This window comes from Hymenobacter terrigena, from assembly GCF_054776515.1.
This window is the reverse complement of record NZ_BAAHBU010000001.1, coordinates 230685-288355: the sequence shown is the minus strand read 5'-3', so window position 1 is coordinate 288355 and position 57671 is coordinate 230685. Positions and strand designations below refer to the sequence as shown.

General features: G+C 61.7%; 39 protein-coding genes (2 of these 39 cut by a window edge). 18 read left to right on the top strand and 21 right to left on the bottom strand.

Features of this window, described 5'->3' with window-relative positions; translation table 11 throughout:
• The 5 genes from ACYU7Q_RS01015 to ACYU7Q_RS00995 all read right to left on the bottom strand — a co-directional run.
• Window positions 1-115 carry the beginning of an SDR family NAD(P)-dependent oxidoreductase gene (locus ACYU7Q_RS01015; RefSeq protein ID WP_460607570.1) on the bottom strand. It extends 680 nt beyond the left edge of the window, so 115 of the gene's 795 nt are visible here — the first part of the coding sequence; its start codon is at window positions 113-115; its stop codon lies beyond the left edge, outside the window.
• 248 nt (window positions 116-363) lie between these two features.
• Window positions 364-1257 (bottom strand): glycerophosphodiester phosphodiesterase, encoded by an 894-nt coding sequence (locus tag ACYU7Q_RS01010; protein WP_460607569.1) that lies wholly within the window; start codon window positions 1255-1257, stop codon window positions 364-366.
• Window positions 1258-1337: 80 nt separating this feature from the next.
• Window positions 1338-1979, bottom strand: coding sequence for a phosphatase PAP2 family protein (locus ACYU7Q_RS01005; RefSeq protein ID WP_460607568.1), 642 nt, complete (start codon window positions 1977-1979; stop codon window positions 1338-1340).
• 82 nt (window positions 1980-2061) lie between these two features.
• Window positions 2062-3438 carry an aspartate kinase gene (locus tag ACYU7Q_RS01000; RefSeq protein ID WP_460607567.1) on the bottom strand — a complete coding sequence of 459 codons (1377 nt, stop codon included), beginning with the start codon at window positions 3436-3438 and terminating at the stop codon, window positions 2062-2064.
• Window positions 3439-3610: 172 nt separating this feature from the next.
• Window positions 3611-6181 (bottom strand): PIG-L family deacetylase, encoded by a 2571-nt coding sequence (locus tag ACYU7Q_RS00995; protein ID WP_460607566.1) that lies wholly within the window; start codon window positions 6179-6181, stop codon window positions 3611-3613.
• A 244-nt stretch (window positions 6182-6425) separates the two neighbouring features.
• Here ACYU7Q_RS00995 and ACYU7Q_RS00990 point away from each other — a divergent pair, with 244 nt between their 5' ends.
• Window positions 6426-8081 (top strand): S8 family peptidase, encoded by a 1656-nt coding sequence (locus tag ACYU7Q_RS00990; RefSeq protein ID WP_460607565.1) that lies wholly within the window; start codon window positions 6426-6428, stop codon window positions 8079-8081.
• A 187-nt stretch (window positions 8082-8268) separates the two neighbouring features.
• Here ACYU7Q_RS00990 and ACYU7Q_RS00985 read toward each other — a convergent pair whose 3' ends face one another.
• On the bottom strand, window positions 8269-9078 hold the full coding sequence (locus ACYU7Q_RS00985; protein WP_460607564.1) for an SDR family oxidoreductase: 810 nt from the start codon (window positions 9076-9078) through the stop codon (window positions 8269-8271).
• 276 nt (window positions 9079-9354) lie between these two features.
• Between ACYU7Q_RS00985 and ACYU7Q_RS00980 the strand changes: the two genes are divergently transcribed.
• The 5 genes from ACYU7Q_RS00980 (at window position 9355) to ACYU7Q_RS00960 (ending at window position 20762) form a co-directional block, all read left to right on the top strand.
• Window positions 9355-11628 carry a GEVED domain-containing protein gene (locus ACYU7Q_RS00980; protein ID WP_460607563.1) on the top strand — a complete coding sequence of 758 codons (2274 nt, stop codon included), beginning with the start codon at window positions 9355-9357 and terminating at the stop codon, window positions 11626-11628.
• A 108-nt stretch (window positions 11629-11736) separates the two neighbouring features.
• Window positions 11737-18279, top strand: a complete 6543-nt coding sequence (locus ACYU7Q_RS00975; RefSeq protein WP_460607562.1) for a T9SS type B sorting domain-containing protein — start codon at window positions 11737-11739, stop codon at window positions 18277-18279.
• A gap of 210 nt (window positions 18280-18489) precedes the next feature.
• Window positions 18490-19902 carry a class I SAM-dependent RNA methyltransferase gene (gene rlmD, locus ACYU7Q_RS00970; RefSeq protein WP_460607561.1) on the top strand — a complete coding sequence of 471 codons (1413 nt, stop codon included), beginning with the start codon at window positions 18490-18492 and terminating at the stop codon, window positions 19900-19902.
• A 146-nt stretch (window positions 19903-20048) separates the two neighbouring features.
• A complete protein-coding gene (locus ACYU7Q_RS00965; RefSeq protein WP_460607560.1) occupies window positions 20049-20318 on the top strand; it encodes a GIY-YIG nuclease family protein in 270 nt (89 codons plus the stop codon).
• Between the two features lie 69 nt (window positions 20319-20387).
• A complete protein-coding gene (locus ACYU7Q_RS00960) occupies window positions 20388-20762 on the top strand; it encodes a hypothetical protein (protein WP_198067283.1) in 375 nt (124 codons plus the stop codon).
• A gap of 76 nt (window positions 20763-20838) precedes the next feature.
• Here the strand turns inward: ACYU7Q_RS00960 and ACYU7Q_RS00955 are convergent, their stop codons facing one another.
• From ACYU7Q_RS00955 to ACYU7Q_RS00940, 4 genes are all read right to left on the bottom strand, one after another.
• On the bottom strand, window positions 20839-21294 hold the full coding sequence (locus ACYU7Q_RS00955) for a YybH family protein (protein ID WP_460607559.1): 456 nt from the start codon (window positions 21292-21294) through the stop codon (window positions 20839-20841).
• 122 nt (window positions 21295-21416) lie between these two features.
• Complete coding sequence (locus tag ACYU7Q_RS00950; protein WP_460607558.1) at window positions 21417-21941, bottom strand: hypothetical protein; 525 nt, start codon at window positions 21939-21941, stop codon at window positions 21417-21419.
• Between the two features lie 141 nt (window positions 21942-22082).
• Window positions 22083-23111 carry a thiamine-phosphate kinase gene (thiL, locus tag ACYU7Q_RS00945; RefSeq protein ID WP_460607557.1) on the bottom strand — a complete coding sequence of 343 codons (1029 nt, stop codon included), beginning with the start codon at window positions 23109-23111 and terminating at the stop codon, window positions 22083-22085.
• Between the two features lie 149 nt (window positions 23112-23260).
• A complete protein-coding gene (locus ACYU7Q_RS00940; RefSeq protein ID WP_460607556.1) occupies window positions 23261-24427 on the bottom strand; it encodes a T9SS type A sorting domain-containing protein in 1167 nt (388 codons plus the stop codon).
• Between the two features lie 279 nt (window positions 24428-24706).
• On the opposite strand from ACYU7Q_RS00940, the gene ACYU7Q_RS00935 reads away from it, so the two are divergent.
• Both ACYU7Q_RS00935 and ACYU7Q_RS00930 read left to right on the top strand, forming a co-directional pair.
• The gene (locus ACYU7Q_RS00935; protein WP_460607555.1) at window positions 24707-25327 is read left to right on the top strand and encodes a hypothetical protein; all 621 of its coding nucleotides are present in this window, start codon (window positions 24707-24709) and stop codon (window positions 25325-25327) included.
• 109 nt (window positions 25328-25436) lie between these two features.
• Window positions 25437-25610, top strand: coding sequence for a hypothetical protein (locus ACYU7Q_RS00930; RefSeq protein WP_460607554.1), 174 nt, complete (start codon window positions 25437-25439; stop codon window positions 25608-25610).
• A gap of 78 nt (window positions 25611-25688) precedes the next feature.
• Here the strand turns inward: ACYU7Q_RS00930 and ACYU7Q_RS00925 are convergent, their stop codons facing one another.
• A complete protein-coding gene (locus ACYU7Q_RS00925) occupies window positions 25689-27431 on the bottom strand; it encodes a M3 family oligoendopeptidase (protein WP_460607553.1) in 1743 nt (580 codons plus the stop codon).
• A gap of 116 nt (window positions 27432-27547) precedes the next feature.
• Entirely contained in the window at window positions 27548-28648 is a 1101-nt protein-coding gene (locus ACYU7Q_RS00920; protein ID WP_460607552.1) for a 2Fe-2S iron-sulfur cluster-binding protein, read from the bottom strand.
• A gap of 196 nt (window positions 28649-28844) precedes the next feature.
• Between ACYU7Q_RS00920 and ACYU7Q_RS00915 the strand changes: the two genes are divergently transcribed.
• On the top strand, window positions 28845-29531 hold the full coding sequence (locus ACYU7Q_RS00915) for an aminotransferase class III-fold pyridoxal phosphate-dependent enzyme (protein WP_460607551.1): 687 nt from the start codon (window positions 28845-28847) through the stop codon (window positions 29529-29531).
• A 178-nt stretch (window positions 29532-29709) separates the two neighbouring features.
• Here ACYU7Q_RS00915 and ACYU7Q_RS00910 read toward each other — a convergent pair whose 3' ends face one another.
• Window positions 29710-30933 (bottom strand): ABC transporter permease, encoded by a 1224-nt coding sequence (locus ACYU7Q_RS00910; RefSeq protein WP_460607550.1) that lies wholly within the window; start codon window positions 30931-30933, stop codon window positions 29710-29712.
• A gap of 109 nt (window positions 30934-31042) precedes the next feature.
• Here ACYU7Q_RS00910 and ACYU7Q_RS00905 point away from each other — a divergent pair, with 109 nt between their 5' ends.
• From ACYU7Q_RS00905 to ACYU7Q_RS00895, 3 genes are all read left to right on the top strand, one after another.
• Complete coding sequence (locus ACYU7Q_RS00905) at window positions 31043-32257, top strand: exo-beta-N-acetylmuramidase NamZ family protein (RefSeq protein ID WP_460607549.1); 1215 nt, start codon at window positions 31043-31045, stop codon at window positions 32255-32257.
• Between the two features lie 93 nt (window positions 32258-32350).
• Window positions 32351-33286, top strand: coding sequence for a methionyl-tRNA formyltransferase (gene fmt, locus ACYU7Q_RS00900; RefSeq protein WP_460607548.1), 936 nt, complete (start codon window positions 32351-32353; stop codon window positions 33284-33286).
• Between the two features lie 61 nt (window positions 33287-33347).
• A complete protein-coding gene (locus tag ACYU7Q_RS00895) occupies window positions 33348-33836 on the top strand; it encodes a dihydrofolate reductase (protein ID WP_460607547.1) in 489 nt (162 codons plus the stop codon).
• A 170-nt stretch (window positions 33837-34006) separates the two neighbouring features.
• Here ACYU7Q_RS00895 and porU2 read toward each other — a convergent pair whose 3' ends face one another.
• Both porU2 and ACYU7Q_RS00885 read right to left on the bottom strand, forming a co-directional pair.
• The gene (gene porU2, locus ACYU7Q_RS00890) at window positions 34007-39232 is read right to left on the bottom strand and encodes a putative type IX secretion system sortase PorU2 (RefSeq protein WP_460607546.1); all 5226 of its coding nucleotides are present in this window, start codon (window positions 39230-39232) and stop codon (window positions 34007-34009) included.
• A 93-nt stretch (window positions 39233-39325) separates the two neighbouring features.
• Window positions 39326-40441, bottom strand: a complete 1116-nt coding sequence (locus tag ACYU7Q_RS00885; protein WP_460607545.1) for a putative type IX sorting system protein PorV2 — start codon at window positions 40439-40441, stop codon at window positions 39326-39328.
• A gap of 388 nt (window positions 40442-40829) precedes the next feature.
• On the opposite strand from ACYU7Q_RS00885, the gene ACYU7Q_RS00880 reads away from it, so the two are divergent.
• Both ACYU7Q_RS00880 and ACYU7Q_RS00875 read left to right on the top strand, forming a co-directional pair.
• Window positions 40830-41177 carry a PadR family transcriptional regulator gene (locus ACYU7Q_RS00880; RefSeq protein ID WP_460607544.1) on the top strand — a complete coding sequence of 116 codons (348 nt, stop codon included), beginning with the start codon at window positions 40830-40832 and terminating at the stop codon, window positions 41175-41177.
• Between the two features lie 61 nt (window positions 41178-41238).
• The gene (locus ACYU7Q_RS00875; RefSeq protein ID WP_460607543.1) at window positions 41239-43923 is read left to right on the top strand and encodes a PspC domain-containing protein; all 2685 of its coding nucleotides are present in this window, start codon (window positions 41239-41241) and stop codon (window positions 43921-43923) included.
• A gap of 92 nt (window positions 43924-44015) precedes the next feature.
• On the opposite strand, the gene ACYU7Q_RS00870 is transcribed toward ACYU7Q_RS00875, so the two are convergent.
• From ACYU7Q_RS00870 to mce, 3 genes are all read right to left on the bottom strand, one after another.
• The gene (locus ACYU7Q_RS00870) at window positions 44016-45455 is read right to left on the bottom strand and encodes a CCA tRNA nucleotidyltransferase (protein WP_460607542.1); all 1440 of its coding nucleotides are present in this window, start codon (window positions 45453-45455) and stop codon (window positions 44016-44018) included.
• 41 nt (window positions 45456-45496) lie between these two features.
• On the bottom strand, window positions 45497-46069 hold the full coding sequence (locus ACYU7Q_RS00865; protein ID WP_460607541.1) for an L-threonylcarbamoyladenylate synthase: 573 nt from the start codon (window positions 46067-46069) through the stop codon (window positions 45497-45499).
• 97 nt (window positions 46070-46166) lie between these two features.
• Window positions 46167-46571 (bottom strand): VOC family protein, encoded by a 405-nt coding sequence (gene mce, locus ACYU7Q_RS00860; protein WP_460607540.1) that lies wholly within the window; start codon window positions 46569-46571, stop codon window positions 46167-46169.
• Between the two features lie 209 nt (window positions 46572-46780).
• Here mce and ACYU7Q_RS00855 point away from each other — a divergent pair, with 209 nt between their 5' ends.
• The 4 genes from ACYU7Q_RS00855 (at window position 46781) to ACYU7Q_RS00840 (ending at window position 49459) form a co-directional block, all read left to right on the top strand.
• Entirely contained in the window at window positions 46781-47995 is a 1215-nt protein-coding gene (locus tag ACYU7Q_RS00855) for a PLP-dependent aminotransferase family protein (RefSeq protein WP_460607539.1), read from the top strand.
• Between the two features lie 105 nt (window positions 47996-48100).
• A complete protein-coding gene (gene iscU, locus ACYU7Q_RS00850; RefSeq protein ID WP_168673962.1) occupies window positions 48101-48511 on the top strand; it encodes a Fe-S cluster assembly scaffold IscU in 411 nt (136 codons plus the stop codon).
• Window positions 48512-48616: 105 nt separating this feature from the next.
• The gene (locus ACYU7Q_RS00845) at window positions 48617-49009 is read left to right on the top strand and encodes a hypothetical protein (protein WP_460607538.1); all 393 of its coding nucleotides are present in this window, start codon (window positions 48617-48619) and stop codon (window positions 49007-49009) included.
• A gap of 123 nt (window positions 49010-49132) precedes the next feature.
• The gene (locus ACYU7Q_RS00840; protein ID WP_460607537.1) at window positions 49133-49459 is read left to right on the top strand and encodes a HesB/IscA family protein; all 327 of its coding nucleotides are present in this window, start codon (window positions 49133-49135) and stop codon (window positions 49457-49459) included.
• Window positions 49460-49564: 105 nt separating this feature from the next.
• Here the strand turns inward: ACYU7Q_RS00840 and ACYU7Q_RS00835 are convergent, their stop codons facing one another.
• From ACYU7Q_RS00835 to ACYU7Q_RS00825, 3 genes are all read right to left on the bottom strand, one after another.
• Window positions 49565-54436 carry a T9SS type A sorting domain-containing protein gene (locus ACYU7Q_RS00835; RefSeq protein WP_460607536.1) on the bottom strand — a complete coding sequence of 1624 codons (4872 nt, stop codon included), beginning with the start codon at window positions 54434-54436 and terminating at the stop codon, window positions 49565-49567.
• A gap of 1308 nt (window positions 54437-55744) precedes the next feature.
• Entirely contained in the window at window positions 55745-57007 is a 1263-nt protein-coding gene (locus tag ACYU7Q_RS00830) for a glycosyltransferase family 4 protein (protein ID WP_460607535.1), read from the bottom strand.
• A gap of 152 nt (window positions 57008-57159) precedes the next feature.
• Window positions 57160-57671, bottom strand: partial view of a LytR/AlgR family response regulator transcription factor gene (locus tag ACYU7Q_RS00825; protein WP_460607534.1) — the 3' portion only. It continues 226 nt past the right edge of the window; only the last 512 of its 738 coding nucleotides appear in the window; its start codon lies beyond the right edge, outside the window; it ends in the stop codon at window positions 57160-57162.

Sequence of the window (57671 nt, the reverse complement as noted above, 5' to 3'; positions counted from 1 at the left end):
CATCCAGGTGGCGGGCCACGAGCACCACGCGGTAATCATCGCGGGCGAAGCAACGGGCCAGTTCGAAACCGATGCCACTCGAAGCACCGGTGATAAGGGCGGTTTGGTCGTTCATAGCAGATGGAATTAGGGTGAATAATATTTTATTATAATATATAGATTAATAATTTAATTCAAGGTTGCACAGCGCAACCAGCCTTGCACCAGAAAGCGCCCATTAATATTGATTGCTGCACGCATGTGAAAGCCGCACAGCCCACACAAAAGCGGAAGGCACTGACGGAAATAGCCGCCGCAACAGGCAGCAAAAAGCCCGATTCAACACAGAATCGGGCTTTTTCGTCAATAATCTCGGGGCGTCTCCTACTTCTGATTGCGGCCTTGCATAATGAGCAGACGCTTCACGTTGTCGACCTCAATCTCATCGGGTTGGGTTTTGAGCACGCGGCGCAGGTCCTTGGGCGAGCGGCCGCCGAACACCACCACTTTCAGCCCGGCGGCGTGGGCCTGGGCGCTTTGCTCGGGCGTCACGCGGTCGGCGTCGAGCACCACGGTGTGAACCTTCTCGGCTTTGGCCGTTTTCAGGCCGGCTGCAAATTCATCGGAGGCGATTTCGAGGCCGATGCGCACGGCCGGCATAGCGGTGCGGGCCAGCCGGACGGTGGCCCCGTCCTGGGTGATGAACAGGACTTTGGCCGGCGGCACGTGGTAGCGGGCGAGGCTGCGGGCAATCTGGCGTACCAACAGCGGTACTTTTTCGCTCTGGCGGCCGGCCGGCAGGCACTGGTCGTCCTCGTGCAGGTCGAGGTGAATGAAGGGGAACGTGGGCCGACGGTTGAGGCGGGCCAGCAGGGTATCGAAGGTGATGGGGTGCTCCTTCTGGAAGAGGTCGTAGGGGAAGCCGCCCTTGTAGCGCAGCTGGGTGAGCTCGGCGGCGGTGCGCTGGCTCACGCAGCCGGTGCCGGTGCTGCCGTCCTGCAAATGCTGGTCGTGGTAAAGCATCACCACGCTGTCGCGGCTCATTTGCAAGTCAATTTCCACGCCATCGGCCCCGCGCAGCAGTGCCCTCCGAATGCCGCGCCAGCTGCTCGGCGGCCGGAAGTTGAACGGGCTGATGGGCGTGTAGAAGCCGGAACCAGCATGCCCCAGCACCACCAACTGGGGGTTAGCCACGGGCTTGGTGGCGGAGCAGGCCGCCAGCGTCAGGAAAAGCAATAGCGCCAGCGATGCGGCGGGGAGTAAGCGGTATTTTCTCATGCAAAAGCGAAGGCCGACACGCCGGCTGGGGGCTGAACGGCAAAGGCGGCGCGGGGTTGTAGAGACGCAACTATGCGTTTCTACACCGCTGCTACGCTGCGTGGTTTATCCAGCAGCCCAAATAAAAACGTCAATGCCACCACCAGCCACAGCGAAAACCACACGTCGCTCAAATAATGCATGCCCAGCACCAGCCGGCCCAGCGCGATGAGCCCCGGCAGCACCAGCAGCGGCCCCCGATACTTCGGGAATGCCACTGCCAGCGGCCAGAACAGGCTGAAATAAGTGGCAGTGTGCGTGGAAGGAAACGAGTCGTTGTGCGGGCCGGTGGCCCATAGGCCGGTGCCCTCGTAGCCGGCCCCGAACAGCACCTCCGGCCGCAGGCGGTGCACCGTGCCCTTTAGCACATTGGCCAGCACCATGCTGAATTCGTGGGTGAGCAGCAGGATGAGGAAGATGGTGGCGTCTTTCTTCTTGAGGACGTAGCGGCCGATGGCGAAGGCGAGTCCCAGCACCAAAAAGATGATGGGCAGGCCCACGACGTGCCTCATCAGCGCATCGTGAATCTTATCGGCGGTGGCGGTAAGAGTGGCAAAGAAAGGCGCCACCCAAGTGAAATGCCCGTGGATAAACCGGGCCAGCGGCTGGTCGAAAAAAAGAATGAGCAGGGCGCAGGCCGGCAGCGTGAGGGCCGTAAAAACGAGGAACTGGCGGAGCGTCATAGAGCGAAAGTAGCGTGGACTCTACGAGTCCGCGCAGGGGCGGAAGGTTTGGATGCGCGGACTCGCAGAGTCCACGCTACTGCTACCCCAACGCCTGATTCAGGGCGATGATGGCAGTTTTGTAATCCTCGCGGCCCACGATGAACTGGATGTTCACCTTGCGCAACGCAAAGCCGGCGCTGCGGATATTAATCCCGGAATCGGCCAGAGCGCCGGCGGCGCGGGCCAGCAGGCCGGGCTCATCAATGTTGGAGCCGATGAGGCAGACCAGGGCGGCCGGCTGCACGGTCACGTTCTCGTACTTGGCTTCGAGGGCGGCCACCAATTGCGGCTTGAGGTCTTTTTCCCAGATGAGCAGCGAAATGCTGTTGGCGCTGGTGGCCTTGAAAATATAGCTTACGCCGAGGTCGAAAAATACCTGCATCAGCGTGAGGTCGAAGCCGGCGGCACCTACCATTAGCGGGTCGTGAATGTCGATGATGACGACTTTATCGGTGCCCGTGATGACTTCGATGCGCTTGGTGGGCGACACGTAGTCGCGGGTGATGAGCGTGCCGGGGTGCTCGGGCTCGAAGGTGTTTTTGATGCGCAGGTCGATGGCGTTTATCTCCAGCGGCTTCGAGGCTTTGGGGTGGATGGCCTCCATGCCCACGTCGGCGAGCTGGTCGGCCACGTCGTAGTTGGTGAAGCCGATGGGGTGGCACTGGTCCACGCCCACCAGGTTGGGGTCGGCCGAGCTGAGGTGGTATTCCTTGTGAATAATGGCCTCCTGGGGCCGCACGGCCACGGCAATCTTGCTGAAGGTGACCTCGGAATAGCCCCGGTCAAATTCCCGCATAATCCCCTCCGTGCCCTTGGTGTAACCGGTGGCAATGCAGATGGTGCGCGGAAAATCAATGTCGGTAAATGCCTGCCGGATGCGCTCGTCGATGGTCAGGGGCTGGGCATCGTCGAAGCCGCTGAGGTCGACGAGGGTGGCGTGCATGCCCCGGTTTTGCAGGATGTTGACGGAGTTGAAGGCCGAGTGCGCCTCCCCTATCGAGGCCAGGATTTCGCGGGCCGCCTGCAGGATGTTCACGCTGTTCACGTAGCCGGAGGCCAGCACGTTCACGAGGCTGTCGAGGTATACCTGGGCCTGGTCGATGCGCTGCTGAATGAAGGCATCGGCTGCGGCCAAATCCAGCCCCAGCGGCTCGTATTGCTTATTCAGTTCCTTGAGCTTGGTGGCTACGTCCTGCAGCGGCTGGCTGAACTCCTGGCCCTGGGTGATGTGGTGGTAGACGCCGGGCGCGCCGGTTTTCTTGTTTTCGAGCAGCCAGTTGGTGACGTTGGCGTAGGCCGACACTACGAAAATGCGGTTGTACAGCTTCGTGCCCTCGCGGCCGTGGAAAATGATGTTGTCGAGGACGTCGGCGAAGGCGGTCATCGAGGTGCCGCCGATTTTTTCTACTGTGAGCACGGGTATTTACAGGAGGCTGGAAAGCCTGGGGATGATAGTTGAAAACACAAAAGAACGTCATGCCTCGGCTGCGCTCGGTATGACGGGCAATGTAGCGTGGACTCTGCGAGTCCGCGCATCGTCGGGGCCGTCTCGCCCAAGCGCGGACTCGCAGAGTCCACGCTACATTCCACTACTGCGCCGGTTCCTTCCCGTAGGAAATCATGTTCGTGATAATGCGGTACGCGCCCGGCACGCCCGCCGGCAGCTCCCGGAACAGCGACAAGCCCGTGTAGATGTAGTGCCCCTTCCCGTAGTCCGTCACCAGAATGGCGCTTTCCTTGGCCGGTTCGCCGGGGTCGCTGCTCGAAATCACGGTCTGGTATTTCGGGTCCCATTTTGAGGGGTAGTAGAGGCCCTGCTCCTGCACCCAGCCTTTGAAATCTTCCGCCGTAATCTTGTTCGGGGCGGCCAGTAGCTGGTGCTTGCTCAGCGTCACGGGGGCGTCTTCTACGGTCACGCGGTCAGTCGAAAGCGTCATTGGGTATGGGCCGATTTCGGGCATTACGGTGCCGCGGTTCACCACGTATTGAACCACCACGTTGCCGCCCTGCTCCATGTATTTGAGGATTTCGGGCTGCTGGGTTTTGAGGCGGTCCACGGTGTTGTAGGCGCGGATGCCCACCACCAGGGCGTCGTATTGCTTGAGACGGGCGGCGGTGAGGTCTTTGGGTTCAAGCAAGGTCACGTTGTAGCCCACTTGGCGCAGGGCCTCGGGCACTTCGTCGCCAGCGCCCATAAGGTAGGCCACGTTCTGGCCGCGCTTGCGCAATTCTAGTTTCACGAGCGGGGCCACGGCTTCGGGAAACAGCGTTTGGGTGGGGATGTGGGGGTATTGGATGGTCTGGATGCCGCGGCTGTAGGCCTGGCCGTCCACGGTGGCCACGGCGCGCAACTCCGTTTTGCCGGGAGCAGCGCCAGGGCCGGGCTGCACGCGGAACTCGATGGTTTGCTCGGCGTCTTTGGCTGCGAGGGCGAAGGACTGGCTGGCGGGGGTGCTGGTCCAGCCGGCGGGCAGGGTGAGGGCCAGCGTGCCGGCCACTCCGGCGCGGCCGGCTTTGAGGGTCACGGGCACGGTCTTGGGCTGGGCATCGGCGAAGACGTAGGCGCGGGCGGCGGGCAGGTTCACAGCCACGGGCGGCACCACGGCCAGCGGTTGGTAGAGTTCTCCAAGCACCGGGTCGGTGTGCTTGTATTGGACGGGGACCTGAGCAAAGTAGTACGCTACGCCATTAATCGAATAGAAGAAACCCACGGTGGCAACCGGTGCGTTTTCAGGCGTACCGCGCACGAAATGGCTGATTGATTTAGAATTCGACTCCGGCTCAGAATACTTATACATGCCCACAGTGCCTGGCTCTCTTAACCAATAAGGTTGGGAAATCAAGGCATTATTAAAGCCAGAAATCGGCAGTGTACCAGTCACTAACTTGCCAGCATTGAGGTCTGCTGCTTGCTTAGAATCTACCCTTGGGTCGTCTAGCACTATAGAGAGAGGGTCGCCTGGGAAATGGCTTTTGGACAGCCTAACCTTATTCAGCTTAATTGGTACGGCAGACCGATTCAGAATGGTGTAAGTCACGCTTCCTTCACCGCCACTGGCAATTGTGGGCTCGTTTACAGTTGCCTCAGCATAAATGCCTGCGCATGCCTGCAACAGAGCCGAAGTTGCTGCTAGCTTTTCGTCAACCCAGAATAAGTCTTTGGAATTTGCTCGTGAGCGCGCAAGCTCTTCATAAACTTTGGCCAGCCCCGCCACGCTGGCGCTGGGGTTGCTCGCATCATACTTGCGAATCACCTCCTCAATGAGCTTGCCCACGGCCGCGCCTCCGGGCACCCGGTTCCAGGTCTGGTCCACGCCCTCGAACAGGTCTTTGGTGGCTTTGTCGCCTTTTACGGGCTGGAAATACTCCAGCGCCTCGCCCCGCTGGGCGGCCGAGCCGAAGCCCTGGCTGCGGTGGTTGCTGCGGCTGCGGGCCGCGATTTCGCCGTAGCTCTGGCCCAGCAGGGGGTTGTAGCCGCCGGCATCGAGCTTGAGGTAGCCGTCCATGTTTTCGCCGGGCTTCACGAAGAAGCTGCCGGTGTTCCAGAGCAGGCGCTTGGGCTGCCAGGGCTGCACGTATTGCAATTGCTCGGGGAAGCGCTTGGGGTCGCCAGCGGCGTCGAAGGCTTCGGCGGCGAGGATGGCGCTGGCCTGGTGGTGGCCGTGGCCGGCGCGGGCGTCGGGCGGGAAGCGGGTAATGAGCACATCGGGCCGGCGCTGGCGGATAACCCACACCATGTCGGCCAGCACCTGCTCCTTGTCCCAGATGCGAAAGGTTTCGTCGGAGGTTTTGGAGAAGCCGAAGTCGTTGGCGCGGGTGAAGAACTGCCGGCCGCCGTCGAGGCGCCGGGCCACCAGCAGCTCCTGCGTGCGAATCACGCCGAGGCCTTCGCGCAGCTCGGGGCCGATGAGGTTCTGGCCGCCGTCGCCGCGGGTGCAGCTCAAGTAGCTGGTTTCGAGCAGGCGCTCGTTGGCCATGTAGGCGATGAGGCGGGTGTTTTCGTCGTCGGGGTGGGCGGCGATGTACATCACCGAGCCGAGGACGTTGAGCTTCTTGAGGCCCAACAGGATTTCGGAGGAAGTGTAGGACTTTGGCGTTTGGGCCAGGGCCGCCAAGGGCAGCAGCAGCGCCGCGAGCAGCGGACGTAAGGAACGAATCATGCGCAGGAAACCAGAATGAGGGCGTGAAGTTACCGGATGACTCGCGCCAGTGGGAGGACATGCAATATTTCACACCACAACTACCTTCCAACTGCCAGCTGGGCCGCCAAGGACGGTCCGGCTGGGGCCGACCGGCGCAACGTCCCGCATCGCTGGCACGTCTTTGGCTCGCCTGAACTTCATTTGTGCTAAAATCGGTTTACTAACCACACCGGCTGCTCCATTGCGGCCCTATCCTTTGTTTATGACGATTCATCCTTTCCGCCGCTGGTCGCTTTCGCTGTCCTTGCTGGCCCTGCCGGTTCTGGCCCAGGCCCAATCGGTCAATGCTACTTCGCCGGCCGTTATCCCTGCGGCCGGCGACCAGAGCGCCGCCCAATGGTACCTCAAAGACCCGCAGCTCGACAACGTGCCCGGCGTGGGCGCCAACCGCGCCTATAATGAGATTCTCAAAAACCTGGTGCCGACGCCCGTGGTGGTGGCAGTCATTGACTCGGGCATCGATACGGCCCACGTCGACCTCAAGCCGGTGCTGTGGGTGAACCGCGGCGAAATCCCCGGCAACGGCATCGACGACGACAAGAACGGCTACATCGACGACGTGCACGGCTGGAACTTCCTCGGCGCGCCCGACGGCCGCAACGTAAACGCCGAAACGCTGGAGATGACGCGCATCGTGGCCGCCGGCCGCAAGCGCTTCAAGGGCGTCACTGTTAAGACCGTGAAGCCGGCCGATAAGGCTGCCTACGCGCTGTATCAGAAAGCGGAGAAAGCTTATTCGGCCCGCCTCAAGGAGGAAACCGAGCGCAGCAAGCAGGTGGAGGAAATGAGCGGTCCGCTCACCATGATGGTGACCAGCATGAAGCAGGCCCTCGGCACCGACAAGCTCGACACCACGGCCCTCAAAAACGCCAACCCCGACGACCCCAACCTGAAACGCGCCGTGGCCGGCATGCTCGACATGATGCGCCAGACCGGCGCGGCCGACGCCGACGCCCTGCTCAAGGAGTTGAACGAGGGCGTGAAGCAGGAACGCAGCATGCTGGATAATTCGCTCAATTTGAGCTTCAATCCGCGGGCCGACATCATCAAGGACAACCCCGAGGACGTGAACCAGCGCTTTTACGGCAACAACGACCTCCACGGCCCTGACCCCATGCACGGCACCCACGTCTCGGGCATCATTGCGGCGGTGCGCACCAATAACCTCGGCATCCAGGGCCTCGCCCCCGACCCCGTGCGCATCATGATGGTGCGCGCCGTGCCCGACGGCGACGAGCGCGACAAGGACATTGCCAACGCCATCCGCTACGCCGTGGACAACGGCGCGCAGATTATCAACATGAGCTTCGGCAAGGAATTCTCGCCCCAGCGCCCCGCCGTGGAAGCCGCCTACAAGTACGCCGCCCAGAAAGGCGTGCTGCTGGTGCACGCCGCCGGCAACGAAAACCACAACCTCGACGTGGCCGACAACTACCCGGCCTCGTTCTACATGAACAACACGCCCATCCCGAACCTGCTGACGGTCGGCGCCTCCGGCCCAAAGGACAACGTGAACCTGACCGCCGACTTCTCGAACTACAGCAAGAAGGGCGTGGACGTGTTCGCGCCCGGCGTGGGCATCTACAGCACGCTGCCCGGCAGCACCTACGGCAACGAAAGCGGCACCAGCATGGCCTCGCCCGTGACGGCCGGCGTGGCGGCGGTGCTGAAATCGTACTTTCCCAAGCTCACGGCTACCGATTTGAAGCGCATCATCATGCAGTCGGCCCAGGTGCACCACACCAAAGTGCAGACGCCCGGCACCGACAAGCAGGTCGATTTCTCGACGCTCTCCGTGACCGGCGGCGTGGTGGACATGTACGAGGCCGTGAAGCTGGCGCAGAAGGCATCGATGTAATCTCGCGCCTGTCATTGCGAGTGGAGCGCAGCGGAACGCGGCAATCCGTCCTGTCAAAACCAAACCCTTTCTTATACCAGAAAGCCCCGACACTTCGCAGTGTCGGGGCTTTTTACGTCTCAGGGCTTATCACATTGTACAGGACGGATTGCCGCGTTCCGCTGCGCTCCACTCGCAATGACGGGCGCTACCCTACGTCCACGCCTTTTTCCTCTTTCCGAAAGTGGTTTAGCACCAGCTTATCGCTCAGGCCGGGCAGCCATTTATTGAGGAAGACCACCAGCTTGCCCTGGCCCGTGAGCACGATGGTGCGCTTGCGCTGCTGCACGGCTTTCAGGATTTCGTCGGCCACGGCCTCGCTGCTCATCATGGCGCCTTCGTCGCGCGGCGACTCGCCCTGCGAGGAGCCATCGGCCGCCAGGGCCGTGTTGCGGATGTTGGAGGCCGTGAAGCCGGGGGCGGCCGTGAGCACGTTCACGCCCTGGTCGAGCAGCTCCGTGCGCAGGGCTTCGAGGAAGCCATTCATGGCAAACTTAGAGGCCGAGTAGCCCGTGCGCCCCGGCAGGCCCCGGTAGCCCGCGATGCTGCTGATGCCCACGATGGTGCCCTTGCGCTGCAGCAGATGCGGCAGCGCAAACTTGGTGGTGAACACGGTGCCGAAGAAGTTGGTCTGCATCAGCCGCTTGATGACCTCCAAATCCGCATCCTGAAACCGGGCGCGCATGCTGATGCCGGCGTTGTTGAGCAGCACGTCGAGGCCACCGAAGCGGGCCACGGTTTCGGTCACGGCGCGCTCGGCGGCGGCTTCGTCGCCCACATCGGCCCGGACGGTGAGGTGGGCGACGCCCGCAACGGCCAGGGCGGCGGCGGTATCGGCCAATTTATTTTCATCGCGCCCGGTGATGGCGACCTGGTAGCCGGCCCGGCCGAAAGCCAGCGCGCAAGCCCGGCCAATGCCCGACGTGCCGCCGGTAATGAGAACAGTGGGAGTTGGCATAACCTAAAAAATAATGCCCCAGCCAGGCCGGGGAGAAAGATGAGCGAATAATCCCGGCAAACTTACGGCGGGGTGGTGCGATTTTTGCGCCGCGTCATTAAACCTCCTTCGCGGGTTCTGGTCAGCTACTTGCTGGCTGCGCGGCGGCCGGCATTAGGCGAACCCGCGTGCGGGGTGGCCGACTCAGAGTGGATAATGGCCGATTGCGGCGGGGCCATGGCCGCTTTCTGCTTACATTTATCCGTTGAATTCAATTACTTTCTTTCAAAGTACCGTATGCATCCACACTTACGTTCCTGGTCCCGGTTTGCGCCGGGTTTTATTGCTGTTTTGCTGGGACTGGGCGTAAGCTCAGCGTCTGTTGCCCAGACCACCTGCCCCATTGCGGCCACGTGCACGCCCGGCCGGGCCAGCAACGCACAGGCCAACCTCTACGGCATGGGCATTCTCAACGTCACCGTTGGGAATAACCTCATCAACAACACCACGGGCAACTACATCGACGGCTACCACGACTACGGTTGCACCGTCAACGCAGCCCTGACGGTGGGCCAGGCCTACACCATCAGCGTGCGTACCGGCCCGAACGTGAACGAGAGCGTGAAGGTGTGGATTGACTACAACAACGACGGGGCCTTCACCGGCAACAACGAGCTGGTGCTCGACGCGCCCAACAGCATCCTGCACACGGGCACGTTTACGCCGCCGGCCTCGGCCGTGCTCAGCACCAACCTGCGCATGCGGGTGTCGTCGGACTATGCGCTGGCCACCACCGTGCCCACGTCGTGCTCCACGCCTCAATACTCGCAGGTAGAAGACTACAGCGTGCAGCTGTCGTCGAACGTGAGCGCGCCGGTAGCGGCCTTCACCACCAATGGCACCACTACCTGCTCGGGCACCGTGCAGTTCACCGATGCCAGCCAGAACCTGCCCACGTCCTGGCTCTGGACCTTTGGCGACGGCACCACCAGCACCCTGCAAAACCCCTCGCACACCTACACCACGGCCGGCACCTATGCCGTGACGCTGCGCGCCACCAACGCGGTGGGCAACAACACCAGCGCCGCCACCAGCATTGTGTATAATGCGTCGGTGCCGCCGGCGGCCAGCTGCTCGCCCCAGACCACCAACTACTTTGCCAACTACGGCATCACCCGCTTCCAACTGGGCACCATCGATAACACCTCGGCCGACGGCAGCGCCGGCTACCAGGACTTTACCTGCCCGCAGCGCACCGAGCTGATTGCGGGCGTGAGCAACCAGATGATTATTACCACGGGCGGCGTGAACCGGCACGACATTCGGGTGTACCTGGACCTGAATAACAACGGCGTTTTTGCCGCTTCCGAGCTGGTGTACACGGGCCTGAACACGGCCAGCCCCGGCGCTACCACCACCCTCACGCTGCCCACCGGCACCACGCTCAACCAGCCCCTGCGCCTGCGCGTGATGGCCGATGCCATTGGCAACGTTGGGGGCCCCTGCGTGAGCCCCGTGAGCGGCCAGGTGGAAGACTACACCGTCATCGCCCGGCCCAACACGCTGCCGCCCATCATCAACTTCAGCTCCAACTACGTGCCCGGCGGCTGCGTGAACCCCATCCAGTTCACCGACCTCACCAGCAACCTGCCCACTTCCTGGCTGTGGAGCTTCGGCGATGGCACGACCAGCACGCTGCAAAATCCTTCGCACACCTACACCGCCTCAGGCACCTACAACGTTACGCTCGCGGCCACGAACACCAACGGCCAGGCCAGCGTGACGCGCCTGAACGCGGTGACCATTCAGGTGCCGTGCCTCACGTACTGTGCTTCGTATGGCACGGGCGGCTTCGGCCCTGCCGGGCAGCAGCTGCCCAGCCCTTTCTATATAAGCACCGTGAGCATTGCCAATGCCTCGCCGGCGTTCACCAACAGCACCAGCGTGGCCACGGGTGGCTACGCCAACTACACCAGCCTGGCCCTGGCGGCCTACGCAGGCAACTCGCTCACCCTGTCCGTGGGCACGAACCTGGCCGCCAACCACCGCACCTCGGCCTGGGTAGACTGGAACATGAACGGCACGTTTGAAGCCTCCGAGCTGGTGGTGAACGGCACGGCCACGGCCAACACGTTCGCGGCGCCCTTCACGGTGCCCACCGGCACGGCCGGTATCAACCCGCGCATGCGGGTGATGGTGGTGGCCAACGTCACCGGCGGTACGCCCAACCCCTGCGCCGTCAACGTCCTCAACGCTGAGGTGGAAGACTACCAGCTGCGCATCCTGGGCTTGGCTACTCGCGAGGCCCAGGCCCTGCCCACGCTTAGCCTCTTCCCCAACCCCACCCTGGACGGGCGGGTGAGCCTGCACCTGCCCGATGCCAGCGCCGCCGGCCTCTACGCTGCCGAAGTGCAGAACCTGCTGGGTGCTACGGTGCTGCGCACGGCCCTGCGCCTGGGCCCCGCCGCGGATGCTCAGCTGGACCTGAGCGCCTTGCCGGCCGGCGTGTACGTGCTGCGCCTGCGCGACGCGCAGGGCCAGACCGCCTTGCGCCGCGTGGTGCGCGAGTAACCAAACCATTCCTTCGGGCCACCAAGCCTGAATCCGCCTTCTAACCGCCCCGGCTGCCTTCTGGTGGCCGGGGCAGTTTTTCAGATTTCCTACCCTTCATTTTATTATATGCCTACAACCTTACTACGGCGTTTTTTTGGGCCGATGCTACTGCTGGTGCTGCTGGTGCTGGGAGCCCGCCCGGCGCAGGCCTCGCATGCCCTAGGCGGCGAGATGAATTACCGCTACATAGATGCCAGCGGCCCGACCGGAACCCCGTTCCGCTACGAGATAACCGTTACTCTATACATTAATGCGTTGCCTGGTGCGACCACGTACCCCAACAGCGCACCCGTCGAACTATATAATCGGACTACGGGCGCCTCTTTGCCCTCGGCCAACCTGCCGCGAATAGGCCCAACGCCGGTGGCTATTCAGCCACCAATTCCGGTGGGCTGTGCCGTCACGGGACCAAGCCAGCCATTTTACCTGGTAAAGTACCAGCAGACGGTCAATCTGCCGGTGTCTTTCGATGGGTACTACGCCGTGTATTCGCTGGGCAACCGCAACGCGGGCATTGCCAACATAGCCAATTCGGCCAATTTTCCGATGACGCTGTATGTGAGCATGGCCCCGCCCCTGATTTTCAACCGGTCGCCCGTGTTTTCGGATACGGCCGTGGCCATCGTGTGCCAGAACGATACCACCATCACCCTCAACAACGCCACTGACCCCGACGGGGACCGGCTGGTGTACACCTTCGGCACTCCGTACGGGCAGGCAACCAGCCCAAACGCCACGCCGCCCCTGGCCACGCCGCTGGTCTATAATCCGACATACAGCACCGCAAACCCCTTCGGAGTCGGAGCCGGCAACTTCGCCCTCATCAACGCCACCACTGGCGTTGCCAAGTACGGCGGCACCGCCATCGGCCAGTACGTGGTGGCCGTTGACGTGTCGGAGTACCGCAATATTAACGGGCAGCAAGTGCTGCTCGGCACTACCCGGCGTGATTTACAGCTCTTGGTAAGAACCTGCCCGCCCACGCCGCCGCCGGTGCTGCCCTCCACCATCACCACGCCCCGCAACTATACAATTGAAGAGGGGCAGTCGCTCAGCATTCCCATTTCGGCCACCCAGGCCAGCGCTGGCCACCCGTTGGTGCTCACGGTCAACAGCGTTTTGCTCGATGGCAGCGGGCCGTTTAATACGACCTTCAATGGCAGTACCGGCACCGTAGTGCCGGGCAACCTGACGGGCACGGCTACGGCTACGGGCACGGCCTCGGTGAGCGGCACTTTTGTGTTTAACTCGAGCTGCGGCAATGCCCGCGCCACGGCGTATGACCTAGGCGTGACCGTGAAGGACAACGGCTGCGGCGGCAAGCTCGCGGCCGACCTATTTCGCATTACCGTAACCAAAGCGGCCGGCCCCACTGCCATCACGGGCCCGGCCTCGGTGTGCGACCCGGCCACGGCGCGCACCTACACCGCTACCGGCCCGGTGCCGGCCTCCTACCGCTGGCGCATCACGGGCGGCACTATCACGAGCGGCCAGGGTACCAACACGGTGCAGGTGACCTGGGCCAGTGCCAACACCACCGGCACGCTGTCGCTCAAAGGCGTTTCAACCTACGGCTGCCTTTCTGACTCGGTGGTTAAAACCGTGGACATCCGGCCCCTCCCGGCCCTTACCGCCGTGGCCGCCGCGCCCAGCATCTGCCAGGGCACGTCGACTACTTTGACCGTGACCGGCGTGGCGGGCCTGACTTACACCTGGACCGGCGGCGGCATCAACTCGACCGGTACTACCGTCACAGTATCGCCCACCGCTACCACTACCTACAGCGTAACGGGCACCGACGGCACCTGCACCACCACGACCACCGTGACGGTGACCGTGACGGCCCCGCCCGTCGCCAACGCCGGCCCCGACGTTACCGTGTGCCCCAGCTTGGTAGGCGCACCCGGCCCTACCGTGCAAATCGGAACGGCAGCCGTTACAGGCTTCACCTATGCCTGGACCCCGGCCACTGGCCTGAGCAGCACCAGTGTGGCCCAGCCCACCGTGACCCTGCCCAACATCACCGGCGCGCCCATCACCCGTACCTACACGCTCACCGTATCTTCCGGCCCAAGCTGCCTGAGCCGCGACTCGGTGGTGGTGACGGTGAGCCCCGCCGCCGTGGCCGATGCCGGCCCGGCCCGCAGCACCTGCTCGGGCGTGGCTTCGGCTGCCATTGGCACGCCGGCGCTGGCTGGCTATACCTATAGCTGGAGCCCCGCCACCGGCCTGAGCAGCCCCACAGCTGCCCAACCAACTGTGACGCTGACTAACACCACCGGCGCGCCCATCACCCAGACCTACACCGTGACGGCCACCACCGCCGCCGGCTGCACCGCGACTTCGTCGGTTGTCGTGACCATCAACCCCGCCGCCGTGGCCGTACCCGGCCCGGCCATCAGCTTCTGCTCGGGCACGGTTTCGGCCCCGCTGGGCGGTGCGGCTACGCCCGTGGCCGGCACTACTTATAGCTGGACGCCCACCACCGGCCTCAGCAACCCGAACATCCTCAACCCAACGGTGACCGGCACCAACACGACTGGCGCACCCATCACCACCACCTACACCCTGACGGCCACTACGGCTCAGGGCTGCTCGGCCACCAGCACGGTGGCCGTGACCATCAACCCCGCGGCCGTGGCCGATGCCGGCCCGGCCCGCGCCACCTGCTCCAACGTGCCCGTGGCCATTGGCAACGGCACGGTCGTAGCTGGCACCACCTATGCCTGGAGCCCGGCCACCGGCCTGAGCAGCACTTCGGTGCTGAATCCGACCGTGACCCTGCCCAACCTGACCGGCGCGCCCATCACCCAGACCTACACCCTGACCGCTACCACGGCCAACGGCTGCACCGCTACCAGTACTGTAGCCGTAACCGTGAATCCTGCCGCCGTGGCGCAGGCTGGTCCGGCCGTGGCCTTCTGCTCGGGCGAAAGCCGTACGCTGGGCGCGGGCACCGCCATTGCCGGCACCACCTACGCCTGGAGCCCCACCACTGGCCTGAGCAGCCCCTCAGTATTGAACCCCACCGTGACCTTAACTAACACGACTGGTGCACCCATTACTACGACCTATACCCTGACCGCTACCACTGCCAACGGCTGCTCGGCTACGTCCACCGTAGCCGTAACCGTGAACCAAGCTGCTGTGGCCCAGGCCGGCCCGGCCGTAACATTCTGCTCAGGCGAAACCCGGACACTGGGCGCCGGTACTACCGTAGCAGGCACCACCTACGCCTGGAGCCCCACCACGGGCTTAAGCAGCGCCTCGGCCCTGAGCCCAACCGTGACACTTACCAACACCACCGGCGCAGCCATTACCACCACCTACACTCTGACAGCCACTACGGCCCAAGGCTGCACCGCCACCAGTACCGTAGCTGTAACCGTGAATCCCGCCGCGGTGGCGCAAGCCGGGCCGGCCGTAACGTTCTGCTCGGGCGAAACCCGCACGCTGGGCGCCGGCACTACCGTAGCAGGCACCACCTACGCCTGGAGCCCCACCACTGGCCTGAGTGACCCCACCGCCCTAAACCCGACCGTCACGCTGACCAACACCACCGGCGCGCCCATCACCACGACCTATACCCTGACCGCCACTACCGCTAATGGTTGCTCGGCCACCAGCACCGTGGCCGTAACCGTGAACCAGGCCGCCGTAGCTCAGGCCGGGCCGGCTAAAGCTACTTGCTCGAATGTGGGCGTGGTTATCGGTACCGGCACGGCCGTGACCGGCACTACCTACGCCTGGACGCCCGCTACCGGCCTGAGCAGCGCCACTGCCCTCACCCCCACCCTGACGCTGCCCAACCTGACGGCCGCCCCCATTGTGGTGACCTACACCCTGACGGCCACTACGGCTCAGGGCTGCTCGGCCACCAGCACGGTGGCCGTGACCATCAACCCCGCGGCCGTGGCCGATGCCGGCCCGGCCCGCGCCACCTGCTCCAACGTGCCCGTGGCCATTGGCAACGGCACGGTCGTAGCTGGCACCACCTACGCCTGGAGCCCGGCCACCGGCCTGAGCAGCACTTCGGTGCTGAATCCGACCGTGACCCTGCCCAACCTGACCGGCGCGCCCATCACCCAGACCTACACCCTGACCGCTACCACGGCCAACGGCTGCACCGCCACCAATACGGTGGTGGTAACCATTAACCCGGCTGCCGTGGCCATAGCGGGAGCCAACCAAGCCGTGTGCTCGGGCGCGACCATCACGCTGGGCGCGGCTCCGATTACGGGCACCACCTACAGCTGGAGCCCGGCCACCGGCCTGAGCAGCGCCACCGTGGCCAACCCCACGTTCACGCTGACCAACACCACGACCGCCCCGAACCCCATCACCTTCACCCTGACCGCCACCACCGCCAACGGCTGCGTGGCCACCAGCACCGTGACCGTGACCGTGAACCCCGCCGCCGTAGCCGATGCCGGCCCTGATGCGGCCGTCTGCGACCTTAAAACCATTGCCCTGGGCACCCCGGCCCGCGCCGGCTACACCTACAGTTGGGCACCGGCCACGGGTCTGAGCAGCACCACCGCCGCGCAGCCCGTATTCACGGCCTCGAACACCACGACCGCGCCCATCACCCGCACTTACACCGTGACGGCCACCACCGCCAACGGCTGCGTGAGCACCGATGCCGTGGTCGTCACCATCAACCCGCGCCCGGCGGCTGCGGCCATTGTAGGGCCGGCTTCGGTGTGCCCCACCGTCACGGGCATTGCCTATTCGGTGGCTAGCCCAACGGGCACGACTTTCCCGCCCGGCACGCCCTTCACCTGGCAGATTAACGGCGGCACCATCACCGCCGGCCAGGGCACCCCGGCCATCACCGTGGACTGGGGCGTGGCCAGCACCGGCGGCTACCTCAAGGTATTCAGCCTGAATGCCCAAGGTTGCTCGTCCGATACTACCACCCTACCCATCGTAATCAACCAGCGCCTGCAAACGGTGCGGCCTACCGGTCCTGGCGACATTGGCGTGGGCCAGCCCCCGGTTCGGGGCGTGTGCCAGGCCGATGGCCCCTACCGCTACGTGAGTGGCGCGTACGCCAACGGCTCCAGTTACGCCTGGACCATCATCGGCGGCACGCAGGTGAGTACCTTCCAGAATACGGTGACCGTGAATTGGACGCCCGTGACGGTGCCCACCATTGGCAAGATTGTGGTGACGGAAACCAGCAACCCCGCCAGCGGTGTGCGCTGCCTGGGCACTTCCGATACGCTGCGAGTGCTCATCAACCCTTCGCCCCGCCCCACCCTGGCCATTACCGCCCCGGTGCGCGTGTGCCAGACCAACGGCCCCGTGACCTTCGGCCTGCCCGGCGGCTTCACCGGCTCTACTTATGTGTTCCAGCTGGGTAGTACCACGCTGGCCGGCACCGGCAACACCCGCGTGCTGAATACGCTGCCCGCTCCCGGCACCTACACCCTTACGGTGCAGGAAACCACCTCGGCCGGCTGCGTGGGCCCGCTCTATACCACGCCCTTCACGGTGGCTCCTACGCCCACGGCTCCTACTATTTCGGGCTCGGGTTTCGTGTGTAATGTGGCCCAGACCCAGCAGTACGCCATTGCCAACCCCACTGCCGGCGCGAGCTACCAGTGGACCGTGGTGGGCGGCACCATTACGGCGGGCGGCACCAGCAGCCAGGTTACGGTGCGCTTCAACGCGACCGGTCCGTACACGGTGAGCGCCGCTGAAATCAGCGCCGCGCCCGCTTCCTGCACCGGCCCGGCTACTACGCGTACCATCCTGTTCGATAGCCCGACGGTGGTGCTGACCAATGCCTCGGTGGATGCCGCTAGCAACAACCGTGTCATCCTCAGCCTGAGCGTACCCAACAGCGGCAACACCCCCAACCAAGTGCAGGTATCGCGCCGCGTGGCGGGCTCTGGCACCTTCGCCGTAGTGGGCCAGGTGGCAGCTTCGGCCACCACCTTCACCGACAACAGCGCGGTGGATGCCAACGCCAATTCCTACGAGTACCAGCTCAGCCTCACCAACGGCTGCGGCACGCCTAATACCACCGGCGTGGCCCAGACCATCCGCCTGCAAGCCACCGCCACGGCCACCGCTGGCGGCCGCGACCAAGGCAGCACGGCCCTCACCTGGAACGCCTTCGTGGGCTTTGCAGTGAAGGAATACCGCATCTACCGCCGCTCCGATGCCGGTGCGCCGGTGCTCATTGCCACAGTGAGCCCAACGACGCTGCAATACACCGCCACCAACAACGACCCGAACGCCACTGCCACCGGCGTGGGCTTCAGCCAGAACTTCCGGGTGGTGGCCGCCAGTACCGATGCCACGCCGCTGCTCTCGAACTCGAACGAAACCAGCGTGAGCTTCGCCAACGCCGTGAAGACCTATAACGTCATCACTCCGAACCGCGACGGCCTCAACGATGTGCTCATCATCGACAACATCTCCCTCTACCCCGGCAACACCTTCACCATCTTCAACCGCTGGGGCCGCGAGGTGTACAAAACCACCAACTACCAGAACAATTGGGGTGGCGACGACAGCACGCCCGCCGGCAACTACTTCTACATCCTGACCCTGCCCAACGGCACCAGCCAGAAGAACTGGTTCGAGATAATTAAGTAGACCACTTGCTGTACTGAGAAAAGGCCTTCCGGTTTCGGGAGGCCTTTTTTGTTGGATGAGTGGTTCGGCACCGGTCGCAAGTGGTGTAAAACCGCTCAAGAGTAGTTGCGAACCGGTCCCGAGTGGTTCCGCACCACTCCCGTCCACAAAATCCGTGAAATCCGGAAAATTCGCATGAATCCGTGGTTCAGACAGTAGTTTTGCACCCTTATGAGCCGAGCCAAAAAAATAGCCCCCGAGTTACTCCGCAACGTCACCATCCAGGACATGGTCGCCGAAGGCAAATGCCTGGTCCGCGTCGAGAACCTCGTCATTTTCGTGTCGCAGGTCGCCCCTGGCGACGTGGTTGATTTGCACGTCACCAAAGCCAAGAAGAGCTTTCTCGAAGCCGTACCGGTGAAGTTTCACCAGTATTCGGAGCTGCGCACCACGCCGTTTTGCCAGCACTTCGGCACCTGCGGCGGCTGCAAGTGGCAGCACTTGGGCTACGATACCCAGCTGCGCTTCAAGCAACAGCAGGTGGTCGACCAGCTCACTCGCATCGGCAAAGTGGCCCTGCCCGAGATTCCGTTCATCCTCTCCTCGCCCGAGCGCACCTACTACCGCAACAAGCTCGAATACACCTTCTCGGACAACGGCTGGCTCACCACCGAGCAAATCAACGACGACACCCAGACCTTCGACCGCAATGTGCTGGGCTTCCACACCCCCGCCCGCTTCGATAAGATTATCGACGTGCAGCACTGCCACCTCCAGGCCGAGCCCAGCAACGAAATCCGCCTCTTCGTGCGCGACTACGGCCGCGAGCACGGCCTCGAATTCGGCAACATGGTGCGCCAGACCGGCAACCTGCGCAACCTCATCATCCGCACCGCCCAGAGCACCGGCGAAATCATGGTGATTTTGCAGTGCTACCGCCCCCACGAGAGCATCGAGCCCCTGCTCGACGCCCTCTACGCCAAGTTCCCCGGCATCACTTCGCTCAACTATGTGCTCAACAGCAAGGGCAACGAAACCTTCCACGACCTCGACGTGGTGTGCTACCACGGCAAGCCCTACATCGAGGAAGAAATGGAAGGCCTGCGTTTCCGCATCGGCCCCAAGTCCTTCTACCAAACCAACTCCGAAGGCGCCCACCAGCTCTACAAAGTGGCCCGCGAGTTCGCCGACCTCAAAGGCGATGAGCTCGTGTACGACCTCTACACCGGGGCCGGCACCATTGCCAGCTTCGTGGCCCACCAGGCCCGCAAAGTCATCGGCGTCGAGTACGTGGCCCAAGCCGTAGCCGACGCCCACGTCAACGCCGAAATTAATAACATCACCAACACCGAGTTCTACGCCGGCGACATGAAGGACATCCTCACCGCCGAGTTCACCGCCCACCACGGCCGCCCCGACGTCCTCATCACTGACCCGCCCCGCGCCGGCATGCACCCCGACGTGGTGGCCCGCCTGCTGGAGCTGCGCGCCCCCCGCATCGTCTACATCAGCTGCAACCCCGCCACCCAGGCCCGCGACTTAGAGCTACTGGATGCCGCTTATAAAGTCACCCGCGTGCAGCCAGTGGATATGTTCCCCCACACGCACCACGTAGAGAATGTGGTGGCGCTGGAGTTGAAGTAGAACGGCCGCGCCTGTCATCCTGAGCGCAGCGAAGGACCTTATCATGCCAGTACAGTTTGCAGTAATTTTAAATAATGCGAACGTGATAAGGTCCTTCGCTCCACTTGGTATGACAAACAACAAATCAGCCCACCATGCCCTACTATGTGTACATCACCACCAACCCCGCTCGTAAGGTGTTGTACATCGGCATCACCAACAATATCGCCGACCGGCTGGCACAGCACTACGCCAACCGCGGCTCGGCCGAAACCTTCGCCGGCCGCTACTTCTGCTACAACTTAATTTACGTTGAAGAGTACCCAGACGTCAACGCCGCCATTGCTCGCGAAAAGGAATTGAAAGGTTGGACACGGGCCAAGAAGGACACATTAATTGCCATTGATAATCCTGAATGGATTTTTATCCAAACTTAAAAGCAGCGCGGCCGTGATAAGGTCCTTCGCTGCACTCAGGATGACAGACGATTCTAATTGTAACCCAACATGGACTACTTCAACGACCCCGAACTCAACGGCAAATACCTCGGCACCATCACCAAAGATTTCGTGAAGGTGTGCGACACGCTTGCCGAAGCCTCTTCCCAGATTCGCAAGGGCGACTTCAGCCAATACCCCATTTTTGTCTTTGCCAAGCAGGAAGTGCCCCTCGGCGGCCTCCTCGTCAACGCCGACGAGCTAAACCTGGACTGGCACGTCTTCGCCAGCTACCTCGAGCTCTTCGTGCAGCAAGGCATTGTCAGCGCCGACGGGGTCGAGGCGTTTCAATCGACCTATAAAGACCCCGACGAGTTCTGCTGCCTCTTCGTGCTCGATGAGGAATTCACGAATTTCGTATTTGTGCCCTATCCGGAGGATTAAAGCTGATGCGGTTTTAAAAACAAACAGCGCCCCGACTTTGAGTCGGGGCGCTGTTTGTTGTAGGGTGGGTCGTGCCCTAATTCCGGCGCTGCACCGGCAAATCTTCCAGCTGCGCGTAGCTCAGTTTCCAGGTATTATCGGCAGCTTTTTTCCAGACGAAAATATAATTACCCTCGCCGAAACCGGCGGGCTGGCCGGGGCCGGCCGGCTGCACATCCACCGAAAACGTGCCGGCCTCGTAAGCCGTGTTGGCATCGGTACCCGAGCTGCTCACGCTGGTTTTGAGGTTGCTGATGGTGGCAATGGTGGCGCTCACCCATTTCTGGGCCACTTCGTCTTTGCCTTTCCAGTGGGCATTGCCTTGCACAAAGGCCACGTCGTCGGCCATCATGCCGGTGATTTTACCCGAATCGCGGCTATTCCAGGCGTTGATAAAGTCCTGGTCCAGGGTCTGAACGTTGACGGCCTCGCCGGCTTTCGAACACGAGGAAAGCGCCACGGCCACGAGTAAACTGCAAAAAAGGGATTTCATAAATCCAGAAGGTTGGTGAAAGAAAATGTGGCGGGCAGCTTTCCCGCCGCTGCAAAACCAGCTAAAACAACCAAACCCCAGGCCAACGGCCCGGGGTTTGGTGTAATCATCATGACGGGCAATTACCAGCTCTTGCGACGAACCTGCTCCGTCGAATAAGGCTTCGAAGCGTCGCCGTACGAATCGTTGGGCAGGTAGGCCCCATTCGTCAACTCAGGCTGCGCGCCCTGCATAGCGGCGGCCGAGGCCGTGAAGCTATTGGCAGGCACCAGCGCGGCTTGGGTGGTGCGGGGGGCCGTCACCGTCTGGCGGTTGCGGGCCAGGGCCAGCTCGCGGCGGTACTCGGCTTCGCGGGCGGCCACGGCGCGGCGTTCGGCAGCAGCAGCGGCGCGCTGCTTGCGCTTATTATCGATGTGCTTGCCCACGCCGTAGCCAATGGCGCCACCGGCCACGCCGCCTACCACGCCACCCACCACGCGGTTGCGCTTGTTGATAAGGGCACCGGCAGCGGCGCCGCCCAGGCCGCCGATGGCAGTACCTTTAGCCTGCGGGCTCCAGCTTTTGAGGATTTGGGCCTGGGCCGAATGAGTGCCGAAAGACGTGCTCAACAGCACCAGCAAAGCGAAGAGATAAGGAAGCTTTTTCATGGCTTAAAAATTAAAAGAGAAAAGAAATCCGCCCGAATAATGGACAGGAAGACAATTAGCATGCCATTCCCGTCGCCGGCCGATTTCTCCCTCCCTAACGGTAGCGCTTCCGGAAGGTTGGAATCCTATATAGAAACCAGGCTAAAAACTTGTCCAACCCTGCGCCTGAAGCGGCACGGCCTGCCCGGCTTTGGTCACTAGGTTGGCCCCATCGGCCTTGTCCGTGAGGTGGCCGATGATGGTGATATCGGGGTGATTCTTGATTTTTTCATGGTCCGTAACCGGCACCGTAAACAGCAGCTCGTAGTCCTCGCCGCCATTGAGGGCGCAGGTGAGCGGGTCGAGGTTAAACTCAGCCGCCGCTTCCAGCGTGGGGTTGGCCAGGGGAATAAATTCGGTGAAAACCCGCGCCCCCGTGCCGCTGGCCGCACACAGATGCAGTACTTCCGAGGCCAGCCCGTCGGAAATATCAATCATGCTGGTGGGCCGAATGCCGCGCTCGCGCAGCTCGTGTACGATGTCGAGGCGGGCTTCGGGGCGCAGTTGGCGCTGCACCACGTACTCGTAGTTAGCCAGCTCGGGCTGGGTTTCGGGGTCGGCCAGGTAGGCTTGTTTTTCGCGCTCCAGCACCTGCAGGCCCAGGAAAGCGCCGCCCAGGTCGCCGGTCACGCAGAGCAGGTCGGTGGGCTTGCCACCGCTACGGCGCACGGCCTCGCCGGCAGGCACTTCGCCCAGCACCGTGATGGCCAGCGTGAGGCCGCCGCGGCTGGCGGTGGTGTCGCCACCCACCAAATCCACGTTGTAGGCCTCGCAGGCCAGGCGCATCCCGGCATACAGCTCCTCAATGGCCTCCACAGTGAAGCGCGGACCGGCCGACAGCGCCACCACCAGCTGCGTGGGCAAAGCATTCATGGCAGCCACGTCCGATACATTCACAGCCACGGCCTTGTAGCCCAGGTGCCGCAACGGACAAAACGAGAGGTCGAAGTGAATGCCTTCAACCAGCAAATCGGTGGTCATCACGGTGTCAGTACCGGCCGTGGGCCGGATAATGGCCGCGTCGTCGCCAATGCCGAGCAAGGTGCCGGGCTGGCTGGCGGTGATATTGGCCTGCAAGCGGCGAATGAGGGCAAATTCGCCAATGGCGGAGAGGGGCGTGAGTTCGGACATGGTCAGCAGGAAGTATTCAAAATAACGTTATCGGCACCGCGAAAGGCGAACAGATGGCCGGTAGCACAGCCCGCCGGGCCGGCAAAAGTACGCCCACAAAAAAAGGAGGGAATTGCTTCCCTCCTTTTCGATTTTAGAAAACCAGCTGCTTATTCAACAACCAGCTCTTTGTAGATTTTGGTCTGGCCGTCGGCGCTCAGAATCTGTACGAAGTACAGGCCGGGCTTCAGGGCCGAGATGTTGAGCTCAAGCTTTTCCTGACCCTGGCCTTTGGCTTGGGCGCTGATGCGCTGGCCCAGGTTGTTCAGGAGGGTTACGCTGCCCACTTTGGCATCTTTGATTTCAACCGTAGCCTTGCCGTGGGCCGGGTTCGGGTAGATGCTAATGTTGCTGTCGAACTTGCTCAGTGTGCTCAGCACGGCCTGGTAGGTACCGAAAGGGCCCGTGTAGTCGTTATTGCTGCCCAGTCGGTCGTAGAGCTGGCCAGCGGGGTCGGCCGTACCACCGGGAGGCGTAGCGTAGCTATAAGTCACCCACTCATCGGCAATGTTGTAGCCGCTTGAGTAAACGTAGGTGGTTGACGGGGGAGTAACGGTATAAACGGTGGCAGCGTTGTTTGATACCCCCTTCGATACCGTAGGCCGGCGCGTCAGCGACTGATTTTCCGACACAACATTCGGAATATACGTGGTGCCTGGGTAAGGTGAGTCGAGCGGGTTGGTACCGCGCCAGTTGCCCGTATTGTTATTTGCCACGCCCGCGTAGTCAGCCGGTAGCTGGCCTATCACGCCAATGAGGTCGATGATAACCCCATTGCCCACGCCAGCCGTGCCGCTGGGGTAGCGCACCAGCGCCATGGCGTCGTTGCCGTTGAAGTATACCGTGCCGCCGCCGGTGATGACGGTGGGGCCGGAAGCAGGCGTATGGCCGACGCTAAACTGGTTGGCGGCGTTGCGGATAACGGGCAGGGTGGCTTCGCCCGAGGCCAGCACGAAGGTGCTGCGCGGCGGTATGCTCTGAGCCCCAACGGCTACTTGCGAAGCATTGCTGCGCACCAAACGCTCCTCTTCAGTCACACTGGTGCTGCCGTTGGAGTAGCGGCGCACCGAATAGGGCGCGAGGCTTACGGTGTTATTGGTAGGATTAAAGATTTCGATGGCGCGCTCGCTACCGGTGGAGTTGGTAGCGCCGCCGTAGTTCACGCCGTTCTGGTGGGCTCCCTCGTCGTATTCCGAGAAAAATAGTTCGGTGCCTTGGGCATGAGCGGCTCCGGCCAGCAGCAGCGCTGCCGAGAGCATCAAGTAGTTCTTTTTCATAATTTTTGGAATGTGTAATGTCAGTGCAACGGCAAAGATACGCGCTTTTCGTGGCTGGGTTCATTACGTTTTTAAGTACTCAACAATCCGTTCTTATCTGGATAACCCTTCGGGCCAAGCCGACGGGTACGGCGCACACACTGAATTGCCTTGTTCGGGCGTTGCAGCCCATATTGCCCAGGTTGAGCCGACGCTATGCAGCCCGGCCGGCCCACGCATTTTTTCACCTGGTCCCGTAGCTTTGCCATGCCGGGGCTTTTCCTTCCGGCCACTTGCTTTATGCGGACTCTTTTTTCTTACCCGGTCAAAACCGCCGTGTTCGCGCTGCTGATTTTTTCGGGTTGCGCGGCTTCCTGCAAGCGCGATGGTGCCAAAACGGCCACTTTCGACCCGGCTTCGGCGGCAGCGGCCAAAGCGCAGTTCGACGTGTTGCGCGATTCAGTGGATATTAAATGGCGCAAGATGATGGAGAGCGACGACCAGAAAATTGGCATCACCCGCCTGTTGCTGCACGAGCTGAAGGGCCGGCCCGGCATCGATGCCGCCCAGCTGCAGGCCCTAGACCGCGCCAACACCCGCCTCAAAGCCCGCCGCTACACCCAGCAAACCATGGCCAGTTCGGACCTGATTGACCAGTACGACGCCGCCCAGGACTCGCTGCTGAACGCCGTGTACCCCGTGGCCGCGCCCAACGGCAACGCCCCCACCGAAAACGCCCGCAATTTTGTGGAGGGTATCCAGCAGCTCGATGCCGGCGTGGTGGCTTTCCGGGTGCAATACGACCGCGCCGTGCACCAATACAACGATTATCTGAAGCTGCACCGCGCCGAGCTGGAGTCGCTCGGTGGCAAGTATGCCAATCTGCAGCCGTTGTCATTTTTCACCATTGGAGATAAATAAGTCGGACCTTAGTATAATTATTCGCATGGGGCGGTAGCGGTATTGAAGTCGCAATTGCTTATCTTTAAGCCTCAGCTGCTCAACGTTATTCACCAAAAGCCCCACTCCCATGTACACCGCTACTTTTTTTCGCCGGCTGCTGCCGATTATGCTCCTCACCAGCCTCGCGCTGGCCTCGTGCGAGCACTGCAAAGACCACGACCCGCGTCCCAATAATAAAGGCAAGTGCGGCTCGACAGCTCCCGCTACCACCTCCGGCACTACTCCCGGTGGCCATTCATAAGCTCCGCTTGAGTTCCGCAACAGAAAAGGCCGGCATAATTGCCGGCCTTTTCTGTGTTTAAACGGTATGGTGACTTGATTACAGCGCGGCCATTTCCTCGCGCACGAAGTCGGCGAGCGTACGCAGGTATTCGGTGCTGAAATCGAAACGAATGCCGGCAGCGGCGTAAATCTGGCCGATGGGCGCGGTGTAGCCCAGCGAGAGCGCGCGCTTGTAGGCCGCCAGGCCCTCGGTGGGGTTTTGGCGGAAGTTGCGCCATACGGCAATGGCCCCGAGCTGGGCCATAGCGTACTCGATGTAGTAGAACGGCACTTCGTAGAGGTGCAGCTGCTTCTGCCAGAGGTAGGGCTTGAAATTTTCGAGGCCGGTCCAGTCCACCGTGCGCTGGTTGAACTCGTCGAAAATCTCGACCCAGCGCTGGTGGCGCTCGGTTTCGGTGTGCGTAGGGTGCTCGTACACCCAGTGCTGGAACTTATCGATGGTGGCCACCCACGGGAAGGTTTCGAGCACGCTTTCGAGGTGGGTTTTCTTGGCGCGGCGCAGGTCTTCGGGGTTGGGGAAGAAGACGTGCCACTGGTCCATGCTCATCAGCTCCATGCTCATCGAGGCCAGCTCGGCTACTTCGGACGGCGGGTGCTTGTCGGCCCCCAGCGGCAGGCCGCGCGTGAGGAAGCTGTGCACGGCGTGGCCGCCTTCGTGCAGCATGGTCACCACATCGCGCAGCGAGCTGGTGGCATTCATGAAGATGAAGGGCACACCGGTTTCATCCAGCGGGTAGTTATAGCCGCCGGGGGCTTTGCCCTTGCGGCTTTCCAGGTCGAGGTGGCCCATCTGGCGCATGGTGCGCAGGCAGTTGCCGAGGTAGCTGTCGAGCGTTTCGAAGACGGTGATGGTCTTCTCCAGCAATTCCTCGCCGGTGCCGAAGGGACGCAACGGGGGCTGGCCGCTGGGGTCCACGTCGAGGTCCCAGGGACGCAGGGCGGGCAGGTTCAGGTCCTGGCGGCGCTCGAGGTTGAAGTCGTCGATGAGCGGCACCACCGTTTCGCGGATGGCCGCGTGGAAGTTAAAGCAGTCCTGCGGCGTGTAGTCGAACCGACCCAGGGCGGCAAACATGTAGTCGCGGAAGTTCACGAAGCCGGCGTTCAGCGCAACCTGGTGGCGCAGCGCTACCAGCTCTGTGAAAAGCTGGTCGAGCGGCTTAGCATCCTGGAGGCGGCGGGCCTGGATGGCACGCCAGGCGGTTTCGCGCACGGCCCGGTCGGGGTTTTTGAGGCGGTCGGCGGCTTGGGGCAGGGTCAGGTCCTGGCCGTCGAGGGTCACGTTCATGGCCCCCACGGTGGCGGCATACTGCTGCTGCTTGGTGCTGATGTCGGTTTTGAGCGGGATGTTCTCGGCCCGGTAAATTTCCGAGGCGCGGCGCACCGAGCGCAGGAACACGCCGTAGCGGTTTTCGTCCAGCCCGGCCAGGTGCGGCGAGGCCAGCATCTTTTCGTTGAGGGCGTGGTCGTGGGGAGCCACTTGCGGCTCTACTTCGTTCACGAAATACTGGAAGGCTTCGGAGCGCGCCGGGTCCTGCGTGTCGCAGGTCATGTGAATGTAGCGCCAGGCGAGGTCTTCGCTGAGCACCGATTCCAGCTCGGAGCGGTCGAGCAGCCAGCGTTCCAGCTCGGCGGGCGTGTGCACTGGCCGGGCCTGCAATTCCTGGAAGAAGGGCTCAATCGCGGCCCAATCGGTCACGAGAAAGTCCTCGGGCAAATATTGGCGGGGCGGCCGGCTCGTATCGGTGGCCGACTCGGCGGTAGGTTCAGCAAGAAGCATCATAGTACAAGTATAATCGAACGAAATCCGGGAGCGGCAAATACGGCGGCCGCTTTTTTCTTTACGGCAACAAAAGCCGGGCCGGACGGAAATAATTTTACTAACCGCAAGCCAGCTCCCTACCCTATTTCAATCACCACGTCCTCCGTCATCGGGTGGCCAACGCAGGTGAGGACGTAGCCCTGTTTCAGTTCGGAATCGGAAAGGCCTTCGCGCTCGTCGAGGTGCACTTTGCCGCTCAGGCACTTGCCCCGGCAGGCGGTGCAGAGGCCGGCCTGGCAGGAATACGGCAGGTCAATGTCCTGGTCGAGGGCGGTTTCGAGGATGGTTTTGCCGGCGGGCACCTCGATGAGGTACTCGCTGCCTTCGTACTGAATGGTGACGGTGCGCGTGTCCTTTATCTTATCGTCGGGGCTGGCCGACACGTCGCCGTGGCCGCTGGGCTGGGCGGCGGCCAGTTCGGCGTTGTCGGCGCTGGCCACGAAGCTTTCGCGGCGGATGCGGGCTTCGGGCACGTTCAGCATGCTAAGGGCGGCTTGCGCTTCGGCCATCAGGCCCTCGGGGCCGCACATGAAGTACTCGGCCTGTTCGGCCGGAAACTGGTGGCGCTGCTCCAGAATGCGCAGCAGCATGGTGCGATTGAGGCGGCCCGTGTGGCGGTGCGGGGCCATGGGCTGCAAGGGCTGGCTGTACACATGTTCCACCTGCAGGTGGCCGTTGGAACGAGCTTCGAGGTCGGCGAGCTGCTGCTGAAAAATCACGGATTCCTCGTTGCGGTTGCCATAAATGAGCAGCACGTGGCTCTGGGGCTCGGCGGCTACCACGGCTTTGAGCATGGCCATGAGCGGCGTGATACCCGAGCCCGCCCCAATGAGCACCAGCGAGCGAGCCGCCTTCGGGCTGGGGCTCAGGGTGAAGTTGCCCAGCGGCTCCATCACCTCCATTTGTTGGCCTACTTGCACTGTATCAAGCAAGTAGTTGCTCACCAGACCGCCCGGCACGCGCTTCACCGTCACGGACAGGCGCGGGGCCTCGGCCGGCGTGCTGCTGAGCGAGTAGGCCCGGCGTTCCTTTTTACCGCCCGGCCCGCAGGGCACGATGAGCGTCAGAAACTGGCCGGGGCGGGCTGCAATGGGCGCCCGGTCAGGCCGCTCCAGGTGAATGGTGACAGAATCGGCGGTTTCCTGGGTGATGGCAACGACGGTGAGGGTTTGGTACATTGAGCGGGGTATGCGAATATGGGAACGAGGGGCTGGGGCGGCGCACTCGTTCGCGGTAAAGTCGGTAACGAAAAAGCGGGCCGAATGATGAAAATATTACCGTCGACCCGCCGGCAAAGGTAACTTGCCAGCCACATTACGGGTTTGCGGCCGGGCCGTTTTCCTTTGTTCACTCTCGCTTTTATTCCCTCAACGCTTGCTCTCCACCCTGCTCCAGCGCCACCAGGCCGACTTCGGTCCCGTACTGCCCGTTGACCTCAACGGCCCCGCCGTCGCCCGCCTCGATTTCACGGCCAACAACCCGCACATAGCCAACGCCGACCTGCGTGACACTGCCGCTTTCGATGAATTGGTTAATAAGATGCTGGCAGAAAAAAGCGCCACCGTCGGCATAGGTGGCTACCTCGAAAACCGGGTTATCTACCGCCGCAGCGCCCACTTTGGTCCCGGCGCAGCTGAGGAGCCGCGCTCCCTGCACCTGGGCGTGGATGTGTGGCTGCCCGCCGGCACGCCGGTGCTGGCGCCGCTGCCCGCCGTGGTTCACGGCCTGGCCGACAACGACAATTTCGGCGACTACGGCCCCACCGTGGTGCTGCAGCACGAACTGGAAGGGACGGTTTTCTACAGCCTCTACGGCCACCTCAGCCGCGCTGAATGGCGGGCGTTGCGCGTGGGCCAGGCGCTGCAAAAGGGCGAGGCATTTGCCACCGTTGGCCCTTTCCCGGAGAATGGCGACTGGCCGGCGCACCTGCATTTCCAGCTGATAGCCGATATGCAGAGCCGGGCTGACGACTTCCCCGGCGTGGCCCGGCCCAGTGAGCGGGAGACGTGGGCAGCTTTGTGCCCCGACCCAAATCTGGTGCTGCGTAGCCGGTATATCTGAACCACGGATTCATGCGGGTTTTCGGATTTCACGGCTTTTGAGGACGGCGCAGTTTTGAAAAACCAGCCAGGAAATGCAATAAAAAAGGCCGTCCGATGGGATGGCCTTTTTTATTGCAGGGCTTTAGATAATCGTCCACAAAATCCGTGAAATTCGAAAAATCCGAGCGAATCCGTGGTCAGTCGAACTTGATGGCCACCACCGGTTTAATCCGCGCAATCAGGTACGTGGGGATGAGCACGGCCAGCAGCGAGGCGGCGAAGGTGGCCACGTTCAGGATGAGCAGCATTTGAGGGTCCCAGGAAATCGGGACGCGGTCCATATAGTAGTTCTCGGGGTCGAGGGGAATGACTTTGAAATAATACTGAATAGCGCAAAAGCCCACGGCCACGATGTTGCCGATGAGCATGCCGCGCAACGTGAGCGAAAGGCCCCGGAAGAAGAACATCCGTCGAATCTGGTTGTCCGTCGCGCCCAGGGCTTTGAGGATGCCAATCATGTTGGTGCGCTCCAGAATCATGATGAAAATGGTGGCCACCATGTTGAACGTGGCCACAAAAATGATTAGCAGCAGGAAAATAATGACGTTGCGGTTTAGCAGCTGCAGCCAGTCGAAAAGCTGGGCGTACTGTTCCGTGATTTTGTCGATTTTGAGGTCGTAGGGCAGCCGCTCGTAGAAGTTGTCGGCAGTTTTGTCGAGGGTTTTGAAGTCCTTGAGTACCACTTCCATGCCACCCACCAATGAGTCGGGCCAGGCCGGGGAGTTCAGCTCCCGAATCTGGCGGATGTCGCCGATGACGTACACCTCATCGAACTCATCGAGGCCCGTGGAATAGATGCCGCTGACCCGAAACTGCCGGATGCGCGGCGGGTTCTGGATGAAGTAAAACAAAGCTTTTTCGCCCACGGCGAGGCGCAGCTTGTCGGCCACTTTGCGCGAAATCAGCACATCGTCGCTGGCCGAAGAGTCGGGAAAGCTGAGGAACTTGCCAGCCACCAGGTTCTGGCGCATGGGCGAAGGGCCACCGGTTTCGGCGATGCCTTTGAGCACCACGCCCAGCACCTCGTCCTTGGTTTTGATGATGGCCGTTTTCACGGCGTAGGGCTGCGTGGACTTTACTTCGGGAAACGCTTTGAGCTGCTGCACCAGCTTGGGACCGGCGATGGGCGCTACTTCGAGCGAATTATTGGTGTCGTAGCGCGAAATCTGGAGGTGCGCGCCGAAGGAGAATATTTTATTTTGAATCTCGTTGCGAAACCCTTGCAGGATGGCAAACGACACCACCATCACCGCCAAGCCCATGGCAATGCTGATGATGGCTATTTTTGTGACCGACGAGGTAAAGGAGCCGGAATCGGCTCCCCCGTCAATCTTCTGCGAAATGTAGCGGGAGACATTCATTGTTCGGCCGTAAAGCTACGTTTTGAACCGCTACCGGCCACGCTCCTATCCTTTGGGTGCGGCCGTGCCTGGCGTCGGGTTCTTTTTTTCGCCTTTTTTCTCACTGTCTATGGTTGGGTTATTCGCTAAAATCACCTTGTCGATGCTGCTGGCACTGCCGGCTTGCGGCACCACCCGCCCGGCGGCCCCGCATACGTTGGGCACCCCGCCCCGCGTTGCCCCGGTAGTGGTGGGGGCCGAACGGCTCGATAAATACCTACCCCAACTGCAAGGCAAGCGCGTGGGCCTGGTCATCAACCAGACCTCGCGCGTGGGCCGGGCCTACCTCGTGGATACGCTGCGGGCCCGGGGCATAAACGTGACGGCCATCTTCGCTCCCGAGCACGGTTTCCGGGGCGAAGAAGCCGACGGGGCCACCATCACCGACGGCCGCGATGCCCGCAGCGGCGTGCCCGTGCGCTCGGTGTACGGCAAAACCAAGAAGCCCACCCCCGAAATGCTGGCCGATGTGGACGTGCTCATTTTCGACATTCAGGACGTGGGGGCGCGCTTCTACACCTTCATCAGCACGCTGCACTACGTGATGGAAGCGGCGGCCGAGCAGAGCAAAACCGTCATTGTCCTTGACCGCCCCAACCCCAACGGCGACCTCGTGGACGGCCCCCTGCTGGAGCCGGCCCACCAATCATTCGTCGGCCTCGACCCGCTGCCCATTGCCCACGGCCTCACAGTGGGCGAGCTGGCCCAGATGATTAACGGCGAAAAATGGCTGGCCGGGGGCAAAAAATGCGCCCTCACGGTGGTGCCGCTGGCGGCCGGCTACACCCACGCCACGCCCTACGCCCTGCCCGTGGCCCCCTCGCCCAACCTGCCCACTGCCCACGCCGTGGCTCTGTACCCCAGCATCTGCCTGTTTGAGGGCACCAATGTGAGCGTGGGGCGCGGTACCAGCACGCCGTTTGAGGTAATTGGCAGCCCCGCGCAGCCGGCCACGCGGCCCTACACCTTCACGCCCGCCCCCAACGCCGGCTCGCCCAGCCCCCCCATGAAGGGCCAAGCCTGCCACGGCCTCAACCTGGCTGGTGCACCCACCCGCGCCGCCTCAGGCGGCCTGGTGCTGAGCTACCTGCTCGATTTTTATCAGCAGAGCACCGACAAGCCCCACTTCTTCGGGAAGTATTTCGAAGAATTATCCGGCACCGATGCCCTGCGCCAGCAGATTATCGCGGGCAAGACGGAGGCTGAAATTCGCGCTTCCTGGTCACCGGGGCTGACCAAATTCAAGGCCCTGCGCAAGAAATACCTGCTCTACCCGGAGCGGTAGAAACTCCGGAGGCTTGGTTTTCAAAAATCAGGGCTTCGGGACTTTTTTGGCGTTTCGGGGGCGGGTTGGCGGGTCCGGCGTTTTCTTTGCCCCATGAATACTCCCCTGCGCCTGGTTTTCATGGGCACCCCCGATTTTGCCGTGCCCACCCTCGAAAGCCTGCTGGCCTGGCCCGGCGGGCAGGTGGTGGCCGTCGTCACGGCTCCGGACCGGCCGGCGGGACGCGGGCGGCAGCTCCAGGCCTCGGCAGTGAAGCAGGCCGCCGAAGCCCACGGCCTGCCCGTGCTCCAGCCCACCAACCTGAAATCGCCCGAATTTCAAGCCGAGCTCAAAAGCTACGCCGCTGATTTGCAGGTGGTCGTGGCCTTCCGCATGCTGCCCGAGGCCGTGTGGAACATGCCCCGGCTGGGCTCCATCAACATCCACGGCTCGCTGCTGCCGCAGTACCGGGGCGCGGCCCCCATCAACTGGGCCCTGATGCACGGCGACACCGAAACGGGCGTCACCTCCTTCTTCCTGCGCCACGAAATCGACACTGGCGACCTCATCTTTCAGGATAAAATCGCCATCGCGCCGGAGGATGATTTCGGCAGCGTCTATGACCGGCTGAAGCTGGTGGGCGCGGCCCTGGCCCGCCGTTCGGTAGAGGCCATTGCGGCCGGCACCGCGCCCAGCACCCCGCAGGAACAGCGGTCCGACCTACGCCCCGCCCCCAAGCTCCAGAAGGAAACCGGCCGCCTCGATTTTGCCCGTCCCGCTGCCGAACTCGTGAACTGGGTGCGCGGCCTCTCCCCCATTCCCACCGCCTTCGCCGCCCTGCCCGATGGGCGCATCATCAAGATATTCCGCGCCGCTGCCCTGCCTTTTGAGGCTGACTCTGTATCCGCCGGCACCTGGGCTTCGGATGGCAAGAAGTACCTACGCGTAGCCGCCGCCGATGCCTGGCTCGATTTGCTGGACGTGCAGCTGGAGGGCAAGAAGCGGATGCCGGTGCAGGAGTTGCTGCGCGGGTTCAAGCTGCCGGCTTAAAGAACAATGTAGGGGCGGGGCCTCAAAGACCCAATACCATCACCTCCTCACCTATTCACTCATGATTTCCTTCGTCGTGGCCGTAGCCGAAAACAATGCCATCGGCAAAGATGGCGAGCTGCCCTGGGGCCACCTACCCGATGACTTGCAGCACTTCAAGCGCCTCACTCTGGGCCATCCCGTGGTGATGGGGCGCCGCACCTACGACAGCCTCGGCCGTGCTCTGCCCAAGCGGCCCAACATCGTAGTCACGCGCCAGCCTGGCTGGTCCGCCCCCGGCTGCGAAACCGCTGCATCGGTGCCCGCCGCCCTAGCCCGCGCCCGCGAGTTGGACGAGGAAGTGTGCGTGATAGGCGGCGGTGAAATCTACCGCGAAGCCCTGCCCGCCGCCGATGTCATCTACCTCACCGAAGTCCACCATTCCTTTGAGGGCGACGCTTTTTTCCCCGTCCTCAGCCCCAGTGAGTGGCGCGAGGAAAGCCGCGAGCGCCATGAGGCCGACGAGCGCCACGCCTACCCCTTTAGCTTCGTGACGTTGCGGCGGCGCTAGACTTCGTTTGTCATTGCGAGCGCAGCGAAGCAATCCGTCCTGTCAAAACCAGCCACGCTCTTTTACCAGAAAGCCCCGGCTCTGTGCAGAACCGGGGCTTTTCACATTATTAGGCTGGTCGGTGGGAACAGGACGGATTGCTTCGCTGCGCTCGCAATGACAGGCGGAACCTAGCGCATGAGCACCAGCTTGCCCCAGTCGTTCTTGAAGGCTTTGTCGCCGCCGGTGGCCCGGTGTCCGAACTGGGCGCCGGGGTCGTCGAGGGCCACGCGGTAGAGGTAAGTGCCGTTGGCGAGGCGGTCACCGTAGGTATCGGTGCCGTCCCAGGCAAAATCGGTGATGTTGTTGCCGATGTGCAGCGGGCCGAGCTCGTTCATAAAAATCTCGCGCACCACTTTGCCGGTGAGAGTCACAATCTGGATTTTCATGTTGCGGGGCAGTTCCTGGCCGGTCAGGGTGAACACGAAGCGGGCCTTGCTCACCACCGGGTTGGGGTACGGGTACACGTTAGAGATTTGCGAGGCGTTCACCACTTCAAACTTCACCTGGAAATTTTGAGCGCCGGCGCTGGTGTTGCTGGGGTCGCGGCCCTGTACTTCGAGGGTGTACATACCGTCGGGCAGCGGGCCATTTTTGCCGGGCTCGTAGGTGAGCTTGGCCACGCTGCCGTTGGTCTGGTCCACGCTGAAGTGGAAGTTGTTGCTGTTCACGTCCATGACGCTGGGCACCGTCTGGCCGGGGCGTTGCAGCAGCACAGTGAAAAACGAGGCATCGGTGATGTGGCGGAACTTGTCTTCGTCGTTGAGCTGAATGTTGATGACGGGCATGGCCGACACCAGCTCGCCGTTGAGGATGTGCCGGCCATCAAAAGCCACGTCAAGGGTCGGGGGCACGTTGTGGTCAATCACCGTGAACGCGGGCAGCGACAGCTCGTTGTTGGCGTAGTTCTGCTCGCGCTGCAGGCGCGGGTTCACCACCACTTCCACCACGAAAGTGCCGAACTTACCAATCATACTGAATTTGACCGGGATGGTCAGGATATCGCCCGGCAGCAGCACCGTGGTGGTGCGTACATCGGCCGTGGCCACAATCGCCTGGCCTCCTGTGGTCGAGCGCAGGTTTACCCGGGTTATCAGGGGGGCAGCAAAGGGCACATCCGAAATATTCTGAAATTTCACCGGGAAGGTGATGTAGGCAGAATCGGCGGCCTGACGCGCAAATTTGGCCGGGTCGTAATCTGCGGTAGTGGCCAGGTCGTGCCGCACCACACCTTCAGGCACTCCCTGCGAGGTCACGAGCCACTGCTCCAGCTGCGGCGGAATACGGGTCACGTTATCGGACAGGGCCAGCTCCAGGCGCAGGTAAGGGTAGGTTTTGGCCGAAACCACCGACGTCAGCGGCTCCACTGCGCGCGTCACATTGGGCAGCACCACCGTTTCATGGCCCAGCGAGTCGATGCCGACCACGCTCAGCGTGTGCTGGCCATTCGGCGTGAGGGTACGGATGGTGCTATACAGGTTGGTCCACTGCTTGACAGGGCCGATGCGCGTCGAAACAATGCGGCCCGACGGATTGGACAGTTGCAAGGTGTCGCGCAACACGATGGTCTGAAGGTTTTTGGCGACGGTGCTGCTGGCATCTGGTCCGGTTTCGTGCACCAGGCGGCCGGTGGTGGCGGTGAGCTTCTGGCCCAGCAGCGCCAGGGGCTCCCCATCGGCTAGCCGGGTGATGAGCTGGGAGCCTAGCAGGGTTTGCAGGCGGGTTTTGAGGGCCGCGGGCAGTAGCGAGTAGCGCAGCCGGTTGGCCGATACCACGGCTACGTACGAGCCGGCCGGAATAGCTGTCAGGAAGGCATCGAGCTTCTGCTGCCGAACGGCACTATAGTTCAGGTTGTCGAGAGTATCGAGCACGGCAGTGCCGGTCGGGTCGGGCGCCGAGAAGTAATAAAAATAGTCCGGAGCTTGGCCGCACCTTTTGAAGATGGTGTCCATGGCCACGGGCTGTAGCGAGGCTCCGCTGTACACGGCAATCAGCAGGTTGGGCGAGCGCACGCCGCAGCCATACACCGAAGGCTGCCCTGCCGCCGTGCGGATGTAAATTCCCGCTCCACTCAGCGTAGCGAAGTTGGGCAGGCTGCGGGGTGCTCCCCCGCCCCGGGTGCGCAGCACCAGCGGCACCCGCGTAGCCGCAAATTCCCAGCGGCCGGTGGGGGCTTTCACCTCCACGCCGGTGCGCGCATCCTGCCTGAACTGCGTGTAGTGGCTCTGCGACCAGCCGCCGGGACTGCCCGGAATTACGCGTATTGAGGAAGTGGCCCAGTCGCCGCTTTCGCCGGTAGCTGGAGTGTGGAAACGGGCACGCCAATACCACACCAAGCTGTCGCGCTGGCCCAGGCGGGCCGGCAGCGTGGGCGTCCACTCTGCCAGCAGGCCGGCCGTGATGGTGGCGCGCTGCACGGCCCCGTTGAAGGTAGCTACGGTATCAATCTCAAAATCGTAATCGCGCTGCCCCCCTGTGAGGGTGTTCGACTGCACTGCCAACCGGGGCCGGTTGGTGCCCGAAATGGCAAACTCAGCAGGGCTCAGGATTGACACGCCCCCACTCAAGAAAGTATAGTCGATTTGGGCCGTGTTATTGTTCTCGTTGACTTCCGCTATCCGGTTATTCGGGTCCAGAGCCACCGTAAAGGTGCTACCTCCGCTGGCCCCTACGCTATTGCGCATGGGCAGGGCGTAGGTGGTATCGGGGCCCCAGGCGGCCCGCCGCGTGAAGGTATACACCGAGTCGGCCCGGGCCGGAGTTGCGCCGTTAAACTTCCGGGTTACCCGAATTTCCAGGGGCTCGTAGGGGATTTTGCCGGGGTTGGAGACGCCCACGTTCAGCACGAAGTCATGCGAATCGGCCCGCACCGTGGTCTGGCCCGGGGCCGGCACAATGGAAAGCTTGGCTGAGCTGGCAATGAAATCGGGCAGTGGCGGCGCGTACAGGCTCAGGGTGGGGTCGCCCTGCCAGCCGGTGCACAGCAGCTGTTCTATTTCGTAGTCCTGCGTGAAAGTGCTTTGCAGGCGGCGCACCACCTCGTCGTGCACCACCGTAATGGGCTTGCCGTACCAAGCCGGGTCGTTGAACAACAGCCTGTAGAGCGTATCCTGGGCCATCTGCAAGGGCGTTGCGTAGCTGAAACCAGATTCGGCCAGCGAACCCAACGCGCCCTTGCGGTCGGCAAACAGCCAGTCTTCTACCACGGTAGCTGCCCGGGTGAAGGTTGAGTTAGCAGCGCAGCCACTCAAAAACAAGAACGGATACTTTCGGTAGTTTGCAAAGGACGGCATGGTAGAGGGCATGCCAAAATTGAAGGTGAAGCTGGTGGGCGCCGCATGGCCAAAATAGGAAATCACCGAAACCCCGGCATTAAGTTGGGCCGAAATATCGACGTTGACCGGCAGCGGCGTATTCCGAACCTCTGTCTCGACGTGCCCCCCAAATAACGGGCGTTCCACGTGGGCCTTCGCCGCATCCATATAAGACTTGTATTCAATGGCTTCGTTAGCATCTTTGGCCCCAACTAGATGCAGCACGTTTTTACGCCAGGGCTGGGTTCCGAGCGGCTCCAGGTTCTGCAAGTCCTGGTCAATTACCTTATTCAGGTAATTCATTATCTGCTGCGGAGTAGTTACAGTGAGGCGGCCGGTATGCATCCGGGCCACAAAGTTATTGTTGGCGTAATCCGCAGTCAGCAGGTTATCCGACACGGAGCGGGAGCTGGTGGGCACCAGGTCGAGACCAAACTCCCCACCACGAGCGAAATAGGAGAAAACTCCAGTAGCTGGATTATATACCGGCTCGCTAGGCACAATGCCCTTGCCCAGCAACAACAGGTAGCGGTTGGTGGCGTTGGGTGTGGCCGCCACCAGCCACCGCGTGAAGTGACGCAGGGCCAGCCACGACTTTTCGCCGTAGAAAAACTGGTCGTAGAGCTGCTGCGAGGTCACCATGAGTGTATCATAGCGCCCGCCGGCAGCCGAGGCCCGGTAGTTAGCATACGCGCGGGCCGCGTTAGGGGTGGTCCCCGCGGCCCCCATCAGTTGCGGGTGCGTAATGATGACGAACGTCGGCACTGCCGGGTCAATGGTCCGGAACCGTACCCGGCGGGCCGGCAGCGGCTTGGGCAGTGTGGCTTCATCGGCCAGCAGGAGGCGGTGCGTAGTGGGCGCCGTTGCGCCCGGAAACACGAAGCGCTTCAGGGCAGCCGTAGTTCCTTGCGTGCCCACCACCCGTTGCACGTTATATAAATCGTTGATATCGAAACCGGCCACCGTAGCGGGCACATTGGCCAGCTCGTACGTGGCGGGGCCGTTCAGCAGCGAGTCGTTCTGAAAAAGCAGCCGGTTGCGGTTCGCCAGCCAAGTAGGGGCCTGGGCAGCGGTGGTCCGAAACAGCGAAATGTAGAAATTATCGTTGGTGGCCACCGGAGCCAATTCTTTGCACTTGATAGTTACTGTGCCGGTGCTGCTAACATCAGAGGCTTGGAGTTGAAACGTCTGTTGCGCCCGCACCAAACCGGTGTAGTTCATCACCCCCAACACGCGGTCGCCCCCAGCACCGGCGGGCGGCACCACCGTCACCTGGGTATGATGGGGCACTCCTATCCCGCCCGAACGCTGGGAAAAATCCTGCGCACCGAATAATACCACCTTGATGCGAGGCAATGGTCCCGTGGCCGATGGGCTAACAGACACCGAATCAATTGTAAAGCTTACATCAATGTCGTGCCCCGACCCCATAAAAAAGTTCTCGCCGGGCTCCAGCCAAGGCAGGTACGTGTTGAGGTTCTGCGGGTAGTCGATATAACCGTTGGTAACGTTGGGAAGGTTTCGCAGGTCCACCTTCTCGCGTAGGTAATGCGGATGCACCGTGCCGCCAGCCGCTACCGGGGCTTGCATGTGGCGGCCAGCGGTACCGCTACGCCAAGTCAGGAAATAGCTGGCCGTATCGGTATAGAGGCTGTAGTATTGGTTTGGCTGGTCGGCCGGATTTTTATATAGCTCAACGTCTAGCCGACCATCGTTGTGCACGGCGTAGAACTCGAGAAACGAGGTGGCATCCAGTGTAGCTTGGTTGCCGCCCACGTAGGTGGCAATTTCCCGGCCGCGCCGCCAGATTTGGAGTTCGTTGGGTACCACGCCGGTGATGCCGGCTTGCGTCAGATACTGATAATCAATTTTATACAATCCATCCCGTACTATTTTCATTTTGTAGTACGTCTGGCCAGGCACAATCCATTCGTTGCCCACCGGCCCGGATTGGGCCTGGGCAGTGGCACTGGTCAGCCACAGGCCCAGCCACATCAACAGCACTACCCACCTCCGCGTCGAATACGTGTAGTTTTTACTCATCCTATTTCGAAAATTCATTTATTTACTACTATTGTACATCTACGTAGACAGTTGCCAGTCAGCTTGCTAACTGCCATGAAATGTGATGGACTACTATTTAAAGCCGTAGCCCAGTGAGACAATCAGCGAGTTGGTCTGGGACGCGCTGCCCAGCTTTTCCACGGCCAGGCGCGAGAGGGCCAGGTCGATGCGCAGGCCGCTCACGGCCACGCCGGCCCCAAGGCTGTACTGGCCCTTCCACTGCATGGACTTATCGACTACGCTGCTGATTTTCTGAAAGTTGCCGGCCCCACCGCGCAGGAATACCAAGTTTTTGTAGCCCAGTTCCACGCCCAGGCGGGGCTCTACACTCACCGTTTTGCTGGAAATCAGCGTGTTACGTTGACCATCGGTGGTGGCTTCCAGGTCGACAGCGACGAGGGCGGAGAACTGCTTCGGCAAATCGAAGCGGCGGCCCACGCCCAGCACGAAGCGCGGCAGTGTGATTTCGGTGCTGTTTTTCGGGATGGAGTCCGACTTGATGGCCGTGTTGCTGTTGAGCCCCTTCACATACTCGGCCGAGTTGATGTTCCAGGAGTTGAACGTGGTGGTGATGTCGCGGGCCATCAGAGCCAGGTTCCAGCCCTTGTGGTTGTACTGCACACCGGCGTCGATGCCAAAGCCGTAGCCGTGGGCAAACTTGCCGATGTTGCGGTAGATGATTTTGCCGCTGCCGCCCACGCTCAGGCCTTCCACGCCCAGCTTGCGGGCATAGGAGAGCAGCAGCGCATAGTCGGCCACCGAGAAGTATTCAATCTTGCTGTAGTCGACGTAGCCGTACTCGTTCACCAAGGCGCGGGTATCGGCGATGTTATCGACCCCCAGGCGCAACACGCTCACGCCCAGAGCACTTTTGTCGTCGAGTGGCATGGAGAAGGCGGCGTAGTCGTTTTTGACCACCCCGGAGAACAGCTCCGAGTGCATCAGCACGCCGTCGTACTTGTGGGTTTGGTTGGTGAGGCCGGCGGGGTTCCAGTAGCCGGCGGTGGCATCATTGGCCAGGCTCACCTGCACCTTGCCCATGCCCAGGGCGCGGGCACCCACGCCGATGTTCAGAAATTCGTTGCTGTACTTGGGCGTTTTGGTAGACTGCGCGGCGGCTGGCAGGGCCAGCGCGGCGGTGGCCCCCACGAGGGCGAGCCCGCGGGCAACTGAGGAAAATTGGGACATAGAAAGGCGTCTGGTAAAGTTTGCGCGGACGGAACGCAAGTTACTCCATTATAGTGCGTCCGGCCCCGCGAATTTCAGGCCAGAATACCGTATGCGGGCTATTTCTGTCGAATCCCGCTTGGCAGGGTCCATCTTTTTATAGCCTGTAGTGCTACTGACTGGCCCTGGCGTGAACCACTTCCCTACCGGGCCATCCACGAACAGCACGGCTGAAAGCTGAGCTATTAACAAAACACTGTCGGATTTAACAAAAATTTTACCACTGATAATCAATGGGTAACAAACTATTTTGAGGGATTCGAATGAATTATTTATCCAGTACCTTGCGTTACAAAGTACCTACCATACATTTGTACTGTTCGTCACCCACTAGTCAACCTACTCGCCCATGAAACTCGAGAACACCCAGGTTCAGATGCGCAAGGGAATCCTTGAGTTCTGCATCCTGGAAATCATCGCCCGCGGCGAAGCCTACGCCTCCGACATGCTGGAGGAGTTGACTTCGGCCCGCATGATAGTGGTGGAGGGCACGCTCTACCCGCTGCTGACCCGCCTCAAAAATTCCGCCCTGCTCGACTACGTCTGGAAGGAAAGCACCAGCGGCCCGCCCCGCAAATACTACACCCTTACCGATGAGGGCCGGAAATTCCTGGAGGAGCTGCGCGACACCTGGGAGGAAATGGCCACTTCGGTGGGCATCATCCGCCACAGCCGGCCGCCGGGCGACAGCCGCTAACTCCACTTCTTTTTCTGCTTCACTCACCAGCATTCAATTGGCCCGTTCGGCCTTCTTTCACATGAAAAAGAACATCAGTATCAACCTGCAAGGCATCATCTTCCACATCGAGGAAGACGGTTTCGACGTCCTTAGCCGTTACCTGGCCGAGGTGAAAGCCCACTTTGCCAACTACCGCGGCCACGAGGACATTGTGGCCGATATCGAGGGCCGCATTGCCGAGCTGTTCTCGGCCCGCCTCTCGCCCATGCAGCAGGTCATCAGCCTGGACGATGTGAACGCCATGATGGCCAAAATGGGCCGCGTGAGCGACTTCGCCCCCGAGGCCGACGAGGACGACGAGGTAACGGCAGAAGAAGCCGCCGCCTCGGCCACCTACGCCCGCCCCGGCACCAGCAGCTACACCACCGAACCGGCCGCGGCCACCGCTACAGCCGCCACCGACGAACCCAAGCGCCTGTACCGCGACATGGCCAACCGCAAGATTGCGGGTGTGGCCGCCGGCATCGCCCAGTACTTCGCTGTGAATCCGCTCTGGATTCGCCTGGCTTTCGTGTTCGGCACCATCTTTTTGCCAGCCAGCAACGTCTGGATGCACCACAATACGCGGGTGGATTTTGGCGGCTGGGTTGTGCTGGCTTACATCATTCTCTGGATTTTGCTACCCAAGCGCTACGATGCTCCCGCCCACCCCGAGGCGTTGTTGAACTCGGGGCCGCTGGCCGGCCGCCGCTTGTTCCGCGACACGGGTACCGGCAAAATAGCCGGCGTGGCCGCCGGTCTGGCTGCCTACTTCAACATTGATGTGACGCTGGTGCGCGTGATTATGCTGGCCGGTTTGTTTGCCGGGGGCTTCACCTTCCTGCTCTACATCATTCTCTGGATAGTATTGCCCGAGGCCAAAACGGTCTCGGACAAGCTCCGTATGCGCGGCGACGCCATCACGCTGGAAAGCTTCGATAGCAGCGCCCGCAACAACGCCTTTGCCGACGGCCCGGATACTACCAACCGCCCCGTGGGCGCGTTTGTGGAAGATGCCGCACGGGCCATGCGCCCCGCCGTTGACTTCGTGGGCTCGGCCATTCGGGTGGTGGCGGGCATCCTGCTGACGATGACCGGATTTGGCTTGCTCCTGGCGCTGGCCATTGCATTGGGTGCCAGCATCGGCCTGTTTCCCAATGCCGAAAACATGATTTTCACCCACGTGCTGCTCAACGGCGTGCCCACCTGGGGGCTGCTGGCTGGGTTCTTGGCCCTGGGCATTCCGGCGCTGGCCCTGCTGCTGGGCGGCCTGAACCTGCTCTTCCGTCGGTCGCTGCTGACCCGCACCGTGGGCTTGTCATTGCTCGGACTATGGTTGCTGAGCGTGGTGGGTGTGACGGTGGCTGCAGTTCAGCAAAACCGTAATTTCCAGTACGAAGCGGAAGTGGAACAACTGGAACAATTCTCCAAGCTGACCACGCCGGTAGTTATGTTCGACTCGCGCCACGTGGACCGCGACTGGGAGCAGCACGTGGACGTGAACCTCGCCGCCGCCGACAGTGGCAAAGTAGTGGAAGTGCTGCGCACCCTGAGCGCCAAAGGCGTGAACGAAGCCGATGCCCGCCGCACGGCCCTCACCACCATCGACTATACGGTGCGGCCCAGCGGCGACTCTTCGCTGGTGTTCGACGACCATTTCTCCTTCCTGCCCAACTCGGCCTTCCGCAAGCAGGAGCTGAGCCTTACGATTCGCCTGCCCCGCGACCGCACCTTCCGCATGAGCCGCGACTTCGCCTTCAACATCCTCGACGACGACGACTTTGTGGGCAACCGCCGCCCCGAAGACCCCGAGCAGCACCGCTACCGCCTGCGCGGCAACAAGCTGGAGTGCATCGGCTGCACCGATGAGCAGCTCGGCCGCAACGAAGACGGCGACGAGGATGGCCTCCATATCAATGGCAACATCAACGGCAAGGACGTACACGTTCGGGTGGATAGCGACGACAACGACGATAACGCCGACAGCAATGATGACGGCGACGACGAGGCCTCCAGCAGCGGCACCACCATCAACTACGGCGGCGCCCCCTCCTTCGACACCGACATGAACAGCTACGGCAGCGCCCGCCGCACCTTCCAGGAATCCGGCTTCAGCCGGGTGAGCGTGGCCGGCGGCTACCGCGTGGTGGTGCGCCACGGCGACGGCTTCAAAGTGGAAGCCGGCGGCAACGACAAGGCGCTGAACGAGATGCGCGTGGAGGTAAAGGGCGACGAGCTGCAAATTCGCCCCCGCAACAGCAATGGCTTTTTCGGCGGCAGTTGGGGCAACAACCAAAGCAAGGTGCTCATCCGCATCGAGCTGCCCAGCATCGAGCGCCTGGAGCTGGCCGGGGCCGTGCACGCCGACTTCGGCGGCTTCGAGCGCCAGGAAGAGCTGCGCGTGGAGCAGGCCGGCGCCAGCCACCTGCGCCTCAACGGCAGCTTCGGCACCCTGAAGCTGGAGCAGGCCGGCGCCTGCCGCACCACCGCCACCGGCCAGGCCGACAACCTCGACCTCGACGCGGCCGGGGCCTGCGAGCTGGCAGGAGCCAACCTCAAAACCATTGACACCAAGGTTTCCATCGCCGGCGTGTGCAAGGCCCGCCTCCACGTGACCGGCAGCCTCGAAGGCGACGCCGTGGGCGCTAGTGAAGTGGCTTACAGCGGCAAACCTTCCCGGGTGAAAATGGACGCCACCGGGCCCTCCAGCATCAAGCACCTGTAAATGCCAGAATTTCTTTGTTACCTGATAGCGCTATAAGCAACCTTCCGCCGTATAGCTGCATCTATCCCCCGAAACCCAAAAAGAAGCCAGGCTTAGTTTGGTGAGTGAACGAGGCCTCCTTCCGGAGCCAGTCCTTTGGCCGCCCCCTGCTGCAACAGGAAGGCCAAGGCTGGCTCCATTTCGTTTTTAATAATGCCGTCGAGGATGGCTTCCATCACGGCTTCCTTCAGCTCGCCCACCTGGCGCGAAGGCTTCAGCCCGAAGGTTTCCATGATGATTTCGCCGGTGATGACCGGGCGGAAGCTGCGCAGGTGGTCCTTTTCCTCTACCTCTTTCAGCTTCTCTTCCACCTGCCCGAAATTGCGCAAATACCGCTCCTTGCGGGCGTGGTCCTTGCTGGTGATGTCGGCCCGGCACAGCAGCATCAGGCGGTCAATGTCCTCGCCAGCTTCGAACAGCAGGCGGCGCACGGCCGAGTCGGTCACCGTCTCCTTTACCAGCGCGATGGGGCGCAGGTGCAGCCGTACCAGCTTCTGCACCATGCGCATCTCCTCGCCCAGCGGCAGCTTGAGGTCCGTGAAAATGCCGGGCACCCAGCGCGCGCCCTTGTCCTCGTGGCCGTGGAAGGTCCAGCCCACGCGCTGGTCGTAGCGCTTGGTGGCGGGCTTGGCGATGTCGTGCAGCACGGCGGCCCAGCGCAGCCACAGGTCGCCGCCGGCGTTGGCCACGTTGTCCAGCACCTGCAGGGTGTGGTAGAAATTGTCCTTATGGGCGTGGTTGCCCACTTTTTCCACGCCGTGCAGCAGCGCCATCTTCGGGAAGATGAGCTGCAAAAGCCCTGTCTGAAACAGCAGCTTGAAGCCGTAGCTCGGCGTGGGCGACTCGATAATCTTGTTCAGCTCCACCGTAATCCGCTCCTGCGACACAATCTTTATCCGGTCCTTATTCCGGATAATGGCATCGAACGTATCGGGCTCAATATCAAAGTTGAGCTGTGAGGCGAAGCGCACGGCGCGCATCATGCGCAGCGGGTCGTCCGAAAACGTCACATCGGGCCCCAGCGGCGTGCGGATGGTTTTGCTGGCCAGGTCCTTCATTCCCTCGTAGTGGTCCACCAGCTCGCCGAAATTTTCCGGGTTCAGGCTCAGGCCGAGGGCGTTGATGGTGAAGTCGCGGCGGGCCAAATCTTCTTCCAGCGTGCCGGCCTGCACTTCGGGCTTGCGGCTTTCGGCGCGGTAGCTCTCCTTGCGGGCTCCCACAAATTCAATGTCGCCGGCCTCCTTGGTTGGTAGCATGGCCGTGCCGAAGTTCTTGAAAACCTGCACCCGGCCCCGGCCTTTCAGCCTGTTGCCCACGGCCTGGGCCAGCGCAATGCCGTCGCCCACCGTCACCACGTCAATGTCTTTGCTATCGCGGCCCAGCGCCAAATCGCGCACATAACCGCCGATAACGTAGGCTGGCTGATTGAGTTCAGCGGCTGCTTCGGCAATGGTGCGAAAAATGGGCAGCTCGGGCAATTTTGGCGTGTTCATGCCCGCAAAGTTCGGTACTGGCCGCATAATGCCGCCCGTCTCTATTCCCGCACCACCTCCAGCTTGCCGCCCTCGCCCAGCCGCACCACCCGCGAAGGCGCAGTGCGCGTGGCATCGTCCTGCCGCCAGTTCACCACGTAGTCGGCGCCGCGCACAATGGCAGCGTCCACTTCTGCATACACCGCCGGGGTGGGTTCACCGGCCTTGTTGGCCGAAGTAGATACCAGCCCGTGGCCCAGCCGCCGCACCACCTTGTGGCAAAACTCGTCCTTCACCACGCGCAGGCCCACGGTGCCATCGGGCGCCACCAGTTCCTTCGCCACTGCCCGGCTGGCCGGCAGGATGTAGGTCGTCGGCCGCGTATCGGCGGCCAGCATGGCTTCCAGCTCGGCCGGCACTTCGGCGGCGTAACGCTTCAGCATGGCCAAATCGGCCACCAGCACAATGCTGGGCTTGCCGGCTTCGCGGCCCTTCAGCTTGTAGAGCTCCTTCACGGCCGGCGGCGCTTCGGCATCGCAGCCCACGCCCCACACGGTATCGGTCGGGTACAGAATGACTTGCTGGAGCAGCAGCGCATCGACGGCAGCTTCTACTTCTTGTTGAAAACGATTCATGAGGTAGCGCGGACTTTTAGTCCGCGAGTAAGATAGTACAGATGGGATGTTTCAGCGAGCAGTTCGGTCGCGGACTAAAAGTCCGCGCTACTTCACGCTACCGAATGGTCTGGCAGAGTTCCACCAATACGCCGGCCGCGCTTTTCGGGTGCACGAAGCACACCAGCTTATTATCGGCCCCGCGTTTGGGTTCCTCATTTAGCAGCACAAAGCCCTCCCCTTTCAGCCGCTCCATCTCGGTCCGGATGTCGTCAACTTCAAACGCCACGTGGTGGATGCCCTCAGGTTTTTTAGCCAGGAATTTCGTAATGGCGCTATCCGGCGAGGTACCGGCCAGCAACTCAATCTTAGAGCCGCCAACCTGGAAGAAAACGGTATCCACGGCCTCGCTGGCCACGTGCTCCTTCTTATAGGGAGCAGCGCCGAGCAGCGTAGTGTAAAGTGCGGTGGCAGCGTCAAGGTCATTTACTGCCAGGCCGAGGTGTTCAAGATTGGTAATCATTGATGGAGAATTCAGGAGAAAATAACGCTGACCAGGCAAAAAAGCGGGATTTACCGCGCATTTCGCGTCGTTGCCGGAAGTCGGCGCATTTCCTTATTTAGATTGTGTCTACTTTTGTGGGACCAAAGAAAACTGATTGCCCCCGAACCGTGTTCTAAAGGCCGACCAGGCTTTCATTGGTTTATCTTTTTGCCATACCGCTACGCGCAATGCTGAAGCTCCCCATTTACCTCGACAACAACGCCACCACGCCGCTCGACCCCCGCGTGCTGGAGGCCATGATGCCTTATCTGACCGAAGTATTCGGCAACGCCGCTTCGCGCAACCACCCCTTCGGCTGGGCGGCCGAGGAAGCCGTGGACTACGCCCGCGAGCAAATCGCCAAGCTCATCAACTGCGACCCGAAGGAAATCATCTTTACTTCGGGTGCTACCGAGTCAGACAACCTGGGCATCAAGGGCGTGTTCGAGATGTATAGCCAGAAAGGCAACCACGTCATCACCGCCACCACCGAGCACAAAGCTGTGCTCGACACCTGCAAGCACATTGAGAAGCTCGGCGGCAAGGTAACCTACCTGCCCGTCGACGAAAAAGGCCTCATCAGCCTCGCCGACCTCGAAGCTGCCATGACGCCCGAGACCATTCTCGTGACCATCATGTACGGCAACAACGAGACGGGCACCATCCAGCCCATCCGCGAAATCGCCAAAATTGCCCACGCCCACGGTGCCCTGTTCATGACGGACGGCACCCAGGCCGTAGGTAAAATCCCGGTTGATGTGATTGCCGACGGCATTGACATCATGGCCTTCACGGCCCATAAAATGTATGGCCCCAAAGGCGTGGGTGCCCTCTACGTGCGTCGCAAGAACCCCCGTGTGAAAGTAACCGCCCAGATGGACGGCGGTGGCCACGAGCGTGGCATGCGCTCGGGCACACTCAACGTACCCGGCATCGTGGGCCTGGGCAAGGCTTGCGAGCTGGCCCGCCTCGAAATGGAGGCCGACACCGCCCGCCTGAGCAAAATGCGCGACCGCCTCGAATCGGAACTGCTCACGCTGGAAGAAAGCTACGTGAACGGCTCGCGCGAGCACCGCTTGCCGCACGTGACCAACATCAGCTTCAAGTACGTGGAAGGCGAAGGCCTGATGATGGGCGTGAAGGACCTGGCCGTATCGTCGGGCTCGGCCTGCACCAGCGCCAGCCTGGAGCCCAGCTACGTACTAAAGGCCCTGGGCCTGAGCGACGACCTGGCTCACAGCAGCCTGCGCTTCGGGCTGAGCCGCTTCACCACCGACGAGCAAATCGATTACGCCATCAACCACGTAAAAGAAGCCGTGACCAAGCTCCGTGAGATGTCGCCCCTGTGGGAGATGTTCAAGGAAGGCGTTGATTTGAGCAAAATCGAGTGGGCAGAACATTAATAGAGGAAATGAGGGTAAGTTGATATGAGGGCATGCGTTAATTGCCTCCTTTCACTTTTCTACCCTCTCACCCTCGTACCCTCATAAACTAATACCCTAATAATCATGGCTTACTCCGATAAGGTAATTGACCACTACAGCAACCCCCGCAACGTGGGCACGCTGGATAAAAGCAAGAAGAACGTAGGCACCGGCCTCGTGGGCGCCCCTGAGTGCGGCGACGTGATGCGCCTGCAGATTGAGGTGGACGAAGCCACCAACACCATCACCGACGCCAAATTCAAGACGTTCGGCTGCGGCTCGGCCATTGCTTCCTCGTCGCTCGCCACGGAGTGGCTGAAAGGCAAATCCATCGACGAGGCCCTGGCCATCGACAACATGGAGATTGTGGAAGAGCTGGCCCTGCCGCCCGTGAAAATCCACTGCTCGGTGCTGGCCGAGGATGCCATCAAGTCGGCTATTTCGGACTACCGCGTGAAAAACGGCCTGCCCGCGCTGGAGCTGTCGCACCACTAATCATTGAGTGAATTTTGAATGGGTGAATGAGTGAAGTGGCGTAAAGTCATTTCACTCATTCGCCCATTTTCACTTTATTTATTCACTCACTTACTCATTCACTTAGTGGACGAATTTGACATTGCCCGGCTGGAGCGCGAGATTCGGCAGTACCTGGGTTTGGAGCCCGCGCAGCTGCAGTTTGAGTTCCGGGAGCTGGAAGGCCAGACGCGGCTGGATTTGATTACGGTGAACCCGCGCCACCAGCAGAGTTTTCTGTTTCGCTACGAAACCGGGCGCGATAAAGTGGAGTGCCTTGAAAAGATGCTGGCCTACGTGCGCAGCTACCGCGATACCGAAAGCTCTTACACCCTGCAATGGCGCGCCCGTGGCGACCGGGAACTGCAAACGTCCTATTTCCGGGCGCACAACGTATATGAGGCGTTGGACAAACTTTATTTCGGTCGCGATTTGAACACGATTACCGTGTTCAGCGTGGTGCTGAACCCGAGTTCATAAGGGCCGGAATAAATTATTTGGTGGGCGGACGAACAAAGAAATTCGCCGTCTTGTTTATAATCTGTCTAAATTGCGGGTCCATTCGGCTTGCTTCTAAGCCCAAGTGCCCCCGCTCCTACTGCCATGATTACCGTATCGGATAAAGCCAAAGAAAAAGTAACGCGCCTGATGCACGACGCACAACTCGACGACACCTTCCGGCTGCGCGCCTCGGTGGCGGGCGGCGGCTGCTCGGGACTGAGCTACAAGCTGGACTTCGACAACGAAGTACGGCCCATGGACCAGGAATTTGAGGACAAGGGCGTGCGTGTGGTAGTGGACATGAAAAGCTTCCTCTACCTGGCCGGCACGGAACTGGATTTCTCGGATGGCCTCAATGGCAAGGGCTTCCAGTTCAATAACCCCAACGCCTCGCGTGAGTGCGGCTGCGGCGAAAGCTTCTCCGTTTAAATAACCGATGATGCGCAGCCATTGAGGCTTTGGCATTGGCAAGTATTCAACAAAAAGCCCCCGTGCTACATGCACGGGGGCTTTTTGTTGAATACCTCGCGGCGGCTATTTCTTCTCAAACTTCTGCACGGTGCGGCCGGTGGCCGTTTGCAGCTCCAGGAAGTAGAGGCCGGTGGGCAGGGTTTCGAGGCCGATGCTGGCAGTGCCGGCTTCGGTGGTGCCGCGTAGCAGGGGCTGGCCCAGCTGGTTGAGCACACGGTAAGGCATGGTCGATTCGGCGACGAAGCTGATGCGGCTGTGGGCCGGGTTGGGGTAGAGCTCCACCTTGGCGATTTCGCCCGAACCAGCTACCGTGACCACCGGCGAGAAGGCGGTGGTGCCGTTCAGGTCCACCTGACGCAGGCGGTAGTAGAGCTTGGCAGCCGGAGCAGTTTTATCGAGGGTAGTGTAGGCCGTGGGGCTCATGCTGTTGCCTTGGGCCGCCAGGGTGGCTACCGTGGCGAACTCGTGGCCATCCAAACTGCGCTGCACTTCGAAGTGGGCGCTGTTTTTCTCGCTGGCCGTATTCCATTTCAAGGCAACCGACTTATCGGGCTGGCGCTGGGCGCCGAAGGCGGTGAGCTGAACGGGCAGCGGGTTGCTGGCCTCCAGCACGTTGGTGGTGGACAGGTCGTTTTGCGCACCGAGCACGAAATCGGAGAAATCGGAGAACGAGGCCGAGGTGAGGGTGCCGGTGACAGACGGGCCACCGGCCCCGGAATCGGTACCCGTGTTGGCCGAGCGGCCCAGGTTGGTCCACTGGTTGGCAGCGGCACCGGCGGCGTCGCGCTTGCCAATCACGAAATCGGCGCTGCTGGGCACGTTCACGTAGTCTTCGGCCCCGAAGCTGAGGGTGATGGTGCCGGTGAAGTTGCCAGCGGTGGTATTCGAAGAATTGACGGTGTAGAAGCGCTTCGATGAAACGCGGGCCAGCGGCATGGTACCTAAGCCGTTGCCAGACGCCAAAGCGCGGCTGGGGTTGCCTTCAAACTGCTCGGCCGTGTAGGTCGAAGCAGCGGCCTGGGCCGTGCTGGTGAGCGTGATGGGGCGGTAGAACGCGCCCTTGCCAACCGGGAATACCGAAGTAGCCGCCCCCGTACCCGTGGCCCGGGCCAGCGGGCCGCTCACGAAGCTGCTGGCGCTGCCGCCGCTTAGTGCGGCCCCGGCATTCAGCGTCAGCAGGTTGGTGGCGGTGGTCGTGATGATACCGCTGGTTAGGGCCAGCGTCCCGCCGATGGTGAGCGGAGTGCCTAAAGTGACCGTACCGGTGCCGGTACGATTCAGGGTCAGGTTGTTCAGGGTCTGGGCACCCGGGGCAAAGTTGAGTGTGCCCAAGGCACCGGTGCCCAGTACCGTGAGGTTGCTGGTGGCCGAGCCCGCTAGGAAGCCGCTGCCCGTAGCGGTACCGACCAGCGTCAGCGGCTGGCCGTTCAAATCAAAACGGCCACTGGTGAGTTCCAGTTGGTTTTCTACCGTTACCGCGCCAGCCTGAGTAGGCTGGCCGCTGTTGTTAACAGTCACGTTGTAATAGCTCCCGGAGTTGACGGTAGCTGAGGGGGCACTATAGGCAGCGTTGCCCACGGCCGTACCCCAGCCGGTGGCAATGCGGAAGCCGTCCATGGTAAAAGTGGGGTTGTTGGCATCCGATTCCCGAAGGTAAAAAGCGCCGATATTGCTGAACACATTCACGCCATCGACGGTGAGAAGCGGCGTGGCGGGCTCTTGGCTGAGGCTGGTGCCGCTGGGCAGCACGTACAGGCTGAACCGGTCAGTGTTGCCGGTGGCAGCACTGTTCTCGACCTTCATCACCAGTACATAGTTCGTATTGATGCTGAACTGCGTGGATGAGGACACCACGTTGGTAAGGCTGGTACCAGGACGGATTTTGAACGTGAACTTAACTGGGCTCGAACTAGGGACCTTGGCGATGGTTACATCGCCCACGTAGCTGGTGGTGCCGCCGGTGGTCTGGAACGCCAACAAGTAGTCGTTGCCGGTTACGTTGCTGGCACCGGAAACATTGAGTAGCATGGCCGCATACAGCGTGGTGGTGCCGGCCGGCACCGTGACCGCACGGGACAATTCGTTGCCGCTGTTGCCATCAATGCTTGCTTTGTAGGAGGTAGTGCCAGTGGCCGCTACCCCCTGCGGGTATGTGGGCACGGTGATGTTGCCAGCCACCGTTGACGAAATAGCGGTGCCGGTCCAGCCGTGGGTGTTCAGTGACCCCGAGTAATCGAAGTCGTCCTCTATGAGCAATAAGCCAGGGGTTGCCAGTACCGTGCCGCTCACGGCCACACTCACCGAAGTATTACCTACCGTGTTAGTGATATTACCGCTAGCCGCGCCGGTAGCGGCACCCAGCAAGCGCACGTAGATGGTTTGCCCGGTATTGGCGCTGGCGGCAGCTACCGATACCGAAGCCGCGAAAGCGCTACCGTCCAGCGACACCTCAAAGCCGGTTGGGGCGGTTACCGTGACGGGGGCCAGTACCCCGGTTCCCGTCAGCGTGTAGGTCTGGGCCACCGAGGCGGTACCTGTATTGGTGGTAAAGCCGGAGAGGCTGGTGGGCGTGGCCACCAGGGTGGGTGCGGTCACTGTCACCGCCACTTCGTTGCTGATGACGGAGCCGCAGGCGGCAAACGTCGATTGGGCCACTACATAATACGTACCCGCCGACGCGAAACCGGGCGTGTAGGTTAGGCCTGTGGCCCCGCTGATGGCGGTGGCATATGGCCCGCCGGACGTGGTGCCATAGTACCACTGCCGCGAAACGGCAGCTGGCGTTTCGGTCACGGTGAGGGTGGCGCCGGTAGTGCCGGCGTTGAGAGCCTGCGGCGCGGCGGGCGCAACCGCAGCGGTAGGGTTGCTTACAACGGTAAATGCCGCCGAGACCGAGCCTTGGGTGCCGTCTGTGTTGGCTACGCGCACGCGGTAGCCGCTGCCGTTGGCCGTGGTGCTCGGGATGGTGGCTGTGATGCTGTTGCTGGTGCTGCTAGCGGTGGGCAGGTCGACGGGAGCCGTGAAGCTGCCGCTGGCGTCCGAGAGCTGCACGAAATAGGTGCCCGTGGCGGCAGGGCCACCGGTGGCATAGCTCACCGTGACGGGGGTGCCGCCGCACACGGCAGTGGGACTCACCGTGCCGGTGGCAATAACCGGTAGCGTAGAAGCCACCGTCGCGCCGTTCACAACCAGGCCCAAGGCCGAAGTACCATTGTTGGTCAGGTAGAAATTGCCGCTGGAATTCGTACTGCCGTAGCCGTAGAGGCGGAAGTAGATGGGGGAAGCCACGTTTTGCAGCACTCCGCTGCCCGGCGTGAAAGTGAAGGCCGCACCGGGCGCGGCGGTAGCCGTCGTTGGCTGGCTGCCCAGCGACACGGGATTGGAAAAGTCGCTGTTGGTGCTGTATAGCAACTCTACGGTGGTGGGGGCAGTAGAGGTATGGTAAGCATTGCCGGTGATGGTGCCTACGTTGGCGAGGTAGCCCAGCGTTGGTGTAATGGCAAAAGCAAAGTATTTATCGCCGGCCTGCGCATCGGCAAGCGCCGGAGTCGCGCCCCAGCCGCTGGCCCCGAAGAGGCCGCTACCGGTGGACACCCCGCTGGTGCCCAAGCCCGGACCGCGCGTAATGGCATCGGCGGTGCTGATGTTGGGGTCCTTGGCAGTGGCCGGAGCCGAAGCCGCCCTGCCGGTAGCCGTCGTCATCGAGTAAGTGGCCAGGGCCGGGGCGGATGGGGCAGTTACGGTACCGCTCACGGCGATATTCTTGGTTGCAGCGCCGGTGCTGGCGTTCGCAATATTGCCACTGAAGCTGCCGGCTGCCGTGCCGATTAGGCGCACGTAGATGGGAGTGCTGGCCACGGTGCCCGCGCTGGGCGTCAGGGTCAGCGTGTTGGCCCCGGTGCCGGTGTAGGTGCCCGAGGTCAGGCTGATTTCGTAGCCGGTCGGGGCGGTTACCGTCAGGTTGGCGGTCAGGTTGGTGGCGCTTACGCTATAGCTCTGCTCGGCCGATGGCGTGCCCGTGGTGGTAGCAAAAGTAAGTGCCGTGGCGGGCGTCACGGTGATAACCGGCGTGGGCGCCGTCACGGTGCCGTACACCGGCTTGTTGGCATTGGAAGCGCCCGTGCTGGTGTGCACCACGTTGAGCGGGGTGCCGCTGGTGCCATAGGTGCCCGCCGTGGCCCCGGTGAGGCGCACGTAGACTTTGGTGGCCGCTATGGTGCCGCTGCTCGGCGCGGTGGTAGCCACGGATGCGCCAAACGTGCCGGGGGTGTTAGAGCCAGCTGTTGTTTCCAGGGCCACTTCGTAGCCGCCGGGCGCGGTAGCCGTGATGGCGGCCGTTAGGTTGGTGCCGCCCACGGTGTAGCTCTGTTCGGTAGAGGGGCTGCCCGTGGTGGTGGTGAAGGAAAGTGCCGTGGTGGGCGAAACCGTGATGGTGGGCGTGGGGGCTGTTACGGTGCCGTACACCGGCTTATTTGCATCGGCCGCACCGGTGCTGGTGTGCACTATATTGGACGGGGTGCCGCTGGTGCCGTAGGTGCCGGCCGTGGTGCCGGTGAGGCGCACGTAAATGGGGGTGCTGCTCACCGTGCCGCTGGTCGGCGTCAGGGTCAGCGTGTTGGCGGCGGTACCAGTATAGGTACCCGAAGTCAGGCTGATTTCGTAGCCAGCCGGCGCGGAGACGGCGATGGCAGACGTCAGGTTGCTGCCGCTCACGTTATAGGTCTGCTCCGCCGAAGGTGTACCCGTGGTAGTGGCAAAGGAAAGTACCGTGGTAGGCGAAACCGTGATGGTGGGGGTGGTGGAAGAACCAGAAGATGTACTACTTACCGTGATTTCGTCAATACCTAATCGTGGACGGGAACCCGTAGTAGATGTGGCATTGGTATAAACCCAACGTAGCTGAACAACGGCTTGGTTTTCGGCCGCAACTGGCAATGTATAGGTATAATTTGCAGCAGCAGCAGTACCATCCGACAGATAAACACTACTCGCAGCTGTGAAATTACCCGTGGTACCTATTCGGTATTGCAGTTGAATTCCGTAGGTACGAGCTCCGCTTGCAAGGCTTCTGTCTGTCCAGGCCACCTGCACTGTGGTACGGTTAGTCGTATTAATGGCAAGGGTTAGTTCACCTACTTTAACTCCCCCTACATTGAAAAAGCTAATGCCTGAAGCGGCTTCGTTGCGAATTCCTGCAGTAGTAATGGAGTTTGCAAGCAAGGCTAAGTCGCTACCACTACCAGCTGGTACCAGGTAAGGAGCAGCATCTGTTGCAATAGGTTCAGTAGCAACTAGGTTATGTCCCTGCATACTGGCTGGATAAGTAGTAGCTGTTCCACTGGCAAATCCTGTAAAACTATAGTTACCCGCGCTGAGGTCAAAAGCAGTGGGATTCGTCTGCCCCCACCCAAGCAGGGGTAACATGAGCATCATCAGCAGCGCGAGGCTACGGGCGATACCAGAAGAAAAACAGGGTAACGGTTTTCTCATAAAAAACGGGTTATTAGGGGGTTTACCAAATCACCATGGGGTAGACACGTTGAGTGTAAAGATATTTGAGTGAACTTGGATTATGGGCATGGTTCCGTTACCAAATCTTTATATCCCACCCATAACCTATTCAGTAGCGTCCAATCGACTTTTTTATTTTTAAAGTCCGGCTTTAGGCGCTGGCAATTGGCTGATGGCAAGCCAACTCTAACCGCCGTCGGAGTTGGCTAAAGCCCGCCGCCCTCCCCTACCCCAGCAGGCACAAAAAAAGCCCTTGCGGACACAAGAGCTTTTTGAGCATTGAACAACGGGGAGGCCGCTGCTAATGGTGCCTGCCATTCCGGGACGGGGGCCTTTGCTGGGCGCTGCTGCCGGCGGGGACGAACCCGCCGGGTGGGTGGCCACGCACAGCCTGCCGGGCCGCTTAGGAATGACAGGACTTATGGGGTAACGCGGCCGGACCGGCCGGAGCCGATACAGGCCGCGGGGCACGCAGCTCAGGTCGTGGGGGGCTGAAGGAAGGGCAGTCGTGCTGGCCCAAAACGGCGGCCGGCACGGCCAGCTTCAGCAGCAGCCCAGTCAAAAAACGAAGCCTGACGACGGAGCTCATGAGTTGACGGGATAAATCACCCAGCGGGGCCGGGGGCGGGTTGAATTGATGTCTTGAAACTACTGACACGGGGCAAATGCCCAGTACCGATATCGGCCAAACCCGGCACTACATCGACCGGATGGACGTTTTTTGGGGCTGCGCTATTGGGCCACGGCGTGGGCAAAGGCGGCGTTCACGGACACGCGCCGCGGCCGGGCGGTCCGGGGAGTGGTCACCGACGCGGCAGCTACGGCCCGAATTACGTCTTCGGTGAGGGCGCACTGGCGGTGGTGCGAGTAGTGCCAGCGCGCCAGGCGGGCGCGCTCCACCCGCTCGTGGGTGGCGGCGGGCTCGGCAAACGTGCGGCGGATGGCGCGGGCGCAGGCGGCCACATCGCCGGGCAAGTGGAGCAGGCCGGTCTGGTTGTGCTCCACCAGCTCGGTGGTGCCGCCGGCGGCCGCGCCCACTACGGGCACACCCGCGGCCAGCGCCTCCAGCGTCACCATGCCGTAGGTTTCGTTTTCGGAAGCCATCAGAAAGACATCGATGGCGTGGTAGAACACGGCCGGATTGGCGCGGAAACCCCGGAAATGCACCTGGTTTTGCAGGCCCAGCCGGGCCACCTGCCGCTGCAGCTGCCGCAGGTAATCGTCGCCCTCATTGCGGGTGGGCTCGCCCATGATGACGAGGTGGGCGTCGTAGCCGTACTGCTGGCGCAGGTGGTGCAGGGCATTGATGACGAAATCCTGCCCCTTGCCGGCATCCAGCCGGCCCAGAATGCCCAGCAGGCGCACATCGTGGGGCAGGCCCAGCTCCTGGCGGGCCTCGAAGGGCGTGTGGGTGGGCGGCGCAAACTGCTCCAGCGGCAGGCCCAGCGGCACGAGGTGCAGCTTGGCCATGTCGAAGCGGGTGAGGTGGGCCACTTCGCGGGCCAAGCCGGGCAGCGGCGTCAGCCAGGCATCAACCAAGCCGAAGCGCAACGTGTGCACCGGGCTGCGCTTCGGCCGCCCCAGCTGCATGTGCTGTTGATAAATAATGCGCAGGCGGCCACCGAGCAGGGTTTTCACCAGCGTGGCCACGGGCAGGTCCTTGTTCTGCGTGACCACCAGCACGTCGATGTTGAGGCGTTCGAGCTGCTCTTTCAGGGCCCAGGCCATGAGGGGCATGGCCAGCCCCCGGCGCACGGCCAAGGTTTCGAGGGGCACAAACCAGTCTTCGGCCCACATGGCCAGCGGCGTGGCGGGCGGCGCAAAAAACGTGACGCGCCACCCGCGCTCCTGCATCCAGCCCGCAAATTTGAGGCTGTTCAGCTCCAGCCCGCCCAGGCTACTCGACAGGCAGAGCACTGCCAGCTGCGGGGCCGCCTCCCGCGCACGGGGGACGGGGCCGGGAGCGGGGCTCCCGGAAAAGGTGATTGGTAACATAGCTCAGAAAGACAGGGAGTGTGTAGGGCATCGGGGCAACGTGGTAGGGTGCGGGGTCGTACCCGGTAGGGCTTGCCCCCGCCCGTCGTTGGGCGACGGTGGATAGTAGTAGTGCGAACGGCGGGCGGGGGTAAGCCCCGCCCCTACCTCAATCAGCTCCAGCGGCTGAGGAACTGCAGGAAGGTGTCTTTGTATTGGTCGCCCACGGGGATGGTGACGGCCCCAATCTGGACGGTGAGGCGGCGCACGGCCTCAATTTTATCGAGCGCCACGATGAACGAGCGGTGGATGCGCATGAAGCGCCGGGTGGGCAGCTTCTCCTCCATCGCCTTGAGGCTCATGAGGGAGAGCAGGGCGCGGGGCGTGCTTTTGAGGTGCACTTTCACGTAGTCCTTCAAGCCCTCCACGTAAAGAATGTCGCTGAGAGCCACGCGTACCAGCTGGTATTCGGCTTTCAGGAAGAGGTATTCTTCTTCCTCGGGGCCGGTGGAAACCGGGGCGCTGGCGTGCTGCGAGGTGAGCTCGGCATAGGCGCGGGCCTTGCCGGCGGCGCGCAGGAACTCCTCGTAATTGAAGGGCTTCACCAGATAATCCAGCGCATCGACGCGGTAGCCATCGAGGGCGTACTGGCTGAAGGCGGTGGTGAAGATGACACGCGGGCCGG

What these genes read in the sequence shown, in the direction of transcription:
- ACYU7Q_RS00855 (WP_460607539.1), top strand. Translation starts at nt 46,781, where the DNA reads ATGCTGAAGCTCCCCATTTACCTCGACAACAACGCCACCACGCCGCTC.
- fmt (WP_460607548.1), top strand. Translation starts at nt 32,351, where the DNA reads ATGAATACTCCCCTGCGCCTGGTTTTCATGGGCACCCCCGATTTTGCC.
- ACYU7Q_RS00875 (WP_460607543.1), top strand. Translation starts at nt 41,239, where the DNA reads ATGAAAAAGAACATCAGTATCAACCTGCAAGGCATCATCTTCCACATC.
- ACYU7Q_RS00950 (WP_460607558.1), bottom strand. Translation starts at nt 21,941, where the DNA reads ATGAAAAAGCTTCCTTATCTCTTCGCTTTGCTGGTGCTGTTGAGCACG.
- ACYU7Q_RS00925 (WP_460607553.1), bottom strand. Translation starts at nt 27,431, where the DNA reads ATGATGCTTCTTGCTGAACCTACCGCCGAGTCGGCCACCGATACGAGC.
- ACYU7Q_RS00960 (WP_198067283.1), top strand. Translation starts at nt 20,388, where the DNA reads ATGGACTACTTCAACGACCCCGAACTCAACGGCAAATACCTCGGCACC.
- ACYU7Q_RS00920 (WP_460607552.1), bottom strand. Translation starts at nt 28,648, where the DNA reads ATGTACCAAACCCTCACCGTCGTTGCCATCACCCAGGAAACCGCCGAT.
- ACYU7Q_RS00905 (WP_460607549.1), top strand. Translation starts at nt 31,043, where the DNA reads ATGGTTGGGTTATTCGCTAAAATCACCTTGTCGATGCTGCTGGCACTG.
- ACYU7Q_RS00985 (WP_460607564.1), bottom strand. Translation starts at nt 9,078, where the DNA reads ATGCCAACTCCCACTGTTCTCATTACCGGCGGCACGTCGGGCATTGGC.
- iscU (WP_168673962.1), top strand. Translation starts at nt 48,101, where the DNA reads ATGGCTTACTCCGATAAGGTAATTGACCACTACAGCAACCCCCGCAAC.
- ACYU7Q_RS00990 (WP_460607565.1), top strand. Translation starts at nt 6,426, where the DNA reads ATGACGATTCATCCTTTCCGCCGCTGGTCGCTTTCGCTGTCCTTGCTG.
- ACYU7Q_RS00910 (WP_460607550.1), bottom strand. Translation starts at nt 30,933, where the DNA reads ATGAATGTCTCCCGCTACATTTCGCAGAAGATTGACGGGGGAGCCGAT.
- ACYU7Q_RS00840 (WP_460607537.1), top strand. Translation starts at nt 49,133, where the DNA reads ATGATTACCGTATCGGATAAAGCCAAAGAAAAAGTAACGCGCCTGATG.
- ACYU7Q_RS00975 (WP_460607562.1), top strand. Translation starts at nt 11,737, where the DNA reads ATGCCTACAACCTTACTACGGCGTTTTTTTGGGCCGATGCTACTGCTG.
- ACYU7Q_RS00830 (WP_460607535.1), bottom strand. Translation starts at nt 57,007, where the DNA reads ATGTTACCAATCACCTTTTCCGGGAGCCCCGCTCCCGGCCCCGTCCCC.
- ACYU7Q_RS00955 (WP_460607559.1), bottom strand. Translation starts at nt 21,294, where the DNA reads ATGAAATCCCTTTTTTGCAGTTTACTCGTGGCCGTGGCGCTTTCCTCG.
- ACYU7Q_RS00865 (WP_460607541.1), bottom strand. Translation starts at nt 46,069, where the DNA reads ATGAATCGTTTTCAACAAGAAGTAGAAGCTGCCGTCGATGCGCTGCTG.
- porU2 (WP_460607546.1), bottom strand. Translation starts at nt 39,232, where the DNA reads ATGAGTAAAAACTACACGTATTCGACGCGGAGGTGGGTAGTGCTGTTG.
- ACYU7Q_RS00995 (WP_460607566.1), bottom strand. Translation starts at nt 6,181, where the DNA reads ATGATTCGTTCCTTACGTCCGCTGCTCGCGGCGCTGCTGCTGCCCTTG.
- ACYU7Q_RS00935 (WP_460607555.1), top strand. Translation starts at nt 24,707, where the DNA reads ATGCGGACTCTTTTTTCTTACCCGGTCAAAACCGCCGTGTTCGCGCTG.
- ACYU7Q_RS00980 (WP_460607563.1), top strand. Translation starts at nt 9,355, where the DNA reads ATGCATCCACACTTACGTTCCTGGTCCCGGTTTGCGCCGGGTTTTATT.
- ACYU7Q_RS00930 (WP_460607554.1), top strand. Translation starts at nt 25,437, where the DNA reads ATGTACACCGCTACTTTTTTTCGCCGGCTGCTGCCGATTATGCTCCTC.
- thiL (WP_460607557.1), bottom strand. Translation starts at nt 23,111, where the DNA reads ATGTCCGAACTCACGCCCCTCTCCGCCATTGGCGAATTTGCCCTCATT.
- mce (WP_460607540.1), bottom strand. Translation starts at nt 46,571, where the DNA reads ATGATTACCAATCTTGAACACCTCGGCCTGGCAGTAAATGACCTTGAC.
- ACYU7Q_RS00880 (WP_460607544.1), top strand. Translation starts at nt 40,830, where the DNA reads ATGAAACTCGAGAACACCCAGGTTCAGATGCGCAAGGGAATCCTTGAG.
- rlmD (WP_460607561.1), top strand. Translation starts at nt 18,490, where the DNA reads ATGAGCCGAGCCAAAAAAATAGCCCCCGAGTTACTCCGCAACGTCACC.
- ACYU7Q_RS00870 (WP_460607542.1), bottom strand. Translation starts at nt 45,455, where the DNA reads ATGAACACGCCAAAATTGCCCGAGCTGCCCATTTTTCGCACCATTGCC.
- ACYU7Q_RS01010 (WP_460607569.1), bottom strand. Translation starts at nt 1,257, where the DNA reads ATGAGAAAATACCGCTTACTCCCCGCCGCATCGCTGGCGCTATTGCTT.
- ACYU7Q_RS01005 (WP_460607568.1), bottom strand. Translation starts at nt 1,979, where the DNA reads ATGACGCTCCGCCAGTTCCTCGTTTTTACGGCCCTCACGCTGCCGGCC.
- ACYU7Q_RS00885 (WP_460607545.1), bottom strand. Translation starts at nt 40,441, where the DNA reads ATGTCCCAATTTTCCTCAGTTGCCCGCGGGCTCGCCCTCGTGGGGGCC.
- ACYU7Q_RS00940 (WP_460607556.1), bottom strand. Translation starts at nt 24,427, where the DNA reads ATGAAAAAGAACTACTTGATGCTCTCGGCAGCGCTGCTGCTGGCCGGA.
- ACYU7Q_RS00895 (WP_460607547.1), top strand. Translation starts at nt 33,348, where the DNA reads ATGATTTCCTTCGTCGTGGCCGTAGCCGAAAACAATGCCATCGGCAAA.